Here is a 55,210-nt window from a genome sequence, read left to right on the forward strand (position 1 = left end):
TCGTCGTCAAATATCCCAATGGATGCGCTAAGCGAAGTGCTACAAGACTTTCGCTTGAGCGGCGTCAACTATGGGCGCTGCGAACTCAGACATCCATGGAGCATCGCCTTTCCGCAACAACAGCTACTTCGTTTTCACTTCGTGAGCCAGGGTCCGTGCTGGATCCATACCGAAGCTCAAGGGTGGCAGGAGTTGAACGATGGAGATCTGGTGCTGCTGCCGCAAGGTATCGCGCATCGATTAGCCAGCGCGCCAGATGTTGAGGGCGACTCCCTCAAAAGCTGTCAGATAACAAGGTTGGGCAGCAACGTCTGCGAAGTGGTGCGGGAAGGAACGGGTGCGACCAGCACCCTCTTCTGCGGCTCCATGACTTTGAGCGCGTATGCGCTTAATCCTTTGATCGCCTTGATGCCGCCGATGATCAAGGGCTGCGATGTAGCCGGCAATGACCCGATCGTTGGTCCCCTGCTGGCGGCGATGACGGCGGAGGCTTCACAGCCCCAGATGGGTAGCGCGACCGTCCTATCGCGTATGGCAGACTTGCTCGCAGCGCGGCTTATCCGCTGCTGGGTAAATTGCAGCGGCGCCTCGACCACCGGCTGGCTCGCCGCGATCCGCGACCCCCACATCGGTCGTGTGTTGGCAGCCATGCACCGGGACCCCGGCCATAACTGGACCCTCGAAAGCCTCGCGGCCGTGGCAGGCCAGTCGCGCTCGATCTTTGCCGAGCGCTTCAGCGCTATCTTAGGAGAAGGCGCGGCACGTTATCTTGGCCGTCTGCGGATGCAGCTTGCCCGCGAGTTGCTGGGCCAAGGTGGCATGTCAGTTGCCGAAGTTGCTTCCCGATTAGGTTATGAGTCGGAGGCATCTTTCGCTCGCGCCTTCAAGCGCATTACCAGCGTGTCACCGGGCATTGTGCGCCGCACAAGTTCTGGACGAATGGACATGAATTTCGGATTTTAAGACACATATCATCCTGAGAAGTTCGTCTATGAAATCTCCGAACGTAGGAGATAATTCAAATGACGGACACGACATCAGAACTCGACGGCGCGGCGATAGACTTTGATACCGCCGAGCCAGCCGCCTGGAGCGCCGCGACTTGGTTTGCCGTTCTTTCGATGGCGGCAACCAGCTTTGCGCTGGTATCGGCTGAGTTCCTGCCGGCGGGCCTGTTGACGCCAATGGCGCGCGATCTCGGGATTACCGAGGGAACAGCCGGACAGGTCGTCACCGCTACCGCTTCAGTCGGCGCCGTGACGGCCCTATTGAGCAATGTTCTCATTGGCAGACTGAACCGCAAGGCGGTGCTGGTCGGTCTTAGTGCATTGGCGATCGGATCCAATATTCTTGCAGCGCTAGCGACCGATTTTTGGCTATTGTTGTTGGGACGGGCTGGGCTAGGCATCGCGCTTAGCGGTTTCTGGGCGCTCTCAGTCGCGGTCGTGGCGAGGTTGGTTGGCGCCAATGCGACAGGTCGGGGCATGGCTATTGTCACCCTCGGCGTCTCGCTCGCCACCATAGCTGCGCCATCGATGGGCGCTTTGATCAGCGATTGGCTGGGATGGCGAATCGCCATGGCGATGACCGCCGGACTTGCCGCACTTGCGATGGTGTTGCAGGCGCTCAGCTTGCCAACGCTGCCCGCAAGCACAAGCAACAGCCTCGCCGACGTGTTCCGGCTGACGGGCCGGCGTGACGTTCAACTGGGAATGCTTGCCATCCTTTTGCTGATGACAGGGCATTTTGCCGGCTCGGTTTATGTGCGTCCCTTCCTGGAACAAATGACGCGCCTTGAAACCGAATCGATTGCCTTGGCGCTGCTTGGGTTCGGCATCGCCTCTGTGATCGGTAACGTCGCCGGTGGCCGAATGGCCGACGCAAGTATCCGCCTGGCGCTTGGTGTCACCGCCACGCTGATGGCGGTTGCGGCGCTCGCCTTGGTGCTGTGGGGTGCTCATACAGGCGCTGCATTCGCCTTCGTTTCACTTTGGGGCTTCGCGTTCGGCATGGCGCCGGTGGTGCTGCCGACCAATCTGTCCCGCGGAGCACCTGACGCGCTGGAGGCAGCGGGGAGCCTGATGGTCGTCTCTTTTCAGGTCGCCATCAGTATTGGCGCGGTTTTCGGCGGCTATGTCGTCGATCACTACGGCGCTGTCGGCCCCTTGACCCTTACCGCCGTCCTAGCCGCATCGACGGTCGCCTTGGCGCTGCTGCAGCCTCGCAGCTGATCTTCGCATTCCGGGTTGAGCAAGTGCGACCTCTAATTGACTGGCAACCGTCCCCGAGAGCTGGACACTCGTATAATACGTCGCCTTGAAGGCGAATAGAACCAACGACCCTGTTGTTACAATAGGCCTCGTCTCAAATTCCCCGTAGCGGACATCGGCTCGGGCCTGGATTGGAATGACCGATTTTGGGGCCGGGAAGCGGAAGGTCTGCTTCGAGGCACGAATTAGCTAAAGAGCAGACCTTCACGCACCCTGCGTGCATCATCTTGAAAATAAGCCGTTGCTGTCGTCGGTTTCCGGCGCGACGGCTTTTCGGAATAGCAGCAACGGACAGCGCCGCACCTGCAACCGCCGGAATAGGACTCAGCCATCACGCCCCCTCACCGCCCATGAGGTGGTATCGTGATCGGGGTGCTGGTTGTTGCTCTCCTTGATCGCCGCGGCCCAGTCGGCGCCGTTGCTTTCGGTCGCTCCGGTATTTTCTATGCCCGTGATCGTCTCGAACCATGCCACCATGTTCTCGGTGCAGGTATTGGCAAGCGGCGAGAAGGCGTGCGGATCGTCAAGCGAGCCGATCATCAGGTTGGTGCGACCGTTTTCGAGGTGGTGGAAGAACAATGGCGTGCCGCAATTGGCGCAGAAGCCTCGCTCGACAAGCTCCGAGCTCTTCCAGACGCTCGGCTTGCCGCGTGTCCAGGTGAGCGCATCATCGGGCGCGGCGACGAGCGCGGCAAAGATGTTGCCCGAGGCTTTCTGGCACATGCGGCAATGGCAGAGATGCGAATTGTCGAGCATAGCGGTTGCGTGGTAGCGGACGGTACCGCACTGGCAGCCGCCGCTCACTTCCATCTCGATGCGTTTCATTCTTTCTCCTCCTTCAAGAGGCGGGTTTGGGCTTAATCTCTTTTAGGTTTTCGTCTTTTGATCGTCCAGCCTCCCAGAGCGGATCCGATTCTGGTGTTAGTGGGCGTAGTTTGCCAGCCCAAAAGAATGGACCCGATCACGCCTTCACCAGAAGAATCCAGGTATGTTAGCGCGCCGCGGACTGAACACCGGCCTGTTCTATTCCACAACCGCGTCCCTCAGCCAATTGCGAAAGAATCGGAAACTGTCGGACCGAAGTTTCGGATCGGCGAACATGAAGAAATAGTGCTCATGCACCATGTCTTTCTCGAACAGCGCAACGAGTTGACCATCCGCCAGTTCCTGCTTGACCAGCTTCTGGCGAACAATTGCAATGCCAAGTCCTTCGACTGCGGCCGTCAGTTCCAGGCCGGAGCTTTCGAGATCGATGAAGCGCGTGCTGGAAAAAATTCTTGGAGCGCGCTGCCCTAGCCAACGCTCCCAGTTGCGGGTGAATTCCGCGGAACGAAGCAAAGTATGCCGTTCCAGATCGTCGGGTGTATCGAGGGGTGGCGCGCGGCGAAGATAGGCAGGGCTGCAGACCGGTGTGAGGTCAGCGTCGCCCAATATCTCGCACACGAATCCCTTTTTGCTGATTGCCTCGCCCACATGGATTGCACCGTCCACCCCCTCGACATCATGCCCGCCCGTGACGAATTTTACGACGATGTCGGGACGGCGCGCATAAAGCGTTCCAAGCACCGGCATGATACATTTCTGCAGAAAGACGCGCGGGCTGCCGATGACGAGCGGTCGCCGGTCGACGCCGACTGATAGGTCGCTCGTCACCGCGCGTATCTGGCCGAGTGAAACATGGATCTTGTCCCAGTAGACTTCGCCGACCGGCGTGAATGTGATCCTTCGATGCGACCGCTCGAAGAGATCGCAACCGAGGAATGATTCAAGATTCTGGATCTGCCGGCTAACTGCGCCGGGTGTCAGACAGAGTTCGTCCGCCGCCTTGGCAATGCTCATGTGCCGCCCCACCGATTCGAACACCGGAAGCGAGGTCATGGGTGGCAGGTCCCTACGCCTTGTTTGCATTTGTGTTTTCCTCCCGCCGCCATCTCTATCGTTCAATTGAGAAAAACTCAATCGAGTCCAGAAAAATTCGATTTCTCACCAGACAGTGCGGCGATACGGTCCCACAGAATAAATGGGAGGAGGACTATGAAAAACTTGTCACTGGCATCTTTTGGCTTGGCGCTCGCAGCCGCGACATCGCTTGTGCCGCTTCCGGCAGCGGCTGAACAGTTGCGCGTGGGTCTCGCCGCGCTCGCCACCTCGGTCGATCCGCATTTCCACCGCGCCGGCTACAATTTCGATCTTCGCGAGAACATCTCGGACGCGCTCGTCTACACCAATGGCGTCAACGGCAACGTCGAACCGCGCCTTGCGAAATCATGGGCGATGCAAGGTGATACCAAGTGGGTCATCACGCTCGAGCCGAAGGCGAAGTTCGACGACGGCAATGCGGTCGGAGCCGACGACGTGATCTATTCGATCTGCCGGGTGCGCAATGTGCCGAATAGCCCCGGCCTCTTCAGCAGCTTCATCGCCACGATCGCCGATATCAAGGATGCCGGCGATGGCAAGATCGAGATAGACACCAAGAAACCCGATCCGAACCTGCTGCGCAGCTTGAGTAATATCGGCATCGTCCAGAACTCGACCGGCCGCACGCTGGCCTATGACGACAAGACCTGCGGTAACGACAACTGGTTAGAGACAGCCGGCTTCAACAGCGGCAAGGTATCGCCCGGCATCGGGCACTACCGCGTCAAGAAGTTCGCGCCTGACGTTGAGATCGAATTAGAGCGCAACGAACAGTATTACGGCACGCCGGCCGCCTACGATTCGGTGCTGGTCAAATCCCTGCCGGACAACAGCGCCCGCATCGCCGCCCTGCTCGGCGGTTCGGTGGATGTCATCAACGCCGTGCCAATCAACAGCATCGACAGCATCCAGTCCTCGGGCAAGTACCACCTGTCGTCCATTCCCTCCACGCTGCTGATCTTCCTGCTGCCCGACCAGGGTCAGGAAAAGACGCCGAAGGTTTCTGGGACCGACGGAAAGAACCCCTTCCTTGACCCGCGCGTCCGCAAGGCGCTCAACCTCGCCATCAACCGCGAGCAGATCGCCGAAACCGTGATGGGCGGCATGGCTCAACCGGCAAGCCAGATCATCGTGGACGGTGTCTTCGGCCATAATCCCGGTCTGCAGCCTTATCGCTACGATCCGCAGGAGGCCAAGCGCCTGCTGGCGGACGCGGGCTATCCGAACGGTTTCTCGATGACGCTGAACGCCCCCAGCGACCGCTACGTCAATGGCGCGCAAGTCGCTCAGGCGGTGACCGCCATGCTCTCGCAGATCGGGTTGAACGTGACGCTCGAGACCTTCCCGTTCAGTATCTACTTCACCAAGGCGAGCGCCTACGAGTTCAGCCTCTATCTGGCCGGTGCCGCCGCCGACACGGGCGAAGGCCTGAGCCAGATGATCAACCTCGCCGGCACACGAAATCCCGACCGCGGCTGGGGCGGCGCAAACCGTGGGCGTTATTCCAGCAAGGTCACCGACAAGGCGCTTGAAGACGCACAGTCGACGCTGGACGACGCCAGGCGGGAAGAACTGATCCTTGCGGCGGTGGCCGAAGTCTACGAGGACGACGGCTATGTGCCGCTCTACCACGAGTTCGGCGTCTGGGGCGTACGCAATGGCGTGCATTACGACCCCAACGCCAACCTGACCAACATCTTCTACACCGCGCGCCCCGAATAAGACGATACCGGCAAGGCTGGCGGGCACGCCGGCCTTGCCTTCTCATTCATGAAAGTGCGAAGCCAGATGGGTACAGAATTCAACGACGCCCTCACGTCACAATACGACTACCGGGGACTGCGGGACGCTTTTGCTCCGCCGGCCATGTACCAGGCCTTCCTGGATGTCGAAAAGGCTGTAGCGCTCGCTCAGGGAGAGCTCGGCATGATCCCGATCGCCTCGGCGGAGGTGGTCGCTGAACATTGCCGTTACGAGTATCTGGACATGGACCGGCTGGACACGTCGTACCGGACGACCCGTCACCCTCTCATGCCGCTGATCAACGAGCTCGTCCGGCTCTGCGGCCCACAGCACGGTGGCTATGTCCACTGGGGCATCACCACGCAGAACGTCATCCAGACCGGACTGCTGCTGCTCGCCAAGCGTGCCCAGGCGGTGCTGGACGGGCTGCTCGCCGACATCCTGGGCCATCTTGGGCGCCATGCCCGCACCCACGCGAAAACCGTCATGGCGGGGCGCACCCATTACCGTCATGCGGTGCCGATCACCTTCGGCTTCAAGGTCGCGGTATGGATCGACGAATTCCTTCAGGCCTCGGACAGGCTTCGGGAAGCCGAAAAGCGGGCCTTCGTCGTCATAACCGGTGGCGCGGTTGGCTGTTTCTCGGCTCTGGGCAGGCAGGGCCCGGCCTTCCAGTCACGCGTGGCAGCACTTCTCGGCATGGGCGAAATGGCCATTCCCTCGCGGGCGATCCGCACGCATATGTGCGAATATGTCAATGCGCTGAGCCTGACGGCTTCCATCTGCCACAAGATCGCCGAAGAGGTCTACCAGAGTTCCTCCGAGGAGTACGGGGAACTGCACGAAGGTCGTATCGAAGGCACCATCGGCTCCTCCACCATGCCGCAGAAGATCAACCCGATCCTCTGCTACGGCATCATCGCCAACAGCAACAAGCTCTATTCCTGCGCCGGCATGCTGATGGCGACCGCCCATCGCCCGTTCGAATCCGACGGCAGCGCCAACCAGATGTTCGAGGACGGACTGGCGGAGGTGATCAGCGCCATTTCCGAAATCCTCGTGCGGACCGAGCTTCTGGCGCGCGACCTCTATGTTAGTACGGAGCGGATGCGGGCCAATCTGGACCTGTCGCACGGGGCGATCTTCGGTGAGTTCGCTATGATGCGGCTTGGCGAGACCCTCGGCAAACACAGGGGCCATGAGTTGGTGCACGATGCCGCCATGGCCGCAGCAGCCGGCAAGGCGCCCTTCCTGGACGAACTGGCACAACTCCCGGGCGGCCAGGCACTGCGCGCCGAGATCGAGAACCGGCTTGAGACCGGCAGCACGGGCGGCATATGCGCCGAATATGCGTTGCATTTCGGATCGCTGGTCCAGGATATTGCGGCGGGGGCGATGCCGACGGTCGAACAGCGCAACATCAACGCCTATCTGAAGGCTGCCCGCTGATGTCCTCCTTCGTGCTGCAGCGCCTGTTGCAAAGCGTGGTCGTGGTCTTTGTGCTGTCGGTCGTGCTGTTCGTCGGGGTGTGGCTGATCGGCAATCCGGCAGACATCCTGATCTCGTCGGAAGCTTCGGAGGCCGACCGGCTGGCCGCCATCACCGCACTCGGGCTCGACAAGCCGCTCTGGCAGCAATACCTGATCTTCCTCGGTAATGCCGTGCACGGAGACTGGGGCACCTCCTTCGTCTACAAGGAACCCGTCACCAGCATCCTGCTGCAGCGCCTGCCGGCGAGCCTCGAACTCGGTCTGGTGGCCTTCATTATCGCCATTGCCGTTTCCGTGCCGGCCGGGCTTTATTCGGGGCTTAGACCGGAATCGCCGCTCGGGCGTGGCGTCATAGCCTTCTCCCTGATCGGCGTCAGCATCCCCACCTTCTGGCAGGGCATGCTCCTGATCGTCGCCTTCGGCATCGCTCTGCCAATCCTGCCCGTCGGCGACCGGGGCCAGGTGGCGACCCATTTCGGCATCACCACCAGCCTCTGGACGCTCGACGGCTGGTCGCATGTCGTTATGCCTGCTTTCAGCCTGGCGCTCCTCAAGATGTCGCTGCTGATGCGCGTCACGCGCGCCGCGACGATGGAAATCTCCCGCCTCGACTTCGTTAAGTTCGCCTATGCGAAAGGCGTGCGCAGCCGTAAGGTGGTCGTCAGGCATATCTTGCGCAATGCGCTGGTTCCGCTCATCACCGTAACAGGGATCGAACTCGCCAACCTGCTGGCCTACGGCGTGATCACCGAAACAGTGTTTTCCTGGCCGGGGCTTGGCAAGCTGCTAATCAACTCGATCAAGGTACTGGACCGTCCGCTGATCGTGGCCCAACTCACCTATACGGCGCTACTGTTTATCGCCATCAACTTCATCGTCGACATCCTGCATATGGCCATCGATCCGCGCGTGAAATCCGTTCTGAGGCGGGCGGCATGAGCCTAACTGGATTCAACGATTTCGCGCGGCGTTTCGCCGAAAGCCGCACCGCCATCATCTGCCTGCTGATCAGCCTCGTTTTCGTCGTCTGCGCCCTCCTCGCGCCCCTGATCTCGCCAACGGACCCCTACGACCTGACGCAGCTTCAGCTTTCCGATGCGTTGAAGCCCGCCGGCTCGAAGCGCATGGTGCCGGGAGAGGAAGTCCGCGCCAACATCCGCCTCCAGGACGGTGCGGCCTCGGTCGAACTTGCCTCACCGGCACAGACCCGCAATAGTATCGCGGCCGAGTCCTGCGGAGCGAACTGTCTGCGCGTCGGCGTGCTGCCGGAAGGCACGAAGCTCGCCAGCCTGCAGATCCGCAACCTGCCGGCCGGCGCCACCGTGGAAGGCGGCAAGAAGCATATCGTCCAGCCCTGGTGGACCGTGGACAACCCGGAGGGCGGCAAGGTCAGGATCGTTTCGAACGGCCCGCTCCCTGAAAACTTCACCGTCCTCGCCATCGCGAAATCCCTGGAGGAGGAGACGAATTTCGTCTTCCGCCTCGGCACCGACAGCTTCGGCCGCGACATGCTTTCCGCAATCCTCTACGGCATCAGGATCAGCGTCTTCGTCGGGCTGGTGGCGGCAGGCGCCGCAATGGTGCTCGGCACCGGGCTCGGGCTTCTCTCGGCCTGGCGTGGCGGCGTGACAGACGCGATCATCATGCGTGCGGTCGATTTCATGCTCGGCCTTCCCGCCCTGCTCGTCGGGCTTGCGATCCTCGCCATCCTGGGCAACGGCGTCAGCAAGGTCGTGCTCGCCATCGTCATCGTGCAATGGTCCTATTATGCGCGCACGGCCCGCTCCTTCGCCATGAGCGAACTCAGCAAGGAATATGTCGAGGCAGCAAGGTGCCTGCGCCTCTCGCCCACACGTATCATGCTGCGCCACGTGCTTCCGAATTGCATGCCGCAGATCATCGTGCTCTTCACGCTAAACATCGCAGCGGCGATCTCGCTCGAATCCTCACTAAGTTTCCTCGGCGTCGGCCTGCCGCTCACCAGGCCCTCGCTCGGCATGCTGATCGCCAGCGGCTACGAATTCATCTTCTCGCATAAGTACTGGATCAGCATCTATCCGGGGGTGGTGCTGCTGGTGATGATCGTCGCGATGAACCTGCTCGGAGACCGGTTGCGCGATCTCAACAACCCGCGGCTCGACCGCTAGAGGAGCCGGGCAATGACGGAACCCTTCTTCCAAGTCGACCACCTCAACACCTGGTTCTTCACTCGCCAAGGGGTGGTGAGATCGGTGCGCGACATTTCCTTCGACCTTCACCGCGGCGAAGTGCTCGGCATCGTCGGCGAATCCGGTTCGGGCAAATCGGTGACGGGTATGTCGATCATGGGCCAGGTCGATGAGCCGGGCCGCATTGTTTCCGGCTCGATTTCGCTCGATGGTACGGAGCTGACGGTACTCGACTTCGAGGAGATGCGCCGCTATCGCGGCCGGCGGATCGCCATGGTCTTCCAGAACCCCTTGATGACGCTGAACCCGCTGATGCGCGTGCGCGACCAGATGTACGAAGCGATCGGCGAGCACGAGAATGTCTCCCGCAAGGAGAAGCACGACCGCTGCATCGAGGCGCTGAAGGCCGTGGGCATTCCCTCGCCGGAGGAGCGGCTGAACGCCTATCCGCACGAGATGTCGGGCGGCATGCGCCAGCGCGTCGTCATCGCCACCGCCCTGCTGCTCGGACCGGACATGATCATCGCCGACGAGCCGACGACGGCTCTCGACGTGACGATCCAGGCTCAGATCATCTACCATATCCGCCGCCAGATCGACGAACGCGGCCTCGGCATGATCTGGATCACTCACGATCTTTCGACGCTTTCGGAACTCGCCGACCGGATCATGGTCATGTATGCGGGCGCGATGATGGAGATCGGCACGACCGAGGACATCATCGGTTCCCCGCGCCATCCTTACACCCGCAAACTTCTCGATTCCGTTCCCTCGTGCAACATACCAGGAGAGAAGCTGAGGCAGATCCCGGGCAACATGCCCTCGCTGCTTTCGCTCGGAAAGGGCTGTCCCTTCGCCAGCCGCTGCGAGCGGGCGACGGAGATCTGCAGCGAGCCGGTGCCGGCGACGGAGCTATCAGCCACGCACCGCATCTGGTGCTATCATCCATTCGAGGGCTGACGCATGAACGAGATGATCTTCGAAGCAAAGGATCTGTCGCGCAGCTTCATAGCGGGACGCAGCGCATTTCGCGATCTCGCGAACCACTTTTTGCGTGACCGCCCGCCCACCGTGCTGCGCGCCGTCGACAATGTCTCGCTCACGCTGCGCAAGGGCGAAACACTGGGCGTCGTCGGCGAATCCGGCTGCGGGAAATCGACACTGGCGCGGATGATCGCCGGCATCCTGCCTGCCTCCTCCGGCGAGCGGCACTTCCGCGGTGAGCCCTACGACAGCTTCCTTACCCGTAAGCGCGATGCACTGAAAATCCAGATGGTCTTCCAGGATCCGCTTTCCTCTCTCAATCCGCGCCTACGCGTCGGCGAGATCGTCGGCGAGGCGGCGGTCCTGCACGGGCTAGTGCCGCGCTCACGGGTGAAGGATTATGTGGTCGACATCCTTGCGCGCGTCGGCCTGCCCGCGGACAGCGTCGGCCGCTACCCTCATCAATTTTCCGGCGGTCAGCGTCAGCGCGTGGGCATCGCCCGGGCCCTGGCAGTGAAGCCCGACATGCTGATCTGCGATGAGGCGGTGGCCGCGCTCGACGTGTCTGTTCAGGCGCAGATCATCAATCTCCTGATGGACATCAGGCGCGACAGCGGCCTTGCTATGATCTTCATCAGCCATGATCTTGGCGTCATCCGCCATTTGTGCGACCGGGTAGCCGTGATGTATCTCGGCCGCGTCGTGGAGCTTGCCGAGACCGAGCAGCTCTTCGCATCGCCTGCGCACCCCTATACGCGCATGCTGCTCGACGGCATGCCGAAGATCGCACTGCAGCGACGTAAGTTCATGCCGATCCAGGGCGAAATCCCCTCGCCGCTCAACCCGCCCTCCGGCTGCCATTTCCATCCCCGCTGTCCAATTGCGACCGAGCATTGCAGACGGACGCGCCCGGAGTTGCGAGAGATTGCGTCGGGGCACGTTCACGCATGCTTGAATGTCGAAGCTCTATAAGGAGGGGGCGGGCTTTGATTGGAGGTTTGGTTGCGGCCCGACTGCACAGAGACTTGTAAAATCCACATATCGCACCCTCAAATCGGAATAGTTTCCGCTTCGCGTATAAAATGCATTACGCACCGCAATCGCGCTGGCCGCAACGGGTCGAAGAACGAACCCGCTGGCCTGTGGCCCGCGGGTTCCTTCCTCGGGGACTTTCGTACGCCTTCCGGCGCCCGAAACTCTTCACGTTAGCCGGCGGACTGGTTTCGGGGAGCAGGCGCTGAAAGCTGACATTCGCTCATCAGCGGCTCGAAGGTCCGCTTGACCCGCAGCAGACGATTTTTGCTGCCGCCGCCGCGGTGCATGACCTCGAATGACCGGTCTACGGCAGGGAAAGTTCGGGACGCTTGCGCTTCCTGCGCGAGCAGGCTATACACTGAACTATATGGTTCAGTATTTAAGTCCTCCCCTCGATCTCTCGTTCGCGGCGCTGTCCGATGCGACCCGCCGCGGGATCATCGATCAGCTTGGGCGAGGGGACGCGTCGATCACCAGTCTCGCGGATAAGTTCCAGATGACGCTGACCGGCATGAAGAAGCACGTCCAGGTTCTCGAGCGGGCGGGGCTCGTCGTCACGCAGAAGGTCGGACGGGTGAGAACCTGCAAGCTTGGGAAACGCGGCCTCAAGGCGGAGGCCGAGTGGATCGAGGCGCATCGCAAGCTCTTCGAGGCCCGCTTCGAAGCATTGGACGAAATCATCAGCGAAATGAAACAGGAGGGAAGCGATGAATCAGCAAGTTAACAGTGCAGGTGGTGCGCAGAACCGCACGTCAGTCGAGCGCAAAGGGGATCGCGAACTCGTTGTAACGCGGACATTCAATGCGCCGCCGAGCACGGTTTACAGGGCGTGGAGCCAGCCCGAGCTGTTCCAGCGCTGGTGGGTGCCAAAATCGGCGTCCGGCGTTTCGCTCGTATCGTGCGATATGGACGTCCGTACCGGCGGCAAATATCGGCTGGAATTCGGCGCCGGCGGTTCGGACACCATGGCCTTCTACGGCAAGTATCTCGAGGTGGTGCCGAACGAGCGCATCGTCTGGACCAACGACGAGGGCGAACAGGGCGCGGTCACGACCGTGACCTTCGAGGACCAGGGCGGGAAGACGCTGCTGAATCTCCACGAAGTCTATCCGTCCAAGGAGGCGCTTGAGGAAGCACTACAGGGCGGGGCGGCCGCATTGCCGGAGCAGCTGGAACAGCTCGACGAATTGCTTTCCAGCATAGGCGAGTAGCGCGGGTCGGGAAACTCGCCTCGGGGGAACGTCTGCTCTTGGGAAGTGACTCCACCGGCCTTTCCGGCCGGAGCGGGGGCGCGAAGCCGTCGACGGTGCGAAATAGTTTCATGCAAAATTTTAAAGTTCGCCTACCGGCGGACTACCAACGCTGGCTCATTGTTTCGACTGAGCAAGCCACCCGCAACAATGCAGCAAACGCCGATGAGCGACACGAAGGTCAACACGTCCCCAAAAATAAGGGCCGCTAAGAGGACGCCAAAGCCCGTACCCCAATAACCAAGCTGATTGAAAACAACCGGCCCGCCAACTTGCTGGAGGCGAAAATTCATCACGCTAGACAAGGCCGAAATGCCTATTAGGAATGCAAACCAGAACAGGACGGGCGGATGGAAAAATAGCCATTGTCGTGGGAACTCGACCACGGGCGAGACCAGAGCTAGGACTAAGCTCGATGAAAACAAAGTTCCGCATGAAAATGCCAACGCCGTGGCCCCTTTGGCCAGCTCGCTGATCTGACGACATTTCCCATGGAAGCGCTTGTCGGAATCAATAACCCGAAGATCACCCAAAACGACTGCCCCAAGTCAATCTCTCTTATCTGCTGTTGGATAAGCACAAGCATACCGAGAAAGCCGATCGTAATGGCGAGGAACCGGCGGAGAAACATCTTTTCGATCCGTACAACCGCTGCGAAAGTCATCGTCAGCAATGGCGAAAGTGAATAGACCGTTGCTGTATATGCAGGTCCTTCACCGCCAAGCCCTCCCGTCAGCGCAGCTCCGGGAGTAACTGCTCGCATGGGAACTAATCGATTTTGTTTGCTGCAACTGCGAATTTTTGTTGCACCGCATATATTTCGGCCCTTACATTCTTGCAGCGAACTAAAGTAGACCGACGGAGTTGGACATGACTGTTACCTTTCCGCTTTCTGATAAGCGCAATGTCGATCAGCTATTGAAGCATCTGACCTCGCACAATCTTACATTCCCCGGCAACTGCGCCGTGACATTGAAGACCCATGTTGCGCATGTAACGTCCTCACACACGTTCGCGTTAGGAACGGCTCGAACGTCTTGGTAGATGAGTTGTGCTTCACTTCTGATCGAGCGCGAGCAAACGAAACGACTTTGACCCTGGCAATGCTGGCCACCTTGTATGATGGGCGGCAGCGCTTCACCCGGCCGGATCGTAGCGTCTTGCCGCTACTGTCCTGAACCACCAGGTGGCTGTAGGATTTGTGGTAGTCGACGCCGATATGGTAATCATAAGACGCAGTCATGCTTCCAACTCCTCTATTGAGTTCTCGAAAACCCCAATAGGATAAGCCGTAAGGCTGGAAGTGTGACTGTCCTTCGATCATCATCTGCATATCAAATGATCCGTTCTCGCAGCGGACGCGACATCTTTCATGCCACCTCCCTCCGTAGGCGAGAGTTCTTTTCGGCTGAGTGAAAGAGGGAGTTAACATGAGCGCTATAGATAGCTCGCCGCTGAGACGCGGAGTTTCGGCCGGTTGATCGACATCGATATCCCACCGCACTATCGGTCTGTGTAGATAACAACGAACTCGCCGGTCGCCGCTAAGCAAGGGGAGAAGGGTTGGCATCCGGGGAAGCAGCGCAGGCTTAACGTCACGACTGCGCTGCCTACGCCGCATGATGGGCGACCGCGGCGCCGTTGCGCGATCTGAACGCGCGCTAATACGCGCCGCGCGGGGTGAGCGGTTTTCGCCCACTGGATTGCGATCCTTCTTCGCTGTAGAGCGAGGAAGGAATTTTTTGTTGCCACATCCCTTTCAGGTGCAATTTTATGACAAGAAAAGTTTATCTGGCCGGTCCGGAGGTCTTCCTTCCCAACGCCCGCGAAATCCTCGACCGGAAGGCAGCACTTGCCCGTGAGGCGGGACTTCTCCCGCTCTCGCCCGGCGATCTGGAAATCCCGCACACGAACTCGAAGCGCGAGCGCGCCGCAGCGATAAACGCGGTGGACGAGAAGATGATGATCCAGGCGGACGCGATCATCGCCAATCTGACGCCCTTTCGTGGCATTGCCGCCGATACCGGGACGGCTTTCGAACTCGGCTTTATGTGCGCAAGCGGTAAGCCTGTATTCGCTTATACGAATGTGGCCCGCGATCACAGCGGACGAGTGAGCGATCTTTATGGCGGGGCCGTCGCGTATGATGCTGAAGGTCGACTGCGAGACCCGAACGGGATTGCGGTCGAGGATTTTGGCCTGGCCGACAATCTCATGCTGCACGCCGGGATTGAGCGGCGCGGTGGCGTCCTCATCATCGGAGACGCGGCGCGGGATGCGCTCTATACGGACCTTGCCGCGTTCAAGACGTGTCTTGCCGTCGCCGTTGAGAAGCTGCGCTAGGAAGTACCGCGCCCCAATCGCCATCCAGTCGCCATTGAGGATCTCAAGGGCCGACTCCTGACGCCAGGCTTTCACCGCCATCTGCACTGTCCGCAACGATTTTCAAGGTGCCGCCGAGGGATCAGTGACGGTGAAGATCAAATATTCCGATTTCACGCAGGCAGCACGCAGCAAAACCACTTCGGCATCTTTATCAGGCATCTAGGAGATAATGGAGATTGCCGAAGCGCTGCTGCGGTCGGTCTATCCGGTCTATCGCCCGGTGGTCTTGATGGGCGTGACGCTCTCTTCTTTGAATACCGAAATTGGGGGCGAACGGCCGCAACTCAACCTCGGTCTTTAAGCAAACAGCCCGGAAACGAAAAAGCCTGCCGCGGGAGGAGGTGCAGCAGGCTTTTCGAAAAGAACCGAACAGCGACGGAGGAGGAGTGCCGCTGTTCCTACAGACGCCCCTGGGAGGAGGAGTGGGCCGTCTGAGACACGAAGCTTTGCGGGAGGAGGTGCATTGCTTCGTCGAGAAAGACCATAGACGATCGTGTGGTATTGGATAGGCGTTATGTTGCACTGCAGCTATGCGGGAACTAGCCAGCGAAGGGCACAATAGTTGCCGGTCTCCTCCAGTGGCCGCACCATATCCTCTTCACAAAGAGATTTGCCATCGCGCCGCTTAGGCATGGCCTCTTGAAGTTCCTCATCGATGAACGCCTGCATACGTCACTCGTGGCCGTGGCTCAAGATCACGGCAACGAGTGTTTTCACGTTAACTGGCTGGGGTTGAGCGGCGAGACCGACTGGGACCTCATGCATCGGATCGCGAGGAGGATTTTCACCTTCGCGGCTGATCCCTTTCAATATCCCGTCATTTCCAAATAACCATGCCCCCCGGTACTTCCACTGAAGGTAATTGGGCCTTCCCAATAAGGCGTGGTGGTCGCCATCCATGCCTGGTCGTTCAAAGGGCTGGTCGTGACGTCGAGGCCGCGCTCGGGGATCCGGACACGCCATGCAACAGGGACGTTCCGGTCGCCGACGCGTGCTGTGCGCACGGGGGATATCTCCAGTGATCCAGGCGCCAGAGGCGTGGGTTTGCCATCCGGCGCAATCCAGTTCGCCGATCTGTAGCCACCGCTGCCGTCGCGAAGCCGAAACGCCATGACCTTTTCACCGGAATCCAGATGGAGCGAAAACCACTCCCATCCGGTCTGGTCCTTGGCGAGAGGCTGTGAAGACCATTCCCGATCAAGCCATGCCTTGCCGCTGACCAGAACGGTCTTTCCGGCGACGTCGAGAGATCCTGACACGTCATAGAACGGTTGCGAGTAATAGTAGCTCGCCTGTCCATTTGCCGATTTCACAGAATAGCCCTGCTCGCCCTGCAGTACGAGAGGACCGTTGGCGGACAGCTGGAGCGTATAGCCAAAATCCTTTCCGGTTGCATGCAGGCTGACCTTGTCCAGCTGGTCGACGCCCGATTTCAGCAGGCCTTTCATTTCCCAATCGTCAATCCAGGCAGAAAAGGGTACGGCGACGACGCCTGCTTGGCCGACCCCGCCGCGGGCGAATTTTTCGGCCACGAGATGCCGATCCTTCGTGGTGATCGCAGCATGGCCCATCCAGACCTGAGGATCGGACCAACCGCTCTCGGTCTTCGGCGCGAGCGCGGAGCGGAAAAGCGTCCATTGTACGCCGAACTGCGTCCCGTCCTCACCCTGAAGATTTGCAGTAATGTACCACCATTCGATCCGGAATTCGGGATGGGGGCCGTGATCTGCCGGAAAGCGGAGTTGTATGCCGGGGCGTGGAACAGCGAAGCCCTCGGCGGTCGAGCCCAGTCCGGCAAATCCTTGCGGAATAGCGGCGGCAGGAACAGAGATTGCCGTGGTTGCCGCAACAAAGGCAACCAGAAGACGTCTAGCGTTCATTGGCAAACACCCTCAGCAAATCCGATGGCCCGATCGTCGCCAGCCGTCGGAGCGGAATAAAGACAGATACGATCGCCGCAGCCAGGGCCACCGATCCCAGGACGAGCCAGTCCATCGGAAAAATCCGCATCGGCAGCCGCCACCCGAAAGCCTCGACATTGACAATCGACAGCAGCACCCAGGCAAGCACAAGCCCGACAGGGAGCGCGGCAACGAAGGTCGCGAGCCACAGCGCGAGCGTGCGCAGCACTTCGAGCAGGGCAAGATCGCGCCGCCTGATCCCCATCGCCCAGACGGGGGCAAGCTGAGGCAATCGAATGCCCGACAAGGTGAGCAGGCTGGAAAACATCGCAAAACCTGCGACGCCGAGGGTGAAGAGATTGAGCACTCCGGTCACGGCAAACGTCTGGTCGAAGACTGCCTGCGATTGCCGCTTCAAGGAAGCCTGGTCGATGACGTTTTCGGACGGCAGACCGAATTCGGTCGTCAGGCGTTCCTTCAGCGACGGGGCGTCGGTCGGAGGAACACGCACGCCATATCTCAGCTTTGGAACGTCAGGATAATGTGCCGTCAGGGCATCGATGCCGACGATGACCTGTCCTTTTGGATTGCCGTAGTCGGAATAGACCCCGACGACGGGGAGTTTCCAATCACCGGGCAAGGCCAGACTATCTCCGATGTTAAGCCCGTTGCGACGCCAGAGCTGCTCGTTGACGAGCGCCCCCTGCCCCGCGGCGACCCGGTCCCAGACATCGATGGTTCCCGAAAGGAGCGGCCAGTTGTCCCGATAGGTCGGATCGCCTGCTGCCGCGCCGAAGATCTGCAGCCTGTCTCCGAGCACCTCACCCTCGACGCTCCAGATGGGAAGAACCGATGTCGAATGAGCCAGCAGCCATCCTCGCAGGTGCGCCGCTTCGTTCTCGTCTCGCGCCGTGACATAAAGCTCGGCCGCCAGCCGTTGGTCGAGCCAACCGATGAACGTCAGCCGGAAGCTTGAGACCATCGTGCCGACACCGACATTGGCGGCCAGAGCCAGCAACAGCGCCATCAGAGCCAGGCTGAGCCCAGGCAGCTGCTGCCGCGTATCGGCCCAGAACCACGTGACGAGCACGCGCGACGAGTTTCTTTGCATGACAACAAGACACGCGGACAGCACTGCCGGCAGCATCAGGGCCGCTCCGAGCAACAGGCAAGCCAGAACCGCGAAGCCTGCCACCAGCCCATGTCCGACACCTGCCAAAGTGCCCGAGGTGATCAGCAGACCCAGTCCGCCTAAAACCTGCAGTCGGATACCGATTGCCGTCGCACGCGCCCAGGCACGAGGTTGCGCTGCAGCTAGCAACGGCATGCGGTGGACCCGCCAGAGGCTTTGGGCCGACGAGACGATGGTCCCGGCAATCGCTATTCCAAGCCCTGTTGCCCACCATTCCGGTCGAACGGTCAGCGTGCCCGGGACGCTCGCCGCCCCATAGAGCCCCTGGAGGGTTGCCGCCACACCCGGCAGCAACAGGGAGGCCACGAAATACCCGATCACGACGCCGACGAGCCCGGAAAGGAAGGCCAGCGCCAGAAGCTCCGTCATCAGCAGGAAGATAAGCGACGACATGGAAAGCCCGAGAGAGCGCAGGGTCCGAAAGGTCGCTCTGCGCTGCTCGAACGCCAGGCCGATCGTGGCATAGACGATGAAGAGACCGACGGCAAAAGCGAGAAAACCGAACGCCGTCAGGTTGAGGTGGAAGCTGTCGGTGAGCTGGGCGACATCTGGTCGGTCGCCCGGCGGCTTTATTGCGATCTCGGGTGCGAGAATGTCGAGCGAAGGCAGGTTCGGCCGCTGTTCCGGCGCAACGACGAGACGGCTCAGCTCACCGCGTCCGTCGAGGATGTGCTCAGCTACGGCGATGTCGGTGAACGCGGCTCCGTCTGGCAGGTCCGGCGACACCTTGACCTGCATCTCGGTATGCCCCTTAAGCTTGAGGGCAGTCGCCTTGGAAACCAAGAGGACACCCGGATCCGCCATAAAGGCCGCCAGATCGTTCGATCCTCCGGTTTCGAAGCCTCGCGCCTGCGCTGGCATCGTCAACGGATCACCGCCGATGAGCCGCACGCGGACATTCCCGAAGCGATGATCACCTTCGATAATGGGCGAGACATTCCAGCCTGCCCTTCTCAATTTGGCATATGTTGTTAGGGGAATGGAATTGCCGTTATTCGGTACGAGTTGCGTCAGCTCGTTCTGGTCGAGCACTGCGGCTGCCCGCGCATAACTCGCCCGCGCTTCTGCGTTTATCGCCTGGACACCCGACCAGAGCGCGGTGGCTAACGAAAGGCCGAGGATAAGGGTAACAAGCTGAAGAGGACGGCGCCGCCAATGCGAAAGGAGAGCCGTTGCGGCGGTCCAGAACATCAGGCGATCTTTCCGCCGCTGAGATGGACGCTGCGGTTGAGCCTCTGCGCCAGCCTCGAAGAATGCGTCACCATCAAAAGCGCAGCACCTGCACTCTTCGTCAGCGACAGCATGATGGCGAGCACGACGTCCCCAGTCGCTTCGTCGAGATTGCCGGTCGGTTCGTCGGCGAGAACCAGGGGCGGGCGCGCGGCAAGCGTTCTGCCGATCGCCACCCTCTGCTGCTGGCCCCCAGAAAGCTGCTCGGGGTATCGGGTAAGAAGCGCCTGGATGCCAAGATTTTCCACGAGCTGCCGCTCCCAGGCAGGATTGTGCCGCCCGGCAAGCTTTGCATGAAAGGAAATGTTGGCCGCGACATCGAGCGACGGAATGAGGTTGAACTGCTGAAACACCAACCCGACCGCCGAACGTCGATACTCGGCCCTTCCCCGATCATCCAGAGCGGCAATATCTCGGCCGGCTGAAAGGACCTGCCCGCCATCGGGATAGTCAAGCCCGCCGACAAGGTGAAGCAGGGTGCTCTTTCCGCTTCCGGACTCCCCCGTCAGTGCGACGCTTTCGCCTGCGTTGAGATCGAAATCGATGCCTTTCAGGATCTCGAGAGGTCCTTCTGCGGTCACATAGGATTTGCTGACATTGCGGAGTGAGAGCAGCATCTGATTTCGGGATCGATGACGATGTCAAAGTATGTAGGCATGATCGTCGGCTTTGTAAGCATTCTTGCATGTCGATTTTGGGCAAGCTGGGTCGATTCCGTTGATTAACAAAAAGGCAATTTCGTCAATTCATGCGGCATGCTAATTAAGGCTGGGAACATTTGGCCGACTCGGCAGGCTTACATTAGGGAAGAAGCTGCTTATCGGGATCGATGGTGAGGGTTCGCTCAAGGTCTCCCTTCCCTTGTCAGTTCCACCCGTTTGGTCGAGCGGATGAAGAGCTGCACGCCGAGTTGCCGCTCCAGACCTTCGCATGGTTACTGGGGGCCCGTTGGGCGGTGCGGAACGCAGTTCCTTGGCCACCGCGGCAAAGTACAGGTGACGTTTCGGCCACAGAGGATGATCATGACGGGACGACGTTCCAGAGAAACCAGCGCTTGCTGCATTTCGGCAGCGATCTTTTTTTGGTCTTACGCTCCGGTCTCAGCAGACTGCCGGTCGGCCCTCAATAGCCCAGAGTGGCCGAGCATCGCTAGATCCATTGCTACGTTGCAGTTGTGCGAACAGATTCCGATCGGCCCAAATCAAACTGTCCGATTTCAGGTGGAGTCGGTCGATTTCTGCCCCGTTTCGAGCGGTGTCTCGTCGGTCACAGCGAGGGCTTTGCTGACTTGTGAGGCAAATTCGGAGGCGCTTTTCCAGACGCCACCAATCGACAGTCTGGTTGTGGCCACTGTAACGCTTGATACGGTTGCATGCAGGATAAGGGATACAAACCTCGAAATCAGCGGTGAGATCGGCGTCCTCTTGTCTGGACTGGCAGAAACCCAGCAGATCGCCCGCGATTGGGCTCAATCACAGCTCTCACTCCTATGCCGCATGTACCGGTGAGCATCCATACGCTCAATACCTGCGAGCCCAGGGGATACTGAAGCAGCAATAGGCAGCAAACGTGACCAGGCTGATCGCTCACTACTATGCGCGGGTGGCGGCGAGTTGCGGATCACCTGAAATCGATACTTTTCTCAAAGACGCCGGTGCATGGTTCCTCTCACTGCCGCATACAGCCCCTATCTCACTCCGATCGACATGGCATTCTCAAAAATTAAAGCCCGCCTGAGGGCCGCAGCGGCCAGGACTTTCGACGCGCTCGCGACACACTCGGCTCAATCTCAAGCTCTTCGCACAGCCGTTCGGAAAGCACGACGCGCGGGACTGGTGTCAACTAAAGGCAATCTGCGTCTTCATCGCCTGGCTCCGGTCAGTCGCCAGTTCGAAAGCCGCCTCAGCATCCGATAGAGGCAGCGTGTGGGTAATCAGCGGCTTCACATCGATCAGGCCCTTTTGCATCAACACGACGCCGGTCGCGAACTCCTCGTGAAAGCGGAAGGAACCGCGCAGGTCCAGTTCCTTGGCCGTGATCGCCATCATCGGAAGGTTCATGTCTCCACCAAGGCCAAGCTGTATGATCACGGCGCGTGGGCGAAGAGCAGCGATCCCGGCGACCAGCGCAGGCGCTGCACCAGAGCATTCGTATAGTATGTCGAATGAACCCTTATGGGCTGTATAGGGGGAAAGCGCATCCGGTTCGCTACGCATATTGATCGTCCGGTCCGCGCCGGCCTTGCGTGCCAGCGAGAGGGTGAAATCCGAAAGATCCGTTGCAACGATTTCGGCGGCCCCGGCACGCCGGGCGGCAATGATCGACAGAAGGCCGATTGGCCCGCAGCCGGTCACCAGAACCCGTTTACCCAATATTTCTCCTGCCCGGCGGGTCGCATGCAGAGTAACAGCCAGGGGTTCAGCCATCGCCGCCTCGCCTGCGGTAAGACCATCCGCCGGCACGCACTGAACGGCATCGGCGACAAGAACCTCGCGGAAAGCCCCCTGGATATGCGGGAAGGGCATGGCACTGCCGTAAAACCGCATATTGAGGCATTGGTTATGCAGCCCTTCCTGGCAATAAAGGCAGGATCGGCACGGTCGGGACGGTGAAACAGCTACGAGTTGGCCCGGTTTCAATCCGTCGACACCCGCGCCGAGCGCCTCCACATACGCGGAAACCTCGTGCCCCAGGATCATCGGCTCACGCAGCCTGACGGCACCGAAACCGCCGTGGTTATAATAGTGCAGATCGCTGCCGCAGATGCCGCCGGCCGCAAGGCGCAGGCGCACTTCTCCTGGTCCTGGCGCTTCGATCGGGCGCTCCTCGATGCGCAGGTCTTTGGGACCGTGAACGACGATGGCTTTCATCGGCGCGTCTCCTTAAAGAACCGGGGTCAGCAGGGGCTGCCCGGCAAAATGCGCCACGAGATTGTCACGCACAAGCTGTCCCATGGCCTTGCGTGTCTCGATGGTTCCAGACGCGTGATGCGGCTGCAGGAGCACGTTGTCCAGAGCGAGAAACCGTGGATTGAGCGCCGGCTCGCCTTCGAACACGTCAAGGGCGGCGGAGCCGAGCGCACCGCTTTCGAGTGCATCGAGCAGGGCCTCCTCATCGATATTGGAGGCGCGGGAGATATTGATCAACATTCCCTCCCCGCCGAGAGCGGCGATCACCTCGCGGCCCACAATGTGGCGGGTTGCGGCGGACGCGGCCAGCGTGACGAAGAGAAAGTCGGACCGGGTGGCAAGCGCGACGGGATCGGCAATAAACTCCCAATCGGCGGCAAAATCCTTTGGCGCCACATCCGAATAAGCGATCTGCATGTCGAAGCCTTGGAGGCGTTTGGCAACTTCATAGCCGATCCGGCCAAGACCGAGTACGCCGGCACGCCGCCCCCAGACGCGGCGCTTCAGCGGGTAGAGGCCTTTTGCCATCCAACTTCCGTCCTTTACCCAGCTTTCCGCGCCGATCATGCCGCGCGACAGGCACAACATCATCGCCACGCCAAGATCCGCGACGTCGCTCGTCAGCACGTCCGGTGTGTTGGTGACGCCGATGCCGCGTTCCCGGCAGGCGGCGAGATCGACGGCGTCAAAACCGACCCCGTAAACCGAAATCAGCTCGAGCGCGGGGCAGGCCTCGATCATGGCCCGGCTGGCGCCGAGTTCGCCTCGCGTGGCGATCGCTCGGACTTGCGGACCGACGGCGGCAAGAAGGCCTGGCTTGTCGGCTGCCTCGAAATAGCGATGAACGGAAAACACAGCATTCAGAGGCGCTTCGTCCCATTCCGGATAGGGCCCGACCTGAAGGATCTGGGGTTTGCTCATTTCGGTGTCTCCGTCCCTTGACAATTAATGTTATCGATAACATAAAGACAGGCATGAGGAATGTCGAGACAAAAATAAGGGGGAACCATGGGGCAGGACTTGTTTGATTTGACGGGCCGCCGAGCCCTCGTCACGGGATCGTCGCAGGGGATCGGCCTTGCTCTTGCGCGCGGCCTTGCGAATGCCGGTGCCGAGATCGTGCTCAACGGCCGCGACACCGGAAAACTTGCGGAAGCCGCGAAAGGCCTTGGTGACGGTACGCATCAATTGGCATTCGACGCGACGGATCATGGGGCAGTGCGCGCAGCAGTAGACAGCTTCGAAGCAACAATCGGCGCGATCGACATCCTCGTGAACAATGCGGGAATGCAGCACCGCACGCCGCTCGAGGATTTTCCGGCGGACGCATTCGAGCAGCTTATGCGAACCAATGTCTCCACTGTTTTCAACGTCGGCCAGGCGGTCGCGCGACACATGATCAAACGCGGAGCGGGTAAGATCATCAATATCGCCAGCGTGCAGACGGCACTGGCTCGTCCCGGCATTGCGCCCTACACGGCGACCAAGGGCGCCGTCGGCAATCTGACCAAGGGAATGGCGACCGACTGGGCCAAATACGGGCTGCAATGCAATGCCATTGCGCCTGGCTATTTCGATACCCCATTGAACGCCGCCCTGGTCGCTGATTCCACCTTTTCCGCCTGGCTGGAAAAACGCACGCCGGCGGGCCGCTGGGGCAAGGTGGACGAATTGGTCGGCGCCTGCGTGTTCCTCGCCTCCAATGCATCCTCATTTGTGAATGGACATGTGCTTTATGTTGACGGTGGCATTACGGCCTCTCTCTGAGGTTCCGCAGCGAATGGTGCTGATGGGCGTTGCGGGATGCGGCAAGTCTTCGGTCGGCGCCGCGCTCGCCGACCGATTGGGGGCGGCATATTTGGATGGCGACGACCTTCACCCGCCATCCAATATCGACAAGATGCGACGCGGCGTGGCCTTGGACGACGAGGACCGCTGGCCGTGGCTGACACTTGTGGGTCAGACACTGGCCAGAGCCGAAGGGCGACAAATCATTGGCTGTTCAGCGCTTAAGCGGGCCTACCGCGCTCATATTGCGCAAACCGCGGGAGAGGTGATTACCTTCGTTCATCTCGCCGGGTCGCCCGAGGTCATCAGGGCGCGAATGAATGCCCGAACAGGCCATTTCATGCCGGCCGGCCTGCTGGCAAGCCAGTTCGCGGCGCTGGAGCCACCGGACGCGGACGAGAATGCATTCAGTGTGGATATCGACCGGCCGCTCGGCGCGATCGTCGAGGCAGTCGTCACGCAATTAAAAGGAATGGAAACATGACGAACAAGGTTGCATTGATCGGCGCGGGCGCGATGGGCGGCGCCATCGGAACACGGCTTGTAGAAGCCGGGAACCACTTAACGGTCTTTGATCTGGACGCAGCCAAGATGCGCGAGCTGGTCGACAGAGGCGCTACGCCGGCGGCAAGTGCGGCGCAAGCAGCGGCCGGTTCGGACTATGTCATTCTCAGCCTCAACTCGGCAAAAATCGTGCGGCTCGCCGTCTTTGGCGAGGGCGGCGTTGCTGGCGGCGCCAGGCCCGGAACTCTCATCATAGACATGTCCTCGATCGACCCTGAGGCGACGAAGTCCCTGGCGTCCGACGCGGCGGAAAAGGGCCTGCGCTGGGTCGACAGTCCCTTGTCGGGAGGCGCGCCCAAGGCGCTGATCGGACAGCTCACGCTTATGGCCGGCGGCAAGGCCGAGGATGTCGCCGATGCACATGAGGTGCTGCGGCACGTCGCCTCGAACTACACACATATGGGGCCGTCCGGCGCTGGCCAGACCACGAAACTGATCAACCAGGTTCTCTGCGGGCTCAATTTTCTGGCCGTGGCGGAAGCGACGCAATTGGCGCTCGACGCCGGCGTGGATGCGGCGAAGATCCCACAGGCGCTGAAGGGCGGCCGGGCCGACAGCGCAATTCTGCAGGAATACATGCCGCGCTTTGTCGCCAAAGATTACCGTCGCACCGGCCGGATCGACAACATGGTCAAGGATTTGAATGGGGCGCAGGATCTCGCCCGCCGCACCAATACCGCCATGCCGCTGACGGCGCTCTGCGCCGAAGTTCATCGCATGCTGACTGCCGCCGGTCTCGGCGGTGAGGACCAGGCCGCCCTGATGGAATTTTTCAAGGGACCCAACAAGGATATCGTACAATGATAACACGCTACGCCCTCTTCGAAGGAAAAGTGAAGAACGGTCAAACTGAGGCGTTTCGGGCCGCCGTTCTCAACGACATCCTGCCGAAATGGAAGGCCTTTCCCGGCGCGCTTGATGTCCGAGTGACATTCGCGGATGCCCGTGATGAAGGAGCTCCGGAAATCCCCATGATCCTTGCGATCAACTATCCCGATCTCGCAACCGTCGAAGCCGCGCTTGCAAGTCCAGCCCGTTCGGCGGCCAAGGCAGCAACGGAAGAGGTGTTGGCGCGCTATTTCGACGGGCGAATCCATCATCACGTCACTCAGGCAAACGAGTTCCCGCTTTGAGGCAAGCATCACAGAAATCACAACCTGCTTGCAATTAGGCGCAAACATGGTTGTAGTGGTCTGGTAACGATAACATGGATGCAAATGCCCAATATTCGTAAGCCACCAACCATGGCGGATGTCGCCCGTATGGCAGGCGTGTCGCCGATGACGGTGTCGCGCGCTTTCAAGCGCGACACCTCCGTCAGCCAGGAGACGCGCGAGGCTGTGCTGCGCGCAACCGAGGAACTTGGTTACGTCTTCGACAGTACGGCTTCCAATCTGCGATCACAGCGCACCGACTTCGTGGCAGTCACGATCCCATCGATCAACAATGCCAATTTCGCTGATACGGTGCGGGCGCTGTCGGACGGTTTGTCGGATAAGGGTTTGCAGGTCCTCCTCGGCTACACGAACTACGACGTTCGTGAAGAGGAGCGGCTGATCGAGCAGCTCTTGCGGCGCAAGCCGGAAGCAATCGTGGTGACGGGCGGCAAGCATACGCCCCGAGCCCGCAAACTGCTGTCGAATGCCGGCATCCCTGTCATTGAAACCTGGGATCTTCCGGAAGAACCGATTGGACACGTGGTTGGCTTTTCCAATGCCCTGGCTGTACGCAAGATGATCGATCATTTTGTCACTGTTGGCTATCGAAAGATCTCCTTCATCGGTGGCGATGCTGACCGCGACACGCGCGGCAGTGATCGGCGGGCCGGCTTCATCACTGCTATGGAGGATCACGGGCTGGACGCGACGCGGCTGATTGCCGCCGGGCCGCCACCGATTTCAATGCGCGAGGGCGCGAACGCGATGGGCCGGTTGCTGGAGCATTTTCCAGATACCGAAGCGGTGATCTGCGTCTCTGATCTTTCCGCCTTCGGCGCCCTTACCGAATGTCAAAGGCGCGGCATTGCGGTGCCGGACCAGATCGCCATCGGCGGCTTCGGCGACTATGAGATCGGTGCAATTTGCGTCCCCAGTCTGACAACGATCAACGCCTTCGCAGCTGAAATCGGAGCGAAAACGGCGCGGCTCATTCTCGACGTCTTGGACGGGGCGCTTGCGGACAGCGCGGGACTGATAACGATCCGGCCGGATTTGATCCTGCGCCAAACAAGCCGCTGATGGACCTGCGGGCCGGAAGCAGATTTCCTCCAGGCCCGCTGTGTCAGGACTACTTGACGTCCGATTTCACAAACTGCCGCAACTCCGGCGTCCGTGGATTAGCGAACAACTCCTTGGATGCCCCCTGCTCCCAGATCGTGCCCTTGTGCATGAAGATCGTCTGCGTAGCCACCCGCCGCGCAAAACCCATCTCATGCGTGACGAGTATCATGGTCATGCCGTCGCGGGCCAGTTTTTCCATGACCACCAGCACTTCCTCGGTCAGTTCCGGATCGAGCGCAGAGGTGACTTCGTCGAAGAGCATCACCTTCGGCCGCATCGCAAGTGAACGGGCAATCGCCACCCGCTGCTGCTGGCCGCCAGAAAGCTGGTCCGGATAGGCATCGAATTTTTCCGATAGGCCTACGAGTTGAAGGACCTCGCGAGCTATCTCCCGTGTCTCCGCTTTCGCAACGTCTTTGACAATGCGGGGCGCCAGCATGATGTTCTCGCCTACCGTCAAATGCGGAAAGAGGTTGTAGCTTTGGAAGACGATGCCGACATCGGTGCGCAGGCTTCGCAGCGCCTTTGCGTCTCCTCCGAGCGCATGGCCGGCGATCTCGATGCGGCCGGAATTGATCTTTTCCAGGCCGTTCATGCAGCGTAGCAGTGTGCTCTTACCAGAACCGGACCGGCCGATCAGAGCGAAGACCTCCCCGCGCCCGACGCTCAGCGATACCCCCTTGAGAACTTCGAGCGCACCGAAGCTCTTGTGAACATTTTCAACGATTACTTCCGGCATGAAACCTCCTCTCCAGCCAACGCGACAGCTGGGACAATGGATAGCAGACGACGAAATAGAGACCGGCCACCGCGATGAAGACGCGGAAGGGCTGGAACGTCGTGTTGTTGACAAGCTGACCTGCTCGGGCCAGTTCGACGAAGCCAATGATCGAGGTGATCGAAGTATTCTTGACCACCTGCACCGCAAAGCCGACGGTTGGCGGCAGCGAGACGCGGATCGCCTGCGGCAGGATGATGTAGCGGTATTGTTGCAGCCGGGTCATGGCGAGCGATTGCGACGCTTCCCATTGTTGCTTCGGCACCGCCTGAATGCAGCCGCGCCAGATTTCCGCGAGATAACCTGACGCGTAAATCGTCATCGATGCGCCCGCGGCAAAGAGCGGCGGCAATTCAAGCCCGGCAAGGCTGAGGCCATAATAGGACAAAAACAGGATCATCAGCACCGGAATGCCCTGGATGACCTGGATATAGGAACCTGCGGCAAAGCGCATGGCCTTGACGGGCGAGGTTCGGGCAAGCGCTACGGCAAAGCCGAGCAGACCTCCGCCGATCAGCGCGATGACCGTCAGGAGAATGGTCCATTGCAGCGCTTGCAGCAGAAAACCGAATTCATTGAAACCGAATGTTCTCAGCGTCATGCCGGCACCTCCGGCAGGGCCGTCATCGTACGGCGGGCAACCCGCCGGCCGAAAAGCCGCATGCCGAGGAGCGCCAAGCCTGCGCGCAGCGCCAGTGCCAGCGCGAGATAAATCAGCGTGACGACAATATAGACTTCGAAAGACCGGTAGGTTTGCGATTCGACGAACGCGGCCGAGGCGGCAAGTTCATGGGTCGAAATTGCCGAGCAGATGCTGGAGGCCAGCATCATCAACACGAACTGGCTGCACAGTGCCGGATAAACCTTGGCGACCGCCGGCACCAGGATGACGTGGCGATAGATCTGGAAGCGCGTGAAACCGAGCGCCTCGCCTGCTTCAATCTGAGATTTATGCACGGCCTCGATGCCGGCGCGGATGATTTCCGTCGAATATGCGGCAAGATTGATGGTCATGCCGATCAGCGCCGCCGTATCGGCGCCCACGCGAATACCAAGTCCAGGCAGGCCGAAATAGACAATAAAGAGCTGGACCAGAAACGGCGTATTGCGGATCACCTCGACATAGGCATCGACAAGATAGCGCACCGCGCCGCCCTTTATGGAGCGCAGAGATGCAAGCATGACACCAGCCACTGAGCCGAGAATGATCGAAAGGACCGACAACTTGATCGTCAGCCAGATGCCGCTCAGGATTTCGCCCTGATACTGCGCCAGTACGCCGAATTGAAATGTATAGGACATAGGTGAGCTCCGTCGAAATTTCGCGGCCTGCCGGCCGATGTCACCGGCAGGCTCGTGTGCAAGCTCAATCAGAAGGACGGAAGGGTCGGCATCGGACGGCCTGTCCATTTCGTCGCGATCTTGTCGAGATCGCCGGAGATCTTCATCAGATAGATCGACGTATTCAGCCACTGACGCAGTTCGAGGTCCTCCAGCTTCGTCGCCATCGAATTGCCTTGCTGGAAGAAGGTGAAGCCGACCTGCAGGCCAGCGTCAGGACGCTGCTTGATGATCGCTTCACCCACAGTCGACGGCAGTGCAACCGCATCCGCTTGACCGGCAATCAGCGCCTGCGCACTGGTGGAGTCGTCCTCGAAAACCACGATTTCCATGTCCGGGACGGCCGCCTTGCGGAGCGCGGTTTCCTGTGACGAACCCCGATTGACCGCAACGCGCTTGCCCTGAAGATCGGCAAGGCTCGCAAACTTCTGGTCGGGACCAGATATGATGTCCATGTTGAAGGCGCTGTAGGGCTGGGTAAACATGACGGTTTTTGCCCGTTCACCCGTCGGGGCCAGTGTCGCAACGAGGAAATCGACCTTGCCGGTCTGGAGTGCCGGAATGCGGGCCGGCGGCGTCAATGGCACGAGTTCAACAGGCAGCGAGAGATATCCGGCAATCAAGTTGGCGACGTCAACGTCGTAGCCGGTAGGATTACCCTTTTCGTCCACCATGCCCATGGGCGGCGCACCGGTCAGGACGCCGATCCGAACCGTGCCGCGTGATATAATGTCATTGAGCGTGACCGCCCTGGCTTCGGCGGTCATGGCCAGGGCCGTGATGCCGATTGCGACTGCCGTTACAACCGCGCGCATAGAATTGAAAACTTTCATGACTTCCTCCACCTGATTTGACTGGGCTCTTTGCTGCCGCATGCGAAGCGACAGAACCGCCCCATCGCTCGCCTCCCCCGATTCCCCTTGCACCAGGCATTGCATCCCAACAATGCAAAGGTTATCGTTAACTTCCTTAATGTTATCGATAACAAATGGCATGTCAAGCTAGTTTTCTTTTCACGGCACGGGATGGGGCAAATGGCACACGACAGGGCGAGGATCGTCACGCTGCTTGATGTGGCAGCAAAGGCGGGCGTAAGCAGCATGACGGTCTCAAAGGTAATGCGAGGCGTCGGCAACATTTCCGAGGAGACGCGGCAGAGGGTGAGGCGTGCCGCAGACGAGCTTGGCTATCTGCCGAACAACCTTGCGGGATCATTGAGTTCGCGCAAGAGCCGGATGGTAGCGGTGATCATCCCATCGATCAGCGACATCGTTTTTTCCGAAGTGCTGAGCGGGGTAAACGCCATCCTCCGGCCAAGAGGGCTTCATACATTCATTGGGGAATCCCATTTCGATCCCGGCATCGAAGCAGACCTCATCCGGGAGATGCTGTCGTTCCGTCCGGCAGGGCTCTTGCTGAACGGCGGCATGGCGCGAAGCGCCGCCTCCGATAAATTGCTGGAAAGACGCAACTGCCCGGCGATTCAATTGTGGGATTGCGACAATGAAGATCTCGATTTCAGCGCTGGCCCTTCGCACGCCGAGGCGGGGCGCCTCGTTGCTGCGCATTTCCTCGAGCGCAGCCTTAGACGCATTGCCTATGTCGGAGCCGAATTGGAGAAGGATCTCTGCGGCCGCTGGCGCTACCTTGCCTTGCGGTCATCGCTTGCGAGCGCCGATATCGACGTGATCAGCATGGTTTGTGAAAACCGGCCGAGACAAGCCGAAACAGGACGCGCCCTGACGCAGCAACTGATCCGCAACCATCCCGAGATCCAGGCGATTCACTTCCTGAATGACGCGATGGCGCTCGGTGGCCTCTCCTATCTGCACGAAGCGGGAATAGCGGTCCCGGAGCAGATGTCGGTGGTGGGATTTAATGGCACGTCCATACCCAACACGGTGCGAACCAGGCTTACAACCATTGATGTGCCGAGGGCCGCGATCGGAAAAGCAGCGGCTCAGGCCCTCTTGAATATACTTGCAGACGTGCATCTGAACAGGTCGTGGCGGGCTGAGATACAGCTCATCCAGGGCAACACCACGACGAAACCATGATCGATCGCGTGCCCATCGCTTCTTTCAATATCGCTTGCGACACAACGTGCTAAAAAAATGGCACCATTCGCGGTGCCCAGTTTCCGGGAGGGAGGCCGTTACATCTTGCCCCAGAGCTTTTTATACTCGTCGCGGTAGCCGTTTTCCGGATCGAACGCGTTCTTGGGGCCGCCGTCGAATTCGACATTGTCGGCGGTGACGACATGGAGCGGGGAAAGATAGCCCGACCATTGTTCGCCGGCGAAGGCGCGGTTCAGCTCGTCGACGAGCTGCCAGCCCTGCAGGTTGAGCGGCTCGGCGACCGTAACCTTCTGGAACTGCCCGGCGCGGATGCGCTGGTAGGCCGATTCCGAGCCATCACCGGCCGCGACGTTGATCGGCGCGTCTGTGCCGCCCTTGCCGGCGGCTGCCAGTGACGGGCCCATGAAGTCGAAATAAAGATCGTTGATGGCGAGCGAATGGGTCCACTGGTCGCCGTATTTCTGCAGCAACGATGTCGTCAGCTGCGGCATGCGCTGGGAGGTTTCGGCAATGGGCGTGTCGACATATTCAAGAACCTTGCCGCCGAGTTTCTCAATCTCCTCTTTCATCCTGTCGGCCTTGGCGATGGCGATCGCATAGGTCGAATCGGTGAAAATCACGACGCCCGGCTTGCCTTTCGCATCGGCATAGGCCCAATCTGCAGCCGACTTGGAAACCTCCATGGCGTCGGTGCTGACGTTGGCGAAAAGGCCGGTTTTTTCGTCAGGACCGATCACCGGGCCTGCATGCCAGGCAACCAGCGGAATTCCTGCAGCCTTCGCCTGCTCAAGAGCTGGCGCCTGCTCGACGGCATCGAAGCCGTTGATGATAATCCCGGCGGGCTTCAGGGCCATGGCCTGGCCGAATGCTGCTGTGCGGCCGCCGATCGAGCCCGCACCGTCGAGAACCTTGACCTGCCAACCCATGGCGGCTGCGGCTTCCTCGACGCCGGTGGTAACACCCAAGATGCCGCCGTTCTTCAGATCGCCGGCGAGTACGACGATCGTCTTGTCTTCTTGTGCCTTAGGTCCTGTCTTCGGACCGTCCCAGGTGGTGACGCGGGTCGCATATTTGTCGACCACGGCCTTGGCGTCGGACATGGCATCCGCCAGTGCCGGTCCCGCAAGTATCAAGGCCAATACGGCGACGGAACTCTGGATAAGCGTTCTGCGTTTCATGGTTCTTCCTCCCTTTGAAGATTGTGTGCGCCGGGCGCGATCAGTTTTTCGATGGCTTTCCAGACACTGGACCTGGGACCGCGGCTTTTCCGACAGCACCCCGCTTCCTCTGCGCGTAACCGGCGATGCCGATGGCCACGAGCAGGGTGATGCCGTTGAAGAGTGGTTCAACGAAGAACGAGCCACCGATTTGCTGGATGCCGGAAATGCCGACCGCAAGAATGATGACACCGGTCATGGTGCCCCAGACATTGACCCGTCCAGGCTTGATGGTGGTGGAGCCGAGAAAGGCGCCGACGAGCGCCGGCAGCAGGTATTCGAGGCCAACACTGGCCTGGCCGATACGCAGCTTCGAGGCGAGCAGGACGCCTGCAAGCGCGGCAAGCGTGCCCGACGAGACAAAAGCGCCGATGACAAAACGGCGGACCGGAATGCCGTTCAGCGCCGCCGCTTTCGGATTGGCACCGATCGCATAGACGTAGCGGCCAATCGGCAGATATTCGAGAACGAGCCAGAGCACGAGGGCAAGCAGCAGCACATAAAAGCCGGTGATGGGCAGGCCGAACACCATCGTGCCGTTCAGTGAATAAAAGCCCTCCGGCAAGACTCCGACGACCTGGCGTCCGCCGGTGTGCCAAAGTGCTAGCGCATAGAGAACCGTACCGGTGCCGAGCGTTGCGATGAACGAGTCGATGCGCGCGACCTCCACCAGAAGACCGTTGAGGAAGCCGGTGACCGCGCCGAGCGCAAGCACGATGGCAACTGCAATCGGCCACGGCACGCCGAACACGGTCTGCAGGCTGATCGCAAGAATGTGCCAGAGCACGATGCCGTAGCCAACGGTGAGATCGATGCGGCCCGCAGCCATCGGAATCATTGCTGCCAGCGACAGGAGGGCGATGATCGCCTTGTCGGAAACGATCGAGCGAAGATTGAGGACCGTCGGAAAGGTCTGCGGCAGGAGAAGCGAAAACAGCACGATAAGCAGCAAAGTAAGGATGACCAGCCCGTAAACCGGCAGGAACCGCAGCAGTTTCTGCATGAAGCTGAGGCCTGCCAGCTCGGCTCGGGTCGGCTCAAGGGCGGTGGATTCGATCGACTGCATTATCTTTCTCCCGGAACTCAAGCGGCCTCTGAAGCCGACGCGGCAGCGATCACCGCCGATGTGGTTAAATCCGCACCTTGCAATTCACGCACGATCCGTCCGCGTGAAAACACCAGGGCACGATGGCAGATATGTGCAATTTCCTCGAAATCCGTCGACACGACGACGACCGCGAGACCTGCCTCCAGCGCACGGGCGATCAACCGATAGATGTCGGCCTTGGCACCGACATCGACACCTGCGGTCGGATCCTCGGCGATCAGAAGCTTGCGGTCGGTTGCAAGCCAGCGGCCAACCACCACTTTCTGCTGGTTGCCCCCCGACAGCGCTTCGATCGGCAGGCTCTGGTCATTCGGCCGCAACCCGACACTCTCCCCGATCGCGCGCGCCAGGGAAGCTTCCTTAAACGGCGAGAGGAAGGAGAAGGGCCTGCGTCCGGAGGCTCCAGGATTGATGAAGGTGTTTTCTCGAAGCGACAGCGACATGGCGATGGATTCTTCGGTGCGGTCGCGCGCGATCAGCCCTATGCCGGACTTCATTGCCGCGACCGGGCTCGATAGGTCCGGTACCGCCCCACCGATATTTACTGCGCCGGAAAAAGCTTCGCAGCCAAAGAGTGCCCGCCCGATCAGTTCTTGACCGGCGCCGCGCAAGCCAACCAACCCAAGCAGCTCTCCTTTTCGGATGTCGAAGGAAACGGGTCCGGCGCTGCGGCAGGCAAGGTCCCGAACACTGACGATCGTCTCGCCCGGGTTGCCAGCTGCTTTGGCGAAGATTTGGTCCGCCTTTCGGCCGACGATCATTTCAATCAATTCGTCCGGCGTCGTCTGTGCCACCGGCTTCTGGCCGACTAGGCGACCGTCGCGCAAGACCGCGACCCGATCGGCGATGCGGAAAATCTCATCGAGCCGATGCGACACGTAGATCATCGCGACCCCTCGCGCTTTCAGCGGACGGATGGCGTTGAAGAGGCGTTCCACCTCATCGGCCGGAAGGCTGGCGGTCGGCTCGTCGAGAACAAGCACGTCCGCTTCTACGGCGAGCGCGCGGGCGATCGCCACGAGCGATTTTTCGGTGCGGGTGAGGTCCTGGACACGCGTCGACGGCTCAAAATCGCAGCCGACGAGGTTCAACGCCTCCCGGGCCCGCTCCTCCGTCCGCCTCCAGTCGATCAGGCGCGAACGCATGGAGAAACCCTGCGCCAATCCGACATTTTCGCCGACCGTCATCCATTCAATCAAGCCAAGGTCCTGGTGGATAAAGGCAACCGGCTGACGTTCGTTTGGCTTTGGTGGCCGATGGACATAAGGCTCACCACGGAACTGAATATCGCCGCCGTCCGGCTTATAGATGCCGGCCAAGGTCTTGATGAGCGTCGATTTGCCTGCGCCGTTTTCTCCGAGAAGCGCGAGGATCTCCCCTGGGTGCAGATTCAGGGATACCTGAGACAATGCCCGGGTGCCGCCGAACTCCTTGGTGATGGAGCGAAACTCCAGCAGCTTTTCGCTAGTCATCGGCGCTCCTCCCAAAGCTCAGTGAACCTGCAAGCTATGGTATGTTATCGATAACAATCCTGTCAACAGGAATTAAGAAGCTGGTTGGTTGCGATCAAGGCATTGCAATGGCTTGTGGCCTCGACACCGAACAAGACAAACGGAATTGCGAAGTTCGTCATCCAAGTTTCACGGAAATTAGCGCTGACTGTCACATTGGGCTGCTAGCTGAAGCAGCGAACGAGCCGTGGCAATCCAAGGGCCAGCGGGTCATCGTTACACTTCCAAGGAGCACTTGCGATGAGACTCACTGTTCTTCAATCAGCTCTGGCGTCTCTCCTGGCCGCCACCGCATTTGGTGCTGGTCCGGCCTATGCCGAGAAGACCAAGTTCGAATTCTGGTACGGCCTGTCTGGCGATCTCGGCGAGCGCGTACAGGACGCCTGCAAAAAGTTCAACGACATGCAGGCGGACTACGAAATCATCTGCACCTCGCAGAACGGCTACGACACGACGCTTCAGAACACGATTGCCGCCTATCGCGCCAAGAAGCAGCCGGCGATCACCCAGATCTACGATGCAGGCACGCTCGATATGATGCTTTCCGGAGCCTTCGTGCCGGCCAAGAAACTGATGGCCGACAACGGTTATGCGATCGACTGGACCAACTATTTCAGCGGCATCGCCAATTACTACGCGACGGCTGCAGGGGAATTAAACTCCTTCCCGTTCAACTCTTCGACCGCCATGTTCTATTACAATGTCGACGCCTTCCAGAAATCCGGCATCGACTTCAAGCCCGAAACCTGGGAACAGGTCGAGGAAGCCGCCCGCAAGCTGAAGGCGGCGGGTTTCGAATGCCCGCTCGGCTTTAACTTCGATACATGGCAGATGATGGAGCAATTTTCCGCCATCCACAATCAGCCGCTCGCAACCAAGGGCAACGGCTACCAGGGTCTGGACGCCGAACTCGTCTTCAACAAGACCAAGTTCGTCGACCATGTGGCGTTCTTCAAGAAAATGGCCGACGAGAAGCTGTTCGTCGTCAAAACGAAGCAGCTCGGCATGGACATCGTCCCCGCGTTCACCTCGCAGACGTGCCAGATGATCCAGACCTCGATCGCTGACCACGGTACGATCGGCAAGACGCTGCCGGAAGGCGTCAAGTGGGAAGTCGCCATGCTACCGGTCTGGAAAGGCACGCAGCGGCAGAACTCGCTGGTCGGCGGTGCCTCGCTATGGGTCATGGCCGGTCGTCCGGAAGCCGAATACAAGGGCGCGGCCGCTTTCCTGAACTTCCTCGCCACGCCGGAAATGGCCCAATGGTGGTCGACGGTTACTGGCTACATCCCAGTCACCAAGACCGGCTTTGAGGGCATGAAGGCAAACGGTTTCTACGACAAGGCTCCCTACAAGGGCCGCGAGCTCGCAATCGCCAGCCTGACCTACACACCGACCTCGGAGAACACGCGCGGCATCCGCCTCGGTGGTTTCACCCAGATCCGCAAGGAGGCCTCTACGGCGCTGGAAGCGATTTTCATGCAGAACGCCGACGTGCAGGCTGAACTCGACCAAGCCGCCGAGCGGGGCAACGCCGTGCTGCGCCGCTTCGAAAAAACCTATGCCGGCCAGAAGCTGAACTGAGTTTCGCAAGCAGTAAGAGCCTGCCAGCCGGGTGCAGGCAGGCTCTCGTCCCCGAAATATATTGGTTTGATTGATCCATGGAAAAGCGGGCCGTTTTCAAGAGCTGGTGGCTGCCAATCCTTTTCGCCCTGCCGCAGATTCTTCTGATCCTTCTTTTCTTCTATTGGCCGGCACTCGCGGTGATGAAGTGGGCTTTCACGCTGGAACCCCCCTTTGGCGGGGCAGCGGAATTTGTCGGGCTGACGAATTTCGACGAGGTGTTTTCCGATCCCTTCTATTGGAATTCTGTCGCCGTCAGCCTCGTTTTCGCGCTTTGCGGGACTTGCTTCACCATCCTGGTCGGTCTCGTTTTGGCAATTGCAGTGGATCGGCGGCTCCCCGGTTCGGGACTATTCCGTTTCCTCTATATCCTTCCCTACGCAATCGCCGGACCGGCCGCCGGCATGGCCTTCCGGTTCATTCTTTCGCCCGAACGCGGGCTGATGGCCTCGGTCAACGCCGCTTTCCCCGATTTCTGGAACCCGGCAAAATACGGCAGCCACGCGCTCATCCTCGTCATCGTCATCTTTGCCTGGAAATGGGCCGGTTACACCTTCATCTTCCTGTTGGCCGGCCTGCAATCCGTGCCACGCTCTCTGACGGAAGCCGCTGCCATGGACGGCGCCGGACCGATCCGACGTGCGATCGATATCCAGGTTCCGCTGCTGGCGCCGACACTGTTCTTTCTGCTCGTCATCATGATGACGGAGGGGTTCGTCGGTTCGGACACCTTCGGCATCGTGCACAGCACGACAAGTGGCGGACCCAATCACGGAACGGAGGTCATGGTGTTTCGCATCGTCGATGAGGCTTTCAAGGGGCTCAATTACTCTGGCGCCTCGGCGCAGAGCATCGTCCTGATCGGCCTGATCATGGTCTTCACATTCATCCAGTTTCGCTTCATCGAGAAGCGCGTGCACTACAAGTGAGCCCATCATGATCCAGCGCACCCCGATCGCCGATGCACTGACCTACGTGTTGATGGTTTTCGGCTTCATCCTGTTGATCGGCCCGTTCCTCGTCATTCTGGCCGGTGCCAGTCAAACGCTGCAACAGATCAACAGCGTGCCGTTCCACTTCCTGCCGCAGGACCGCTTCCTTGAAAATGCCTCTGCTGCCTGGTCGCGCGCCAATCTCGGCTCGGCCATGATCAACAGCCTGATCATGGCCTGCCTCGTCACCGTCGGCAAAGTGGCCCTTTCGGCCTGCACAGCCTTTGCCATCGTGTTCTTTCGCACGCCGCTCAAGCACTTCTTCTTCTGGATCGTGTTCATCACGCTGATGCTGCCGCTCGAAGTTCGCGTGGTCCCGACCTATGCCGTGGCTGCCGACCTTTTCCAGCCGTTTCGATTGCTGATTTCGGCCCTGACAGGCATTGAGGTCTCGGTCGAATGGAACCTGCTTAATTCCTACGCGGGTCTCACCCTGCCGCTGATTGCCACCGCAACAGGCACATTTCTCTACCGGCAATTCTTCATGACGCTGCCGGACGAACTTGCCGAAGCCGCCCGCATGGACGGTTCCGGGCCCGTGCGCTTTTTCGTCGACATGCTGGTACCCCTTTCGCGCACCAACATGCTGGCGCTCACCACCATCATGTTCGTTTACGGCTGGAACCAGTATCTATGGCCGCTGCTGATGATCACGGACCCGGCCTATAAGACGACAATGATGTCGCTGAGCGCGCTGCTCCCTTCGGAAAACGGCCTGCCCGACTGGAATGTCACGCTTGCAGGGTCGCTCATCATCATGGCGCCGCCGCTCATCGTCGTTGCGGTGCTGCAACGCTGGTTCGTCCGTGGCCTGGTCGCAACCGAAAAGTGATCCGGCGATTTAAAGAAACGAGGTTCAAACATGGCTGACATCGATATCCGCGCCGTGCGCAAGTCCTACGGCAAGACCCAGACGCTGCATGGCATCGACCTCTCTTTTGCCTCAGGCGAATTTGTCGTCATTCTTGGCCCCTCCGGCTGCGGCAAGTCCACGCTTCTGCGCATGATCGCCGGACTTGAGGAAATTAGCGCCGGCGAAATCGCAATCAGCGGTCGCGTCGTCAACCGCCTCGAGCCGCGCGAGCGCGGCTGCGCCATGGTGTTCCAGAACTATGCGCTCTATCCGCATATGACGGTTGCCCAAAATATCGGCTACGCGCTGAAGGTTGCCGGTGTGTCAAAGTCAGAGCGCGAAACGCGCATCGAGGAGACGGCGAAGATCGTCGGGCTTTCCGAATATCTTGCGCGCAAACCAGCAGCATTGTCCGGCGGCCAGCGTCAGCGCGTCGCGATGGCGCGCGCCATCATCCGTGAGCCGCAGGTGTTTCTGTTCGACGAGCCGCTGTCGAACCTCGACGCGAAGCTGCGGGTGACCATGCGGGCGGAAATCCGCAAGCTGCACCAGCGGCTTGCGGCAACGTCCATCTTCGTCACCCATGATCAGATCGAGGCGATGACGCTTGCCGACAAGCTGGTAGTCATGGCCAAGGGGCATGTCGAGCAGGTCGGTCAGCCGCTCGACATCTATCATCGGCCAGCAAGCACATTTGTCGCATCCTTCATCGGCTCCCCCGCGATGAACCTCTTCAATACGCGCGTCGAGGTCGAGACGGCCTCGGTGCGTTTCGGCGGCGCGCAGGTGCCCATCGACCCTGTCCTGGCGGCCAGCTTGCGCGGCAGAGATGTCACGATCGGCATTCGGCCGGAGCAATGCGCCGTTTCGCCGGACGGCCGCGGCGTGCCGGCGACGATAGATTTCATCGAGGAACTCGGCTCTGGCCGCGTCGTCCATGCTGAGATCGATGGCGTACCTTTTGCAGCTGTCATCGGCGAGCACATGAGCGTGCGTCCCGGCGATCGAGTAGGTTTGGAATTGCCGCCGTCCCAACTGCATGTCTTCGACCGCGATAGCGGTCGCCGGATAGACATCGAGATCAGTTCGAGCTTCCAGCAACAAGTGGCCGGCGTTTCGCAGCTGGCGATTGTTCACTGATTTTCTGAATTCCCTCCAGGAGAAACCCGCATGAACAACATCATTTCCGCCGTCGGCTTTTGCAACCGGACCGGCAAGGGCGACTTGAGTGTGCTTGACGCTTCGCTACGGGAAATCGCCGAAACAGGGGCCGATGCCTGCGAGATCGGCATCTACGCTGAGGAAATCATTAGCGGCGGGCGCATCATCGAGGACAGAACGCGTCGCCTCGCCGATATCGTTCGCCAGTACACTTTCAAAAAATTATCGCTGCATGGCCAGATCCTCTCCAACTTCATGGATCGCGAGCATCTGCACCTCCAAAAGAAGGTCGTGCGGGCGATGCTGGAACTGTGCGACCGGCTGGGCGCGGGCATACTCGTCCATCATTCGGGCGCCGGACAGCTTGCCAGTGGCGAAAATGGCGCCGATCTCGACCGAATGGAGCGCGAGGCGCTGGCTGAGATGGGCGACGTCGCGAAGGGCTATGGCGTACGCATCGCGCTTGAAAACATTTTTACCACTGAAAGCGGCCAATACCGCCAGACGCCGAGCGAAGTGGCTGCAACCGTCAAGGCGATCGGCTCGGACCACGTCGTCGCGCTGATCGACTTCTCGCATGCCTATATCGAATCCACCTATCGCAATCTCGATTTCCTCGAAGAACTGCGCGCAATGGCGCCGGTGACCGGTCACCTGCACGTGCATGACAGCTTTGGCTTGCCCTATTCCATGACGCGTTTCTATCATCCGGCCGAGGCAACCGCGCTCGGTATCGGCGATCTGCACTTGCCGATCGGCTGGGGCGACATTCCTTGGGAGGACATCTTCAGCACGCTTACGTTCCTTCCGGACACGTCGCTGATCATGGAAATTAACGCAGAACGCTTTGGTGACCAGCAGCCGGCGTGTTTGGAAAAGGCGAGACGCCTTGCGGGATTGCTCAAGCAGCAATGGGCTGCCTAAGAACGACGCGCGAAGTTCTTGGCGGCACCTCTGTGTCCGAAGTTGGCGATCGGACCTGATGATGGCGGAGGTCGCCTGACCGCTATAGTCAGTGGCCTTGGCTTCGACGCCGAAACGCTGAAGACTTAAGGACAGAAGTGGATTCGATGATTCACGAACGAGGAGTGATCTGATGACAGAACGAACGCTTCGAGTGGGGGTGGCATCGTATGAGCAGATGAAGGCTCGGACTATGACAATCGCGCGAGGAGAGCAGAAGCCTGACAGGGACGATCCAACCATGTGGTTCACATCTCTCGAAAGTTTCGCCAAGGTTCTCTCGGCGCGGAACCATGCGTTGCTCGACCTGATCGCGCAGCGCAAGCCCGGGTCCCTGGCCGAACTCGAAACCCTCTCGGGCCGCGCCAAGTCCGACCTCTCGCGAACACTAAAGACCATGGCGCGGTACGGGTTGGTGGAACTTGAAGGCGGAGATCACGGGCGTATTGTACCTCGCGCGCCCTACGATCATATCAAGCGCGCCTCCTGATCTTGTGGTCGGCGGACCGGCCGATCGCAAGACGTCACACCTCTTGGTGTGCGCCAGTTCGATTTCATCTACGGCCTGTCCCACGGCATGTCGACTGAGCAAGCCGGCATCCGCCAGGCTCTCCGTATCCGGCAGGTCGCGCAGCGTCTCAAGACCGAAGGCGAAGAGGAAATGCTCCATCGTCACATAGGTGTACCGCGTCCCGGGCGTCGGGCTGCGTGACCCGGAGGAAATGAAGCCCGCGCCACGCAGAGTCCCAATCGTGTCGCTGTTGGTTTCCTTGCCAAAAACCTTCGACAGCTCGTTACGGTCATCGGCTGGAGATAGCCCACCAGCACCATCGCCTCGACTTCGGACAGCGCCGCGGCGGCTGACCGGATTGGGTGCTGAAGAAGCGCGGATCGCCTCGGCAAAACGCAGGCGGGTGCGATGCTGCCAGCCGCCGGCGACGGAGACTAGCTCGTGGGGACGACCACGCCGTTCTTCCACGAGGTCGACCAGCAGGGTCGAGGCTGCAGGCTCGTCCCACAACCGGCGCCAGTATCTCACGGTTCGGTCGAAGCGAAGATTACCGCCTCGACCGTTCGAGTTTCAACCCCAGCCGGAACCCGCATCCTCACCCTCGCTTTGATGATCACCCTTCCATAAGTCCACTCGGGCGTTATGCTGCACACCAAGGTAGCAAACATAAGGCCCTTCATGACGAAGCAACATCAGAGCGGTTTGCGGGAGCGGATGACGATCCTTGGCGATCTTGATGCTGCCTCCTTCGTTCCCTGGATCCGACGCCACGCCGCCAAGCTCGGGCTCTCACAGGCCATATCTCATACCGGCCCCGACCGGATCGAACTCGAGGTCGCGGGACCGGTGGAACTGATCGACATGATGGAGATGGGATGCTCTCTCGGGCCTATCGACGTCTGGGTGGAGACGATACACCGCGCACCGGTTGACGGCGGAAGCGACTAGGCCTCGACCGGCTCTTTTGGGCTGCACGCACGTCTCCTGCCTTTTATTTAATCAATATTGCCAATGCAGAATAATTATGCAAACGTGAGAACACTGGGAGGCGGCCGTCGACGTCAACGCCGGAGTTTTCGCCACGCAGGCCATTGATTTTATATAGAAAGCCGAGTGATGCTGTCAGATACGACGGGCTCTTGGACGCCAGTCGCCCTTTCTGCGGATTTGCCAGCAGGAACCGTTATGCCGGCACGGACGCCAGCCGGGCCGATTGCCCTCTGGCGAAGTCAGTCGGGGCACGTGGCAGCATCGACAGACCGATGTCCGCATCGCGGCATGCGCTTGTCTTACGGCTTCGTGCGTGGCGAGGCCCTTTCCTGCATCTATCATGGCTGGAGCTATAGCCGGACCGGAAACTGCCTGCGCATCCCCGCCCATCCGGGCCTCATGCCGCCGGAAACGATCCGCGTAGAAACGCAGCAGGCCGAAGAGTCCGATGGGATCATCTGGGTTGCGGCGGGACAACTCGCGGCCGAGCCCCCGCGGCTTGAAGGTCTCGCTCCATTGCGCTCCCTGGTGGCACATGCCGGCGTCGTGGCGGTCGAGGCTGCGGCAAGCGCGAAGGCAGGTCCCGAGGGACTTGTCTGGCAGCCGCAGAATTCGCGGACAATCCGGCTGTTGCTCGTTCCGCAAGACGACGACCAGACGCTGATCCATGTTCTGCTCGACAATGACAGCAGCCTGTCCGCGCGCATCGCCGCGTCACGGGCCGCCGAGACGTTGCGGCGGATGGCCGAGGAGCTTCAGACGAAAGGGATCGCGTCATGAGGCAAAACGCGATGATCGACGAGTGGTATCCGGTCGGTCTCTTCAGTCAGCTCGACTTCAAGGGGCGCAGGACGGCCCTGATGGGAGAGCCCATCGATGTGGGTCTCGACGAGCAAGGCGACGCCAAGGTGACATCCAGCAACGGACGCACGCTGCCCGTTTGCGTCCGCTACGACCACGTCTGGTCCTCTCTCGGCAAGCCTCGGAAGGATCTTTTTCCGATCCCCGAGGCTGATCAGCCCGGCCGCCGGTTTGTCGAGGTTGGCGTGGTTCGCGTGCGCTGCTCACCGCTGCGTGCCGTCGAGAACTTTCTCGACATCGCGCATTTTCCGTTTGTACACACCGACATCCTGGGTGCAGAGCCGCATACCGAGGTGCAGAACTACAAGGTCGAAATCCGGGAGGACGAAGATGAGGTATGGGCAACGCAGGTGAAATTCTACCAGCCGCAGGCTGCCAAATCGGCAAGCGGTGGCATCACGACGGAATACATGTACCGCGTGCCGGCACCGACCTGCTCCGTTCTTTACAAGACCTGCCCGCCCCGTCCCGGTGAATGGGACGTCATCACGCTGTTCGTCCAGCCACTTGCCGAAGACTTGTGCGACGTCTGGCCGTGGATGGCACTCTTCGACGATGTCACGCCGATGACCGACCTGATCCAGTTTCAGCAGACGATCTTCCTGCAGGACCGGTCGATCCTCGAAAACCAGATTCCGCGGCTCCTGCCGCTTGATCCCGGGATGGAAATTCCAACGAGAGCCGACCTGACTTCGATCGCCTACCGACGCTGGCTGAAACGCCACAGCTATACATACGGCGCACAGCTGGTGGCGGAATGAAGCTCTACGACTATGTCCTCTCTCCCAGTTGCTACAAAGTCCGTCTGATGGCGGCACTGACGGGTGTGACACTGGAATTGCGCCCGGTGGATTTTCACCCCGGCGCCGAGCATCGTGGCCCCGAACTCATGGCGCTTAATCCGGCGGGTTCCATCCCGATCCTCGAGGATGGGGATCTAATCCTTACCGAATCCGCCGCCATGCTCGTCTATCTCGCCACCAAGGCGGCGCCGGCCTGGCTCGGCAGCGGCACACCGGAAGAAACGGCCCGTGTCCAGCAGTGGCTTTCGTTCTCGCACCGGCTGACCGTCAACCTCGGAGGCGCGCGCCTTCACGAAATGCTGCTCCGTCCAGGGGACATAGACGCACTTCAAACGCAGGGCATCGCGGCACTTCGCGAGCTGGAAGCCGGGCTTGTCGAACAGCGCCTGCGCGGCATGGGTTTCGTCGCGTCGAACCGGCCGACGGTTGCCGATATCGCCTGCTTTCCGTACGTCGCACTCGCGCCGGACGGCGGCATCCCGCTCGACCCCTATCCCGCCATCAGGCTCTGGTCACGGGCGATCCGCAGCCTCGAAAACTTCATCGAGATGCCCGGCATCCACCGGCTGCACGAGCTGAAGCCCGAACCGCAAATCGAACCGGGCGAGGCATGACATGGCCGGCTATCTCCTGAAGAACTGCGCGGCGGTCATCGTCGACGAGGGCAAGGGCCCGAGCGTGCTTCGCAATGTCGACCTCCTGACGAACGGACCTGCAATCGCGACTATCGGCGAGGGCCTTTACAAAGGCGACCTACCGGCCGGGACGATCGTAGAGGACGCCAGCGGCTGGTTCGTCTATCCGGGCCTCGTCAACACGCACCACCACTTCTTCCAGTGCTTCGTGCGCAACCGCGCCGATCTCGACTGGACGAAGCTCTCGGTCATCGAATGGCTCGACCGCATCTATCCGATCTTCTCGCGGCTGACTGAGGACTGCTTCTACCATGCGTCCGTCACAGCGATGGCCGAGTTGATCAAGCATGGCTGCACCACGGCCTTCGACCACCAATACTGCTTTCCGCGCCACGCTGGCAAACGGCTGATCGATCGTCAATTCGAGGCTGCCGACCTTCTGGGCATGCGCTTTCATGCAGGCCGCGGCGGCAATACATTGCCGAAGTCCGAAGGCTCGACCATTCCGGACGTCATGCTGGAAACGACGGACGAATTCATCGCCGATTGCGCGCGCCTGATTGACGCCTATCACGATACCAACCCCTTCAGCATGCGCCAGGTCGTGGTCGCACCCTGCCAGCCGGTCAACTGCTACCGCGAAACCTTCGTGGAATCGGTCGCGCTGGCGCGTGATCGCGGCGTGCAGATGCATACCCACGTCGGCGAAGGCGAAAGCCCGGTCATCGAGACCCGGTACGGCATGCGGACGGTGGATTACTGCGCCGAGCTCGGATTTGCCGGCCCCGACACCTTCTACGCCCATTGCTGGGAGCTGACACACGACGAACTGCGAAAGATGGCCGCAACCGGCACCGGTGTCGCCCACTGCCCCGAGCCGGTCTACCTGGTAGGCGCCGAGATTACGGACATTCCGGCGATGTCGGCCTTCGGTCTTCGACTGGGTCTCGGCTGCGACGGTGCTGCCTCGAACGACAATTCCAACCTCATCCACTGCATCCACTCCGCCTACATGCTGCAATGCCTGATGGCATCGACGCGCGCCCATCCCGTCCCGCCGCCGGTCGATTTCCTCAGCTATGCCACGACGGGCGGCGCGGGCCTCCTCGGTCGCCGCGACATCGGCAGGCTTGCTTCCGGCATGGCTGCCGACCTTTTTGCGATCGACACGCGACGCATGGACTACGTCGGCACGCGGCACGATCCGCTGAGCCTGATTGCCAAGGTCGGCATCGGTACGCCGACCGACATGACCATGATCAACGGCCGCATCGTCTGGGCGAAGGGTGAATTCGTCGGGCTCGACGAAGCGCGCCTGTTCGCCGAAGCCGAGGCTGCTCTTGCGACAGTGGAATTCTAAACACAAAACAAGGGAACTGAGATGCTGAAAAACCTGACCCGCAGAACACTGATGAAGGGCGTTGCCGCCTCCGGCCTCGCCGGCGCGCTTGGCGGCCGGTCCGCAATAGCCGCCGACGAGCCGCTCGGTATTTCCCTCGTGATCCCCTCGCCGGTCGGCGACGTCGGGTGGGGCCACGCGCTAGCCGCCGGCCTCGAACCCGTCAAGGCCGCCTACGGCGACAAAGTGAACATCACTGTCATCGAGAACATTCCGGAAGGTCCGGACGCCGACCGCATCATGAACAAGACGGTCGCCGACGGAAACAAACTCCTGATCGCCGGCTCCTTCGGCTATCAGAACGGCGCCCTGCAGATTGCCCGCCGGAATCCGGCGGTCACCGTGCTGCATGCCTCCGGCTTCCAGGTAGCACCGAACTTCTCGCCCTTCGCCGCCAAGTATTTTCAGGGAACCTATCTGCTCGGCATGGCTGCCGCCGCGCTGTCCAAGACCGGCAAGCTGGGCTCGGTCTCCGCCTTTGCCATTCCGGAGTTGATCACCTCCGTCAACGCCTTCACACTGGGCGCGCAGGCGGTGAAACCTGATATCGAGGTGTCGGTCGTCTGGGTGAACTCGTGGTTCGATCCGGCCAAGGAGCAGGAAGCTGCCAAGGCGCTGATCGCCCAGAAGTGCGACGTGATCTTCTCCAACGCGCAGGATACGCCGTCCGTCATCGCGGCCTGCGAGGAGGCCGGCGTCTACGCGTTCAACCTCAACTCGTCGATGAAGAAATACGCTCCGAAGACCTATCTCGGTTGCGTGGCGACGGACTGGTCGCCGTTCTTCAAGGCCTCGGTCGATGCCCATGTCGCCGGCACGTTCAAGGGCGGCAATGCCTTCCTCGGCGTCGCAGACAAGGTCGTCGCGGTTGTCGACTGGAATCCGGATATTCCGGCCGACCTCATGACCAAGATCAAGGAGATCGAGGTGAAGATCGCTAACGGCAGCTTCTCACCCTTCACCGGCCCGATCACCAAGGCAGACGGCAGCGAAGGGGCCGCCTCCGGTGCAACGCTCGCCGACAGCGAGGTCGTCTCCATGGACTGGCACGTCAAGGGCGTCATCACGCCTCTGCCGAAGTGAGCCATGACCGCCCCGCTCCTGTCCCTCCGCGGCATTTCCAAGAGCTATGGCCAGATCCGGGCTAATCAGGCCATCGACCTGGACGTGGCGCCACAGTCGATCCATGCGATCCTCGGAGAAAACGGGGCGGGCAAATCGACGCTGATGAAGCTGATCTACGGCGTCGAGCAACCGGACGATGGAACCGTCGTCTGGGAAGGAGAACCTTTGAGCTTTGCCTCCCCCGCGGAGGCAAGGCGCAAGGGCGTCGGCATGGTCTTCCAGCACTTCTCGCTGTTCGAGACCCTGACGGTGGTGGAGAATACGCAACTGGTCGTGCCGGGCCGGAAGGCCGATCTTATTGAGCGCATCCGAATGCTCGGGCGCGACTTCGGGCTCGAAGTCGATCCCGCCGCTCATGTGCACGCTCTTTCCGTTGGCGAGCGGCAGCGGGTGGAGATCATCCGTTGCCTGCTGACAAACCCGAAGCTGCTGATCCTCGATGAGCCAACCTCCGTCCTGCCGCCGCAATCGGTAAACAAGCTCTTTGACACGTTGCGTCGCTTGCGCGACGGCGGCGTCTCCATTCTCTTCATCTCCCATAAACTGGAGGAGATCCGCGCGATCTGCGACCGGGCGACCATCCTGCGCGGTGGACGCGTCACGGGACATGTGGACCCGCGCGAACATGAGGCCCATGACCTTGCCCGCATGATGATCGGCCGCGACATGCCGGAACCTATGCCGGCGCTGCCCCTGTCCGGCGGGGAAAAGCGGCTTGAAGTTATCGGCCTCGATTATCAGCCGGACGACCCCTTTGCCGTGCCACTGTCCACCGTAAGCCTTACGGTTCGTTCGGGCGAAATCCTCGGCATCGCCGGAATTTCCGGCAACGGGCAAACCGAGCTTGCCTCGCTGATATCCGGCGAAGTGGTCCTGCCGCGAGAACAGCGCGACCGCATCTACATGATGGGAAAGGACGTGGGCACGCTCAACGCGGCTGCCCGCCGGCGGCTTGGATTTGCCTTCGTGCCCGAAGACCGGCTCGGGCGCGGCGCCGTACCGGAAATGTCACTCGCCCTCAACGGCCTGCTGACAGCGCATCCGCTCGACCTTCTCAGGCATGGTCTGGTCGACGAAACGAAGGCAATGGCATTCGCCCGCGAGTGCATCCGCCAGTACGATGTGCGCACGTCCGGACCGGAGGCGGAAGCCGGCTCGCTCTCTGGCGGCAATCTGCAGAAGTTCATCGTGGGCCGCGAGATCATGCTCTCTCCGAAACTGCTGTTCGTGGCGCAGCCGACCTGGGGCGTCGACATCGGAGCCGCATCCGCCGTGCGCAGGCGGCTCGTCGCGCTGCGCAACCACGGCATGGCAATCCTTGTCATTTCCGAGGAGATCGAAGAGCTTTTCGAACTCTGTGATTTTATTCAGGTGTTGCACCACGGCACACTGAGCCCGGCTCTCGTCGCGCGGGAGACGCAGCCGGAGGACATCGGCCGATATATGATCGGTGCACATTCTTCGCAGGAGAAGGCCCTGGCATGAGCGCTTCATTTGGGGCTTTCCTTCCCACCCTTGTCCGTCGGGAGCGTGGCTCGCTTGCAGCAACCTTGCTTGCGCCGCCCGTTGCTTTGGCGGTGGCCATGATTCTCAACCTCGGGCTTTACGTGCTGATGGGCCGCGATCCGGCCGCCGTCGTCTACGCGATGCTTCTCGAACCCTTCCTCTCTTGGGCGTCGTTCTCGGAAGTGCTGCTGAAGGCAGGCCCCCTTCTCCTCATCGCACAGGGCTTGGCGATTGGCTTTCGCGCGAAGGTCTTCAACATCGGCGCCGAGGGCCAGTTCATTCTGGGCGCGATTTTCGCCTCGGCCATCCCCGTATGGTTTCCGCAGGCAACAGGTCAGTGGATCTGGCCGGTGATGCTGCTCCTTGGAGCAGCGGGTGGTGCGCTATGGGCTTCACTTACCGCTTTCTGGCGCGTCAGGCTCAACGCGAACGAGATCCTCGTTTCCCTGATGCTGAGCCTCGTTGCCGCACAGTTGCTCAACTACCTGCTCCTCGGCCCCTGGAAGGACCCCAACGGCTTCAACTTTCCTCAGTCTGTGATGTTCCAATATGACGCGATGGTGCCGTTGCTGATTCCTGGCACACGCGTCAATGTCTCGCTGCTGCTTACGATCGTCCTGTCGATCGCGGCATGGATCTTCATGCAGAAGAGCTTCATCGGCTACAAGCTAAAGGTCGGGGGCCTCGCCCCGCGTGCTGCCGGCTACGCCGGCTTCAATCAAGGGTGGGCTATCTGGCTTTCCCTTCTCATCGGCGGATGCGCCGCAGGGCTCGCTGGCGCGGCCGAAGTTGCCGGTCCCCTCGGCCAGCTGCAGCGCTCGATTTCGACCGGCTATGGCTATGCCGCCATTATCGTAGCCTATCTCGGCGGCCTGCATCCGATCGGCATCGTATTCTCGGCGCTCATCATGGCGGCCCTCTACATCGGGGGGGACAATGCCATGGTGTCAGCAAACTTGCCGATCGCCGCGGTCCGCGTCTTTCAGGGGAGTCTCCTTGCCGCCTACCTCATCGCCGTTGCCTTCGTGCGCTACCGTCTCGAATGGCGTCGCTTAGCCTACCGGAGCCAGCCATGAACGCCATCGAATTCATTCTTGCCGGCATGCTGGCGGCCGCGACACCCTTTCTGCTTGCGGCGCTCGGCGAGCTGGTGGTCGAGCGTGCCGGCGTGCTGAACCTCGGGGTAGAGGGATTGATGGCGTTCGGCGCGGTGCTTGCCTTCATCATCGTCTATCACGGCGGCGGGCATCTTTTGGGCTTCGTCGCAGCCGGCCTCGGCAGCGCCGCTCTTTCGCTTGTTTTCGCCGTCATCGCAATCGGGTTTCGGGCGAACCAGGTGGCGACAGGCCTTGCGATCGGCATCCTCGGTCAAGGTCTCTCGGCACTTTTCGGCAAGACTTATGAAAGCCTCACGGTCAAGGGGCTTCCAAAGCTTGCCTTTCCATGGCTTTCCGAAATCCCGATCTTCGGCCGCCTTTTCATCCAGGACGCCGTCGTATGGCTTTCCCTTGCCGCAACCTTCGCTATCTGGGCGATGTTTGCTCATACGAAGACCGGTCTTGTCGTCCGGGCCATCGGCGAGAACCCCAAAGCCGCCCACGCCGTTGGCTATTCGGTCATTGCCGTCCGCTTCGCCGCCGCAGCATTTGGCGGAGCGATGGCAGGCTTTGCCGGCGCCTATGCGGCGGCGGTTTACACGCCGCTTTGGGCGGACGGGATGATCGCCGGGCGTGGCTGGATCGCAATCGCACTCGTCGTCTTCGGGACGTGGCTCACCGGCCGGATCTTCTTGGGGGCGTGCCTCTTCGGCGCCGTCTCCCTGATGGGTCTCGCAGCCCAGGCGACCGGACTGGACGTCCCGTCACAACTGCTTGCGAGCCTGCCCTATCTCGTTACGATCATCGTTCTGGGCATCATTTCGGCGGACCGCCGTCTGCTCAAGCTGAACGGCGTCGCATCGCTTGGCGAACCCTTCGAACACTAAGGGGCGGGCTGCTCACACCACGGTCACAACGTCTGTAGGTGGACTGGCGTAGCGATAACTTAAGGCCCTACAGCGGCGGAAATGTTCGAGCCGTCAACCATTGTCCGTTTCCTACATCCATCCATTGCGGGATGTCCCGTTTGGCATGAAGCTCGCGCCATACGTCAAGATATCCTGTCTGGTTAGTGATCCTGTCGCACCTCATTCGCAGGCCGCGACCTTGGCGAGGCGCGCAGGTGACGCTGACGCGTTTACGCCCGGCGGGCGAGATCTTTCGCCGCCGGCTCACCCCAAAGTGGCTCATCGTCCCCCTGGTGTGGAGCGGGCGGGCAGCTACGCGCCGCAACCGCTTCATAAGCTTTGGCCTTGGTCAGCCTTGATCAGAAAAGCCGGCTACATTTCAGACTTCAGCTCCTGACCGACGGTTCGAACCACCTCCAGGAAGTTCCGCAGGGCTTTTCGTGCGCCTCGCGGTTGCCATCCGATAGCCATTTCCCAGACAATGTCCGCAGGTGCGTCAACCAGTGGGATGAATGCTACGCCAGCGATCCTCATCGTCGTCGCGCCCGTGGGCACCAACGACACGCCCAACCCGGCGGCGACCAAACTCAAAATTGTATGCATCTGCCGTGCTTCCTGGACGATGTTCGGTACGAACCCCGCCGCCCTGCAGGCGTTTGTAATCTTCCCGTGAAGCGTCGGGCCTTGCTGGTGGGGAAACATAATGAAATCGTGTCTAGCCAGATCGGCGAGTTGACAGAAGTTCAACGCAGCGAGTGGATGATGCGATGGCGCTGCGACAATCAGCTTGTCCCGGTGGATCAGTTCCACCGCGAGGCCATCGACGGTCTTGATCGGTGGATGGAAGAAGCCAAGGTCGATATCACCGCCCGCAAGGCCGACCAGCTGCGCCTCCGTGGGACGTTCATCGAGGCGAATTGCCGTATCGGGCCAAATCTCATGGAAGGCGCGAATGGCCTGTGGAAGCAGACGGTAGAGAGCTGCGGAAACAAAGGCGATGGAAATCTGGGCAAGGTCGTCTGAAGCCGCGCGGCGGGCCAAACGAACGGCGTCTTCAGACTGCGCAATCGTTCGACGAGCCTCCTCCAGAAACACGCGACCGGCTGCGGTGAGGCGCACCGCGCGTTGGGTCCGCTCGAATAGCGGAAATCCCAAGCGCTCCTCAAGCCTCTTGATCGATTGGCTAAGCGGCGGTTGCGCCATGCCGAGCCGGGCGGCGGCGCGTCCGAAATGCAGTTCTTCGGCCACGGCAATGAAATGCCGCATATGGAGCAGATTGATCATCATATCGCATGAATATCAATAAACACTGTTTTGATATTGGAAACGTCTGTCCGTCGCAACGATTTAGAGTCGATCCAGCCGAAGCCACCCTTGGCTGGGCAACGATTTTGAAGGAGCAGACCATGCAAAGACTCGCTGTTTACTGCGCTACCATCGCAGCCACCTTCGGTGCTGTGCCTGCACTCGCAGAAGTCGAACGCAAGGATTTCCGGATAAATGCCGCACCCGATATCGAACTGGCCATCCGCGAAGTCCAAAATACAGGGCCAAAGCGCAATGGGCCCCCCATCGTCCTTGTCCATGGAGCACGGGTGCCGGGTATTGCCTCGTTCGATCTGCCGGTCGAAGGAGGATCGCTGGCCGCTGATTTGGCAACCAGAGGATATCGAGTGTTCATTGTCGACGCCCGTGGCTACGGAGGATCGGACCGTCCAGGACAGGATGGTCCAAAGGAGGGCAGGCCGCTGACCCATTCCAACGAAGTCGCCCGCGACATCGATGCTGCGGTCGAGGCTATCCGGGATCGGACGGGCAGCCGGCAAGTTGGCTTGCTCGGCTGGGCCACCGGCGGGCACTGGGCAGGCATGTACGCATCTCTTTTCCCGGAAAAGGTCAGCCACCTGGTCATCTACAACTCGCTTTACGGTGCAACCTCTGGACATCCCACACTTGGCGCAGACAGCGAGAACGCCGACCCGAATGATCGCCGCCGCTTCAATGTTGCGAAATTCGGGGCATACCGATTGAACACGGCCGCTTCACTCATGCCCTCCTGGGACAAATCCATTCCTGCCGACGACAAGCAGAGCTGGCGTGATCCGGCGGTGGTCGAAGCCTATCAACACGCGGCGTTGGCCTCCGATCCGATAGCTGACGATCGGGAGCCAGCTGCATTCCGCTCCCCTTCCGGTGCGATGGAAGACAGCTTCTATCTTGCCTCCGGCAGGCAGCTTTGGGACGCTGCCTCGATTACCGCACGCGTGCTGATCATCCGTTCTGAGAACGATTTTTGGAGCCGTCCTGATGACGTAACGATGCTGGAAGGCCACCTCGTCAATGCTGCCCGTGCCCGTAGCGTGACGATTCCTGACGCCACGCATTATGTCCACCTCGATCGTTCCGAGCGCGGCCGTTCCCAATTCATCGCGGAAGTGGTGAGTTTCCTTTCGGAATCCGTCAACACCGCAAGCCCGTAAGTTCATGCTCAACGGCTGCCTCTGGCTCGGCGAGCCTCTAAGCAACGCCCAAATCCGCATCAGGTCGGGCTCCCGTGACAGCGACCGTCGCAGCAGACGAGATAAGTAAATCCCGACGGAAGATTTCCAGTTGGATTGGGATTCGCATATCGAGCTCCACTTCGTTTGTTCGGTGGCATAGGAGGGCGAGATTGCTAAGGCCGCGGGCCTGCAAGGGACGTTGGCGCCGAGCGCATGCGCCTCGACAGACGATATCCCTAGGTTCCTCCTCAGAGCCAGCCCGTTTCGGGAGCAGATTTTGAGGATTGATCTAAGAGACCGTTTGAAAACGGGGTGGCGGTTGAGGCGGCCATGATTCAAGCTTCTGATATGAAAAGCAGCGAATTGGGCGTGGATGGCTGTCGGTGTTGGGCTGCCTCAGTCGTCCTTTGAGACGAGGCGACACCTTGTCGATTGAAAATGACACCTTGGAGATTGGAAACATGGCGCTCAAGCGAATGGACAACGTAGGAATCGTCGTCGAAGACCTCGGAGTGACGATTGATTTCTTTCGCGAACTCGGCCTCGAGCTCGAAGGGCGGGCCACGATCGAAGGAGAATGGGCCGGGCGCGTCACTGGACTGGGCGATCAGCATGTCGAGATTGCCATGATGCGCACACCGGACGGCCACAGCCGCCTCGAGCTCTCCCGCTTCCTCACGCCGCCTGTCGTCGCAGATCACCGCAACGACCCGGTCAACGCCCTAGGCTACCTCCGCGTCATGTTCACCGTGGACGACATCGACGAGACGCTTGAAAGGCTCCGCAGGCGCGGTGCGCAGCTCGTAGGCGAAGTAGTCCAGTATAAAGACGCGTACCGGCTCTGCTATATCCGTGGGCCCGAAGGGCTTCTCATCGGACTCGCCCAAGAACTCAGCTGAGCGCAATACCAAGGACAAATGGCGAAGAGTGACCAATGTCAGCGAGCGCGTCCGAGGCCGACCGCCTGTTCGAGGTTCCCTCCACGGTCGGCCGCGTTCTCGCAAAGCACGATTAGGTCGTCAACCGGAGCGGACCTTCGGCTGGATGACACGATGGCGGCGCCTCGTCCGCGACTACTAGGCCCGCATCGACGTGGCAGAAGCCATCTCCATGTCGCCATGGGCGGTCTTCTGCTCCGACGTATCAGCAACTGACGTTCTCAAACGGACTCTAAGGCTTGCCTTCTAACGCAGTGCGGCGGCGCTCACTATCCAGCCGTGCTCACCACTGACCGGCGTCGAAGAGCAGACGGACGGCCGCTGAAAAGCCCTATCAGGCCGTTCTTCCATCAGGCTCTGAACCGATCGAATGCCGTCAGGTGTAAAGTTGGTGGGTCCGCCTCGTCCCATTGATAAATATCCGAGCGCAGATAGTGAAGCTCCTCGCTGAGATCGTCCTCATCGAGGTCGATCCACCAGGACTTCGGGCGGCCGTCACTGCCGTCCGACCAACGATAGCCTCTCGCCTTCAACTGATCCTTCATGTCAAACGGGCTGTGCTCCGCAAAGATGCGAACCCGCGAACGCTGGCTGGCGCGGCAAAGTTCGCTAAACGGTGTCTCTTCAGTGGCTCGCCGCTGATCGAGGACTTCTAAGAGCGCGAAGCAATCATCAACGGCGCGGTGGCCCTCGTGGAAATAGCCAGCCTGTCCGACGAGGTAACCGAGCTTCGTTCCCTCGAAGCCGCGGGCGCTCCAATCGATTTCCGAAACGGAACAGGCCCAGGCTTTACCGGCAAAGATGGTCGAAAAGGCATCGCAGAACGGCCGGTCAAAACCAGCATTATGGGCAATGATCAGATCTGCCGGTTCAATCAGCCTGCGCAGGGACTGGATGTCGATGAACTGTCCTTCGACTAACGCGTCCGTGATCCCCGTAAGCCGGGTGATCTCGGGTGGGATGGGTTTGGATGGCCGCTGCAGGCCGCCATAGACCCCGATGATGTCGCCGACAGCTCCATCATCGCTGAAGGTGAAGGCGACAGCGCCGATTTCGATAATCTCGTCGTTACGGTGGTTGAGCCCCGTTGTCTCCGTGTCGACAATGACGCCAACACGGGAAAACTCAGGCCGTCTGACGGCGGCAACAGGGCGAGCGACGTGCCTTCTGAGGATGCGATAGTTTCCGGTCTCTTCAAGCTTT

At 60.3% G+C, this 55,210-nt stretch carries 53 protein-coding genes and 4 pseudogenes (2 of these 57 running past the window's edge); 37 read left to right on the top strand and 20 right to left on the bottom strand.

The window, feature by feature from the left end; all coding sequences use genetic code 11:
* Together ACZ9BX_RS23600 and ACZ9BX_RS23605 are read left to right on the top strand one after the other, a co-directional pair.
* Positions 1-963 carry the 3' portion of a cupin domain-containing protein gene (locus ACZ9BX_RS23600; protein WP_476220460.1) on the top strand. The gene continues 27 nt to the left of window position 1, outside the view, so the window shows 963 of its 990 coding nt (coding positions 28-990); the start codon falls outside the window, past its left edge; it ends in the stop codon at positions 961-963.
* Between the two features lie 59 nt (positions 964-1,022).
* On the top strand, positions 1,023-2,231 hold the full coding sequence (locus ACZ9BX_RS23605) for an MFS transporter (RefSeq protein ID WP_476220462.1): 1,209 nt from the start codon (positions 1,023-1,025) through the stop codon (positions 2,229-2,231).
* Positions 2,232-2,594: 363 nt separating this feature from the next.
* Here ACZ9BX_RS23605 and ACZ9BX_RS23610 read toward each other — a convergent pair whose 3' ends face one another.
* Both ACZ9BX_RS23610 and ACZ9BX_RS23615 read right to left on the bottom strand, forming a co-directional pair.
* Complete coding sequence (locus ACZ9BX_RS23610) at positions 2,595-3,095, bottom strand: GFA family protein (RefSeq protein WP_476220464.1); 501 nt, start codon at positions 3,093-3,095, stop codon at positions 2,595-2,597.
* 198 nt (positions 3,096-3,293) lie between these two features.
* The gene (locus tag ACZ9BX_RS23615) at positions 3,294-4,178 is read right to left on the bottom strand and encodes a LysR substrate-binding domain-containing protein (RefSeq protein ID WP_476220466.1); all 885 of its coding nucleotides are present in this window, start codon (positions 4,176-4,178) and stop codon (positions 3,294-3,296) included.
* A gap of 126 nt (positions 4,179-4,304) precedes the next feature.
* Between ACZ9BX_RS23615 and ACZ9BX_RS23620 the strand changes: the two genes are divergently transcribed.
* The 8 genes from ACZ9BX_RS23620 to ACZ9BX_RS23655 all read left to right on the top strand — a co-directional run bounded on the left by ACZ9BX_RS23620 (position 4,305) and on the right by ACZ9BX_RS23655 (position 12,821).
* Complete coding sequence (locus tag ACZ9BX_RS23620; RefSeq protein WP_476220468.1) at positions 4,305-5,912, top strand: ABC transporter substrate-binding protein; 1,608 nt, start codon at positions 4,305-4,307, stop codon at positions 5,910-5,912.
* A 66-nt stretch (positions 5,913-5,978) separates the two neighbouring features.
* Positions 5,979-7,382 carry a class-II fumarase/aspartase family protein gene (locus ACZ9BX_RS23625; protein ID WP_476220470.1) on the top strand — a complete coding sequence of 468 codons (1,404 nt, stop codon included), beginning with the start codon at positions 5,979-5,981 and terminating at the stop codon, positions 7,380-7,382.
* Positions 7,382-8,362, top strand: a complete 981-nt coding sequence (locus ACZ9BX_RS23630; RefSeq protein ID WP_476220472.1) for an ABC transporter permease — start codon at positions 7,382-7,384, stop codon at positions 8,360-8,362. The genes ACZ9BX_RS23625 and ACZ9BX_RS23630 overlap by 1 nt, the downstream gene beginning before the upstream one ends.
* Positions 8,359-9,570 (top strand): ABC transporter permease, encoded by a 1,212-nt coding sequence (locus ACZ9BX_RS23635; RefSeq protein WP_476220474.1) that lies wholly within the window; start codon positions 8,359-8,361, stop codon positions 9,568-9,570. The genes ACZ9BX_RS23630 and ACZ9BX_RS23635 overlap by 4 nt, the downstream gene beginning before the upstream one ends.
* A gap of 12 nt (positions 9,571-9,582) precedes the next feature.
* The gene (locus ACZ9BX_RS23640) at positions 9,583-10,551 is read left to right on the top strand and encodes an ABC transporter ATP-binding protein (protein WP_476220476.1); all 969 of its coding nucleotides are present in this window, start codon (positions 9,583-9,585) and stop codon (positions 10,549-10,551) included.
* Positions 10,552-10,554: 3 nt separating this feature from the next.
* The gene (locus ACZ9BX_RS23645) at positions 10,555-11,547 is read left to right on the top strand and encodes an ABC transporter ATP-binding protein (protein ID WP_476220478.1); all 993 of its coding nucleotides are present in this window, start codon (positions 10,555-10,557) and stop codon (positions 11,545-11,547) included.
* Between the two features lie 430 nt (positions 11,548-11,977).
* Positions 11,978-12,334 (top strand): ArsR/SmtB family transcription factor, encoded by a 357-nt coding sequence (locus tag ACZ9BX_RS23650; RefSeq protein WP_074072823.1) that lies wholly within the window; start codon positions 11,978-11,980, stop codon positions 12,332-12,334.
* Positions 12,318-12,821 carry an SRPBCC family protein gene (locus tag ACZ9BX_RS23655; protein ID WP_476220480.1) on the top strand — a complete coding sequence of 168 codons (504 nt, stop codon included), beginning with the start codon at positions 12,318-12,320 and terminating at the stop codon, positions 12,819-12,821. The genes ACZ9BX_RS23650 and ACZ9BX_RS23655 overlap by 17 nt, the downstream gene beginning before the upstream one ends.
* A 131-nt stretch (positions 12,822-12,952) precedes the next feature.
* Here ACZ9BX_RS23655 and ACZ9BX_RS23660 read toward each other — a convergent pair whose 3' ends face one another.
* Positions 12,953-13,393, bottom strand: coding sequence for a hypothetical protein (locus ACZ9BX_RS23660; protein ID WP_476220481.1), 441 nt, complete (start codon positions 13,391-13,393; stop codon positions 12,953-12,955).
* A gap of 587 nt (positions 13,394-13,980) precedes the next feature.
* A pseudogene (locus ACZ9BX_RS23665) lies at positions 13,981-14,193 on the bottom strand (IS110 family RNA-guided transposase); the annotation flags it as partial.
* 440 nt (positions 14,194-14,633) lie between these two features.
* Here ACZ9BX_RS23665 and ACZ9BX_RS23670 point away from each other — a divergent pair.
* The 3 genes and pseudogenes from ACZ9BX_RS23670 to ACZ9BX_RS23680 all read left to right on the top strand — a co-directional run.
* Positions 14,634-15,203 (top strand): nucleoside 2-deoxyribosyltransferase, encoded by a 570-nt coding sequence (locus tag ACZ9BX_RS23670; RefSeq protein WP_087006201.1) that lies wholly within the window; start codon positions 14,634-14,636, stop codon positions 15,201-15,203.
* A 211-nt stretch (positions 15,204-15,414) separates the two neighbouring features.
* Positions 15,415-15,546 (top strand): hypothetical protein, encoded by a 132-nt coding sequence (locus tag ACZ9BX_RS23675; RefSeq protein ID WP_476220482.1) that lies wholly within the window; start codon positions 15,415-15,417, stop codon positions 15,544-15,546.
* A 338-nt stretch (positions 15,547-15,884) separates the two neighbouring features.
* Positions 15,885-16,046: pseudogene (locus ACZ9BX_RS23680) on the top strand (DUF5615 family PIN-like protein); the annotation flags it as partial.
* 5 nt (positions 16,047-16,051) lie between these two features.
* On the opposite strand, the gene ACZ9BX_RS23685 reads toward ACZ9BX_RS23680, so the two are convergent.
* The 6 genes and pseudogenes from ACZ9BX_RS23685 to ACZ9BX_RS23710 form a co-directional block, all read right to left on the bottom strand.
* On the bottom strand, positions 16,052-17,125 hold the full coding sequence (locus ACZ9BX_RS23685) for a lipocalin-like domain-containing protein (RefSeq protein ID WP_476220483.1): 1,074 nt from the start codon (positions 17,123-17,125) through the stop codon (positions 16,052-16,054).
* On the bottom strand, positions 17,115-19,529 hold the full coding sequence (locus ACZ9BX_RS23690; RefSeq protein WP_476220484.1) for an ABC transporter permease: 2,415 nt from the start codon (positions 19,527-19,529) through the stop codon (positions 17,115-17,117). Before ACZ9BX_RS23690 ends, ACZ9BX_RS23685 begins: the two co-directional genes overlap by 11 nt.
* Entirely contained in the window at positions 19,529-20,185 is a 657-nt protein-coding gene (locus ACZ9BX_RS23695; protein WP_476220485.1) for an ABC transporter ATP-binding protein, read from the bottom strand. The genes ACZ9BX_RS23690 and ACZ9BX_RS23695 overlap by 1 nt, the downstream gene beginning before the upstream one ends.
* 236 nt (positions 20,186-20,421) lie before the next feature.
* Positions 20,422-20,579 (bottom strand): annotated as a pseudogene (locus ACZ9BX_RS23700) (LysR family transcriptional regulator); the annotation flags it as partial.
* Positions 20,580-21,406: 827 nt separating this feature from the next.
* Positions 21,407-22,438, bottom strand: a complete 1,032-nt coding sequence (locus ACZ9BX_RS23705) for an L-idonate 5-dehydrogenase (RefSeq protein ID WP_476220486.1) — start codon at positions 22,436-22,438, stop codon at positions 21,407-21,409.
* A 12-nt stretch (positions 22,439-22,450) separates the two neighbouring features.
* A complete protein-coding gene (locus ACZ9BX_RS23710) occupies positions 22,451-23,398 on the bottom strand; it encodes a 2-hydroxyacid dehydrogenase (RefSeq protein ID WP_476220487.1) in 948 nt (315 codons plus the stop codon).
* Between the two features lie 87 nt (positions 23,399-23,485).
* Between ACZ9BX_RS23710 and ACZ9BX_RS23715 the strand changes: the two genes are divergently transcribed.
* The 5 genes from ACZ9BX_RS23715 to ACZ9BX_RS23735 all read left to right on the top strand — a co-directional run bounded on the left by ACZ9BX_RS23715 (position 23,486) and on the right by ACZ9BX_RS23735 (position 27,066).
* Positions 23,486-24,244 carry an SDR family oxidoreductase gene (locus ACZ9BX_RS23715; RefSeq protein WP_476220488.1) on the top strand — a complete coding sequence of 253 codons (759 nt, stop codon included), beginning with the start codon at positions 23,486-23,488 and terminating at the stop codon, positions 24,242-24,244.
* A gap of 13 nt (positions 24,245-24,257) precedes the next feature.
* Complete coding sequence (locus ACZ9BX_RS23720) at positions 24,258-24,749, top strand: gluconokinase (protein ID WP_476220490.1); 492 nt, start codon at positions 24,258-24,260, stop codon at positions 24,747-24,749.
* Positions 24,746-25,633: an NAD(P)-dependent oxidoreductase gene (locus ACZ9BX_RS23725; RefSeq protein ID WP_476220492.1), complete on the top strand. Its 888-nt coding sequence runs from the start codon at positions 24,746-24,748 to the stop codon at positions 25,631-25,633. Before ACZ9BX_RS23720 ends, ACZ9BX_RS23725 begins: the two co-directional genes overlap by 4 nt.
* Positions 25,630-25,962, top strand: coding sequence for a hypothetical protein (locus tag ACZ9BX_RS23730; RefSeq protein WP_027513084.1), 333 nt, complete (start codon positions 25,630-25,632; stop codon positions 25,960-25,962). Before ACZ9BX_RS23725 ends, ACZ9BX_RS23730 begins: the two co-directional genes overlap by 4 nt.
* Before the next feature lie 84 nt (positions 25,963-26,046).
* A complete protein-coding gene (locus ACZ9BX_RS23735; RefSeq protein ID WP_476220495.1) occupies positions 26,047-27,066 on the top strand; it encodes a LacI family DNA-binding transcriptional regulator in 1,020 nt (339 codons plus the stop codon).
* Between the two features lie 49 nt (positions 27,067-27,115).
* On the opposite strand, the gene ACZ9BX_RS23740 is transcribed toward ACZ9BX_RS23735, so the two are convergent.
* The 4 genes from ACZ9BX_RS23740 to ACZ9BX_RS23755 all read right to left on the bottom strand — a co-directional run bounded on the left by ACZ9BX_RS23740 (position 27,116) and on the right by ACZ9BX_RS23755 (position 30,060).
* The gene (locus ACZ9BX_RS23740) at positions 27,116-27,847 is read right to left on the bottom strand and encodes an amino acid ABC transporter ATP-binding protein (RefSeq protein ID WP_476220497.1); all 732 of its coding nucleotides are present in this window, start codon (positions 27,845-27,847) and stop codon (positions 27,116-27,118) included.
* The gene (locus ACZ9BX_RS23745; protein ID WP_027513082.1) at positions 27,828-28,487 is read right to left on the bottom strand and encodes an amino acid ABC transporter permease; all 660 of its coding nucleotides are present in this window, start codon (positions 28,485-28,487) and stop codon (positions 27,828-27,830) included. Before ACZ9BX_RS23745 ends, ACZ9BX_RS23740 begins: the two co-directional genes overlap by 20 nt.
* Positions 28,484-29,188, bottom strand: coding sequence for an amino acid ABC transporter permease (locus ACZ9BX_RS23750; protein WP_027513081.1), 705 nt, complete (start codon positions 29,186-29,188; stop codon positions 28,484-28,486). Before ACZ9BX_RS23750 ends, ACZ9BX_RS23745 begins: the two co-directional genes overlap by 4 nt.
* 68 nt (positions 29,189-29,256) lie before the next feature.
* Positions 29,257-30,060 carry a transporter substrate-binding domain-containing protein gene (locus tag ACZ9BX_RS23755; protein ID WP_476220500.1) on the bottom strand — a complete coding sequence of 268 codons (804 nt, stop codon included), beginning with the start codon at positions 30,058-30,060 and terminating at the stop codon, positions 29,257-29,259.
* Between the two features lie 201 nt (positions 30,061-30,261).
* Between ACZ9BX_RS23755 and ACZ9BX_RS23760 the strand changes: the two genes are divergently transcribed.
* The gene (locus ACZ9BX_RS23760) at positions 30,262-31,284 is read left to right on the top strand and encodes a LacI family DNA-binding transcriptional regulator (RefSeq protein WP_476220501.1); all 1,023 of its coding nucleotides are present in this window, start codon (positions 30,262-30,264) and stop codon (positions 31,282-31,284) included.
* A 98-nt stretch (positions 31,285-31,382) separates the two neighbouring features.
* Here ACZ9BX_RS23760 and ACZ9BX_RS23765 read toward each other — a convergent pair whose 3' ends face one another.
* From ACZ9BX_RS23765 to ACZ9BX_RS23775, 3 genes are read right to left on the bottom strand one after another with little or no spacing between them, the layout of a single operon-like run.
* Positions 31,383-32,483, bottom strand: a complete 1,101-nt coding sequence (locus ACZ9BX_RS23765) for an ABC transporter substrate-binding protein (protein ID WP_476220502.1) — start codon at positions 32,481-32,483, stop codon at positions 31,383-31,385.
* Between the two features lie 40 nt (positions 32,484-32,523).
* Positions 32,524-33,588 carry an ABC transporter permease gene (locus ACZ9BX_RS23770; protein ID WP_476220503.1) on the bottom strand — a complete coding sequence of 355 codons (1,065 nt, stop codon included), beginning with the start codon at positions 33,586-33,588 and terminating at the stop codon, positions 32,524-32,526.
* Positions 33,589-33,605: 17 nt separating this feature from the next.
* Positions 33,606-35,102, bottom strand: coding sequence for a sugar ABC transporter ATP-binding protein (locus ACZ9BX_RS23775; protein ID WP_476220504.1), 1,497 nt, complete (start codon positions 35,100-35,102; stop codon positions 33,606-33,608).
* 279 nt (positions 35,103-35,381) lie between these two features.
* Here ACZ9BX_RS23775 and ACZ9BX_RS23780 point away from each other — a divergent pair, with 279 nt between their 5' ends.
* From ACZ9BX_RS23780 to ACZ9BX_RS23805, 6 genes are all read left to right on the top strand, one after another.
* Positions 35,382-36,725, top strand: coding sequence for an extracellular solute-binding protein (locus ACZ9BX_RS23780; RefSeq protein ID WP_476220506.1), 1,344 nt, complete (start codon positions 35,382-35,384; stop codon positions 36,723-36,725).
* 77 nt (positions 36,726-36,802) lie between these two features.
* Positions 36,803-37,693: a carbohydrate ABC transporter permease gene (locus tag ACZ9BX_RS23785; RefSeq protein WP_476220507.1), complete on the top strand. Its 891-nt coding sequence runs from the start codon at positions 36,803-36,805 to the stop codon at positions 37,691-37,693.
* 7 nt (positions 37,694-37,700) lie between these two features.
* Positions 37,701-38,588 (top strand): ABC transporter permease subunit, encoded by an 888-nt coding sequence (locus tag ACZ9BX_RS23790; RefSeq protein WP_027513073.1) that lies wholly within the window; start codon positions 37,701-37,703, stop codon positions 38,586-38,588.
* A gap of 30 nt (positions 38,589-38,618) precedes the next feature.
* The gene (locus ACZ9BX_RS23795) at positions 38,619-39,749 is read left to right on the top strand and encodes a sn-glycerol-3-phosphate import ATP-binding protein UgpC (RefSeq protein ID WP_476220508.1); all 1,131 of its coding nucleotides are present in this window, start codon (positions 38,619-38,621) and stop codon (positions 39,747-39,749) included.
* A gap of 30 nt (positions 39,750-39,779) precedes the next feature.
* Positions 39,780-40,694, top strand: a complete 915-nt coding sequence (locus ACZ9BX_RS23800) for a sugar phosphate isomerase/epimerase family protein (RefSeq protein ID WP_476220510.1) — start codon at positions 39,780-39,782, stop codon at positions 40,692-40,694.
* A 280-nt stretch (positions 40,695-40,974) separates the two neighbouring features.
* Entirely contained in the window at positions 40,975-41,223 is a 249-nt protein-coding gene (locus ACZ9BX_RS23805) for an HVO_A0114 family putative DNA-binding protein (protein ID WP_476223017.1), read from the top strand.
* Here the strand turns inward: ACZ9BX_RS23805 and scpB are convergent.
* Positions 41,122-41,772 (bottom strand): SMC-Scp complex subunit ScpB, encoded by a 651-nt coding sequence (gene scpB, locus ACZ9BX_RS23810; protein WP_476220511.1) that lies wholly within the window; start codon positions 41,770-41,772, stop codon positions 41,122-41,124. The two genes, ACZ9BX_RS23805 and scpB, sit on opposite strands and share 102 nt — an antisense overlap.
* Before the next feature lie 150 nt (positions 41,773-41,922).
* On the opposite strand from scpB, the gene ACZ9BX_RS23815 reads away from it, so the two are divergent.
* The 9 genes from ACZ9BX_RS23815 (at position 41,923) to ACZ9BX_RS23855 (ending at position 50,547) form a co-directional block, all read left to right on the top strand.
* On the top strand, positions 41,923-42,192 hold the full coding sequence (locus ACZ9BX_RS23815) for an acylphosphatase (protein ID WP_476220513.1): 270 nt from the start codon (positions 41,923-41,925) through the stop codon (positions 42,190-42,192).
* A gap of 168 nt (positions 42,193-42,360) precedes the next feature.
* Positions 42,361-43,014 (top strand): Rieske 2Fe-2S domain-containing protein, encoded by a 654-nt coding sequence (locus ACZ9BX_RS23820; protein ID WP_476220514.1) that lies wholly within the window; start codon positions 42,361-42,363, stop codon positions 43,012-43,014.
* Positions 43,011-43,856: an aromatic ring-hydroxylating dioxygenase subunit alpha gene (locus ACZ9BX_RS23825; RefSeq protein ID WP_476220515.1), complete on the top strand. Its 846-nt coding sequence runs from the start codon at positions 43,011-43,013 to the stop codon at positions 43,854-43,856. The genes ACZ9BX_RS23820 and ACZ9BX_RS23825 overlap by 4 nt, the downstream gene beginning before the upstream one ends.
* Positions 43,853-44,512: a glutathione S-transferase family protein gene (locus ACZ9BX_RS23830; RefSeq protein ID WP_476220516.1), complete on the top strand. Its 660-nt coding sequence runs from the start codon at positions 43,853-43,855 to the stop codon at positions 44,510-44,512. The genes ACZ9BX_RS23825 and ACZ9BX_RS23830 overlap by 4 nt, the downstream gene beginning before the upstream one ends.
* 1 nt (position 44,513) lies before the next feature.
* On the top strand, positions 44,514-45,893 hold the full coding sequence (locus ACZ9BX_RS23835) for an amidohydrolase (protein WP_476220518.1): 1,380 nt from the start codon (positions 44,514-44,516) through the stop codon (positions 45,891-45,893).
* Between the two features lie 24 nt (positions 45,894-45,917).
* Entirely contained in the window at positions 45,918-47,015 is a 1,098-nt protein-coding gene (locus ACZ9BX_RS23840; RefSeq protein WP_476223018.1) for a BMP family ABC transporter substrate-binding protein, read from the top strand.
* 3 nt (positions 47,016-47,018) lie between these two features.
* Positions 47,019-48,542, top strand: coding sequence for an ABC transporter ATP-binding protein (locus ACZ9BX_RS23845; protein ID WP_476220520.1), 1,524 nt, complete (start codon positions 47,019-47,021; stop codon positions 48,540-48,542).
* Positions 48,539-49,639, top strand: coding sequence for an ABC transporter permease (locus ACZ9BX_RS23850; RefSeq protein WP_476220521.1), 1,101 nt, complete (start codon positions 48,539-48,541; stop codon positions 49,637-49,639). Before ACZ9BX_RS23845 ends, ACZ9BX_RS23850 begins: the two co-directional genes overlap by 4 nt.
* Positions 49,636-50,547 carry an ABC transporter permease gene (locus ACZ9BX_RS23855; RefSeq protein WP_476220523.1) on the top strand — a complete coding sequence of 304 codons (912 nt, stop codon included), beginning with the start codon at positions 49,636-49,638 and terminating at the stop codon, positions 50,545-50,547. Before ACZ9BX_RS23850 ends, ACZ9BX_RS23855 begins: the two co-directional genes overlap by 4 nt.
* A 393-nt stretch (positions 50,548-50,940) precedes the next feature.
* Here the strand turns inward: ACZ9BX_RS23855 and ACZ9BX_RS23860 are convergent, their stop codons facing one another.
* Positions 50,941-51,855 (bottom strand): LysR family transcriptional regulator, encoded by a 915-nt coding sequence (locus ACZ9BX_RS23860; RefSeq protein ID WP_476220525.1) that lies wholly within the window; start codon positions 51,853-51,855, stop codon positions 50,941-50,943.
* 119 nt (positions 51,856-51,974) lie between these two features.
* Between ACZ9BX_RS23860 and ACZ9BX_RS23865 the strand changes: the two genes are divergently transcribed.
* The 3 genes and pseudogenes from ACZ9BX_RS23865 to ACZ9BX_RS23875 all read left to right on the top strand — a co-directional run.
* Entirely contained in the window at positions 51,975-53,048 is a 1,074-nt protein-coding gene (locus tag ACZ9BX_RS23865) for an alpha/beta hydrolase (RefSeq protein ID WP_476220526.1), read from the top strand.
* Positions 53,049-53,530: 482 nt separating this feature from the next.
* Complete coding sequence (locus ACZ9BX_RS23870; RefSeq protein WP_087001025.1) at positions 53,531-53,968, top strand: VOC family protein; 438 nt, start codon at positions 53,531-53,533, stop codon at positions 53,966-53,968.
* 127 nt (positions 53,969-54,095) lie between these two features.
* Positions 54,096-54,223: pseudogene (locus ACZ9BX_RS23875) on the top strand (IS5/IS1182 family transposase); the annotation flags it as partial.
* 134 nt (positions 54,224-54,357) lie between these two features.
* On the opposite strand, the gene ACZ9BX_RS23880 reads toward ACZ9BX_RS23875, so the two are convergent.
* Positions 54,358-55,210, bottom strand: partial view of a 3'-5' exonuclease gene (locus ACZ9BX_RS23880; RefSeq protein WP_476220528.1) — the 3' portion only. The gene runs 125 nt beyond the window's last position; 853 of the gene's 978 nt are visible here — the last part of the coding sequence; the start codon falls outside the window, past its right edge; the stop codon is at positions 54,358-54,360.

The organism is Rhizobium sp. USDA 3886, assembly GCF_056279785.1.

What these genes read in the sequence shown, in the direction of transcription:
- ACZ9BX_RS23755 (WP_476220500.1), bottom strand. Translation starts at nt 30,060, where the DNA reads ATGAAAGTTTTCAATTCTATGCGCGCGGTTGTAACGGCAGTCGCAATC.
- ACZ9BX_RS23765 (WP_476220502.1), bottom strand. Translation starts at nt 32,483, where the DNA reads ATGAAACGCAGAACGCTTATCCAGAGTTCCGTCGCCGTATTGGCCTTG.
- ACZ9BX_RS23760 (WP_476220501.1), top strand. Translation starts at nt 30,262, where the DNA reads ATGGCACACGACAGGGCGAGGATCGTCACGCTGCTTGATGTGGCAGCA.
- ACZ9BX_RS23795 (WP_476220508.1), top strand. Translation starts at nt 38,619, where the DNA reads ATGGCTGACATCGATATCCGCGCCGTGCGCAAGTCCTACGGCAAGACC.
- ACZ9BX_RS23855 (WP_476220523.1), top strand. Translation starts at nt 49,636, where the DNA reads ATGAACGCCATCGAATTCATTCTTGCCGGCATGCTGGCGGCCGCGACA.
- ACZ9BX_RS23615 (WP_476220466.1), bottom strand. Translation starts at nt 4,178, where the DNA reads ATGCAAACAAGGCGTAGGGACCTGCCACCCATGACCTCGCTTCCGGTG.
- ACZ9BX_RS23850 (WP_476220521.1), top strand. Translation starts at nt 48,539, where the DNA reads ATGAGCGCTTCATTTGGGGCTTTCCTTCCCACCCTTGTCCGTCGGGAG.
- ACZ9BX_RS23770 (WP_476220503.1), bottom strand. Translation starts at nt 33,588, where the DNA reads ATGCAGTCGATCGAATCCACCGCCCTTGAGCCGACCCGAGCCGAGCTG.
- ACZ9BX_RS23670 (WP_087006201.1), top strand. Translation starts at nt 14,634, where the DNA reads ATGACAAGAAAAGTTTATCTGGCCGGTCCGGAGGTCTTCCTTCCCAAC.
- ACZ9BX_RS23640 (WP_476220476.1), top strand. Translation starts at nt 9,583, where the DNA reads ATGACGGAACCCTTCTTCCAAGTCGACCACCTCAACACCTGGTTCTTC.
- ACZ9BX_RS23830 (WP_476220516.1), top strand. Translation starts at nt 43,853, where the DNA reads ATGAAGCTCTACGACTATGTCCTCTCTCCCAGTTGCTACAAAGTCCGT.
- ACZ9BX_RS23655 (WP_476220480.1), top strand. Translation starts at nt 12,318, where the DNA reads ATGAATCAGCAAGTTAACAGTGCAGGTGGTGCGCAGAACCGCACGTCA.
- ACZ9BX_RS23705 (WP_476220486.1), bottom strand. Translation starts at nt 22,438, where the DNA reads ATGAAAGCCATCGTCGTTCACGGTCCCAAAGACCTGCGCATCGAGGAG.
- ACZ9BX_RS23790 (WP_027513073.1), top strand. Translation starts at nt 37,701, where the DNA reads ATGATCCAGCGCACCCCGATCGCCGATGCACTGACCTACGTGTTGATG.
- ACZ9BX_RS23720 (WP_476220490.1), top strand. Translation starts at nt 24,258, where the DNA reads ATGGTGCTGATGGGCGTTGCGGGATGCGGCAAGTCTTCGGTCGGCGCC.
- ACZ9BX_RS23825 (WP_476220515.1), top strand. Translation starts at nt 43,011, where the DNA reads ATGAGGCAAAACGCGATGATCGACGAGTGGTATCCGGTCGGTCTCTTC.
- ACZ9BX_RS23800 (WP_476220510.1), top strand. Translation starts at nt 39,780, where the DNA reads ATGAACAACATCATTTCCGCCGTCGGCTTTTGCAACCGGACCGGCAAG.
- ACZ9BX_RS23750 (WP_027513081.1), bottom strand. Translation starts at nt 29,188, where the DNA reads ATGTCCTATACATTTCAATTCGGCGTACTGGCGCAGTATCAGGGCGAA.
- ACZ9BX_RS23735 (WP_476220495.1), top strand. Translation starts at nt 26,047, where the DNA reads ATGCCCAATATTCGTAAGCCACCAACCATGGCGGATGTCGCCCGTATG.
- ACZ9BX_RS23690 (WP_476220484.1), bottom strand. Translation starts at nt 19,529, where the DNA reads ATGTTCTGGACCGCCGCAACGGCTCTCCTTTCGCATTGGCGGCGCCGT.
- ACZ9BX_RS23785 (WP_476220507.1), top strand. Translation starts at nt 36,803, where the DNA reads ATGGAAAAGCGGGCCGTTTTCAAGAGCTGGTGGCTGCCAATCCTTTTC.
- ACZ9BX_RS23645 (WP_476220478.1), top strand. Translation starts at nt 10,555, where the DNA reads ATGAACGAGATGATCTTCGAAGCAAAGGATCTGTCGCGCAGCTTCATA.
- ACZ9BX_RS23610 (WP_476220464.1), bottom strand. Translation starts at nt 3,095, where the DNA reads ATGAAACGCATCGAGATGGAAGTGAGCGGCGGCTGCCAGTGCGGTACC.
- ACZ9BX_RS23635 (WP_476220474.1), top strand. Translation starts at nt 8,359, where the DNA reads ATGAGCCTAACTGGATTCAACGATTTCGCGCGGCGTTTCGCCGAAAGC.
- ACZ9BX_RS23865 (WP_476220526.1), top strand. Translation starts at nt 51,975, where the DNA reads ATGCAAAGACTCGCTGTTTACTGCGCTACCATCGCAGCCACCTTCGGT.
- ACZ9BX_RS23625 (WP_476220470.1), top strand. Translation starts at nt 5,979, where the DNA reads ATGGGTACAGAATTCAACGACGCCCTCACGTCACAATACGACTACCGG.
- ACZ9BX_RS23835 (WP_476220518.1), top strand. Translation starts at nt 44,514, where the DNA reads ATGGCCGGCTATCTCCTGAAGAACTGCGCGGCGGTCATCGTCGACGAG.
- ACZ9BX_RS23870 (WP_087001025.1), top strand. Translation starts at nt 53,531, where the DNA reads ATGGCGCTCAAGCGAATGGACAACGTAGGAATCGTCGTCGAAGACCTC.
- ACZ9BX_RS23695 (WP_476220485.1), bottom strand. Translation starts at nt 20,185, where the DNA reads ATGCTGCTCTCACTCCGCAATGTCAGCAAATCCTATGTGACCGCAGAA.
- ACZ9BX_RS23740 (WP_476220497.1), bottom strand. Translation starts at nt 27,847, where the DNA reads ATGCCGGAAGTAATCGTTGAAAATGTTCACAAGAGCTTCGGTGCGCTC.
- ACZ9BX_RS23745 (WP_027513082.1), bottom strand. Translation starts at nt 28,487, where the DNA reads ATGACGCTGAGAACATTCGGTTTCAATGAATTCGGTTTTCTGCTGCAA.
- ACZ9BX_RS23775 (WP_476220504.1), bottom strand. Translation starts at nt 35,102, where the DNA reads ATGACTAGCGAAAAGCTGCTGGAGTTTCGCTCCATCACCAAGGAGTTC.
- ACZ9BX_RS23685 (WP_476220483.1), bottom strand. Translation starts at nt 17,125, where the DNA reads ATGAACGCTAGACGTCTTCTGGTTGCCTTTGTTGCGGCAACCACGGCA.
- ACZ9BX_RS23630 (WP_476220472.1), top strand. Translation starts at nt 7,382, where the DNA reads ATGTCCTCCTTCGTGCTGCAGCGCCTGTTGCAAAGCGTGGTCGTGGTC.
- ACZ9BX_RS23710 (WP_476220487.1), bottom strand. Translation starts at nt 23,398, where the DNA reads ATGAGCAAACCCCAGATCCTTCAGGTCGGGCCCTATCCGGAATGGGAC.
- ACZ9BX_RS23620 (WP_476220468.1), top strand. Translation starts at nt 4,305, where the DNA reads ATGAAAAACTTGTCACTGGCATCTTTTGGCTTGGCGCTCGCAGCCGCG.
- ACZ9BX_RS23650 (WP_074072823.1), top strand. Translation starts at nt 11,978, where the DNA reads ATGGTTCAGTATTTAAGTCCTCCCCTCGATCTCTCGTTCGCGGCGCTG.
- ACZ9BX_RS23715 (WP_476220488.1), top strand. Translation starts at nt 23,486, where the DNA reads ATGGGGCAGGACTTGTTTGATTTGACGGGCCGCCGAGCCCTCGTCACG.
- ACZ9BX_RS23780 (WP_476220506.1), top strand. Translation starts at nt 35,382, where the DNA reads ATGAGACTCACTGTTCTTCAATCAGCTCTGGCGTCTCTCCTGGCCGCC.
- ACZ9BX_RS23725 (WP_476220492.1), top strand. Translation starts at nt 24,746, where the DNA reads ATGACGAACAAGGTTGCATTGATCGGCGCGGGCGCGATGGGCGGCGCC.
- ACZ9BX_RS23845 (WP_476220520.1), top strand. Translation starts at nt 47,019, where the DNA reads ATGACCGCCCCGCTCCTGTCCCTCCGCGGCATTTCCAAGAGCTATGGC.
- ACZ9BX_RS23805 (WP_476223017.1), top strand. Translation starts at nt 40,975, where the DNA reads ATGTGGTTCACATCTCTCGAAAGTTTCGCCAAGGTTCTCTCGGCGCGG.
- ACZ9BX_RS23730 (WP_027513084.1), top strand. Translation starts at nt 25,630, where the DNA reads ATGATAACACGCTACGCCCTCTTCGAAGGAAAAGTGAAGAACGGTCAA.
- ACZ9BX_RS23605 (WP_476220462.1), top strand. Translation starts at nt 1,023, where the DNA reads ATGACGGACACGACATCAGAACTCGACGGCGCGGCGATAGACTTTGAT.
- ACZ9BX_RS23820 (WP_476220514.1), top strand. Translation starts at nt 42,361, where the DNA reads ATGCTGTCAGATACGACGGGCTCTTGGACGCCAGTCGCCCTTTCTGCG.
- ACZ9BX_RS23675 (WP_476220482.1), top strand. Translation starts at nt 15,415, where the DNA reads ATGGAGATTGCCGAAGCGCTGCTGCGGTCGGTCTATCCGGTCTATCGC.
- ACZ9BX_RS23860 (WP_476220525.1), bottom strand. Translation starts at nt 51,855, where the DNA reads ATGATGATCAATCTGCTCCATATGCGGCATTTCATTGCCGTGGCCGAA.
- ACZ9BX_RS23815 (WP_476220513.1), top strand. Translation starts at nt 41,923, where the DNA reads ATGACGAAGCAACATCAGAGCGGTTTGCGGGAGCGGATGACGATCCTT.